Origin of the sequence: Pseudomonas sp. FBF18 (genome assembly GCF_024261405.1) — a bacterium.
In the GTDB taxonomy this organism is placed as follows: Bacteria; Pseudomonadota; Gammaproteobacteria; order Pseudomonadales; family Pseudomonadaceae; genus Aquipseudomonas; species Aquipseudomonas palmensis.
Map to the genome: position 1 here is coordinate 232,619 of NZ_QKRS01000002.1, position 57,671 is coordinate 290,289.

Here is a 57,671-nt window from a genome sequence, read left to right on the forward strand (position 1 = left end):
GTCTGCTGCTGCAGGTCGCTGCCATAGGCGAGCAGGGGGCCGCAGCCCACCGAGTTGTGGATGCTCATCAACGCCCCGGTGGCGCCATCGCCGGCGGCAATCTCTTCCACCGCCAGTGCATAGGCCACGTAGTCGGTGTAGCTGCCGCCCCATTGCTCGGGCACCACCATGCCCAGCAAGCCCAGCTCACCCATCCTGGCCACCACGCCATCGTCGATCCAGCCGGCCTTTTCCCAGGCCTGGGCATGCGGGGCGATCTCGTTACGGGCGAAGTCGCGCGCCATGTCGCGGATCATGATCTGTTCTTCAGTCAGTTCCAGGTCTTGCATGTGCGTACTCCGGCCCTCACAGGCCTTCGAAGAATTGATCCACCCGCGAGCGTGAAAGCTCGGCGACGGTGGCGGGGTTCCAGCGAGGCTGCTTGTCCTTGTCGATGATCAGCGCGCGTACACCTTCGATCAGGTCGCCGTGCTCGAACCATTGCCGGTCCAGGTGCAGCTCCATCGCAAAGCAGTCCTCCAGGCTCAGGTGGCGCCCGCGACGCAGCATCTCCAGGGTCACCGCCATCGCCAGGGGCGAGCGCGTGGCCAGCAGGTCGGCGGTCTTGAGTGCCCATTCGTGGCTGTCGCCGACGGTCACGGCACGCAGTTGCTCGATGATGCTGGCCACATCGGGCAACGCGAAGAAGTGGTCGATGGCCGGGCGCAGTGCAGCCAGGGGAGGGTTGTCCAGGGCCTGGGTGCCCAGCCTGGCCAGCACGCCCTGCAGGTCCTTGAGCGGGTGCTCGCTCCACTTGAGCGTGTTCAGGCGTTCATCCAGGGTGCTCAGCCTGGCGCTGTCGATGTGCCAGTCGGCCAGCCCGCAGTACAGCGCGTCGGCCGCCTGGATCTGCACGCCGCTCACCCCCAGGTAGGTGCCCAGTTCGCCGGGGATGCGCGACAGGAAATAGCTGCCGCCCACGTCCGGAAAGTAGCCGATGCCGGTTTCGGGCATGGCCAGGCGGCTGCGCTCGGTGACCACACGCAGCTCCGCGCCCTGGGCCAGGCCCATGCCGCCGCCCAGGGTAAAGCCGTCCATCAGGGCAACGATGGGCTTGCGGTAGTGATGAATGCACAGGTCCAGCGCGTACTCCTCCACGAAGAAGTCGCGGTGCAGGCTGTCGCCTGCCTTGAAGCTGTCATGCAGCGAACGGATGTCGCCGCCGGCGCAGAAACCCTTGGGGCCTTCGCCACGCAGTACCACTGCGTGAACGTGCGGGTCGACGGCCCAGGCGTCGAGCTGCTGCTGCAGCTGACGCACCATCGGCAAGGTCAGGGCGTTGAGGCCGGCGGGGCGGTTGAGGGTCAGATGGCCTACATGGTTGCGTACGGTAGCCAGTACGTTGGTATCGACCGGGGAATGCGCTTGCGCGGTCATCGCTGTCTCCCTGCTTTGTTATTGATTTTCCACATGATTTGTCGCGCCGTGGAGATGAATTCAAGGATCGTCGGATCGTAACAGTGCAATTTTGCCCATTACAATCGACAAAACTGCAGTGCCTGTCTGCATTTTTGCATGGTGGCCTCGGCCATCCGGAGCGGGTGCTGGCACTTTAGCCTTGTGACACTGGCGGACACAGGATTAGTTCCCCGGTGCCTGGCACCTCGCGCCTCGCCAAAGCAGCAGCGCCTTGCCCCCAAGGCAGCGTAGGGCGCGCGGCGCCGCTTTTCGATAATCGCCTCCGACAACCGTCCACCCGTTTGCGGAGAGCGTCATGCACAACAATAAGAATGCCCATACACGTTTCCTGCCCTTGGTGGCGAGCCTTGCCGCGCTGGGCCTGACCCCGCTGGCCCAGGCCGAGATCATGCTGTACGACAAGGACGACACGACCTTTTCCACTGACGGCTACATCAACGCCTTCTACGTCAACAGCAAGGTCGACCGTGACGGCGAGCAGTTCGACCGTCGCCAGTCCCGGGTCAAGATGGGCTTTCTGCCCAACTACCTGGGTTTCAACATGACCCGTCAGATCGACGACCTCAAGCTGGGCGGGCGCGCTTCGTTCTGGGTCACCATCAACGACAGTGAAACCAACGGCACCGACACGGCCATCGACGTGCGTCAGTTCTACGGCACCGTGACCAATTCGGAGTGGGGCGAGGTACTGATCGGCAAGGACTTCGGCCTGTTCGCCCGTTCCAACATCCTGCTCGACGAGTTGCTGGCCGGCTATGGCCAGGTCAGTGACACCCTCGGCCTGGTGGACGGTGGCGGCGTATCGTTCGGCAACATCGGCACCGGCTACCCGTACCCGTTCCCCACTGCGCAGATCACCTACCGCACCCCGGTGATGGATGGCCTGCGCATCGCCGTGGGCATCATGGACCCGGTCGATACCAACGATGACAGCGCGGTGGGCAAGGCCTACCAGAAGAATCCGCGCACCGAGAGCGAGATCACCTACCAGTTCGACCTGGGGGGCGCCAAGATCTACAGCTGGATCAACGGTGGCTACCAGACCTCGGACAACACCGACCACAACGTCGACTCGGTGACCTCCAAGGGCCTGGGCTATGGCGTACAGGCCAAGATGGGCGCCTTCTCGCTGACCGGTTCCGGCTTCACCGCCAAGGGCATCAACCCGTTCTTCACCAACAACGCCGGGGAAGCCACCTTGCGCGAGGTCGACAGCAAGGGCTACCTGATGCAGGGCTCGTACAAGTTCGGCAAGAACCGCCTGGCGTTGTCGTACGGCAAGACCAAGGACGACGGCAACGGCGCGGTCAACACCGGCGCCGACTACGAGACCCGCGGCATCGCGCTGTTCCGCGACATCAATGCCAACCTCACCCTGGTAGCCGAATACAACCAGTTCGAAATCCGCGGGCATGAGGGCAGCAGCCAGAACGAAGACACCGATACGCTGGCCCTGGGTGCCGTGCTGACCTGGTAAACCGCGTCGCCCCCTTCGCTGGCAAGCCGGCGCCCACAGCGATGCCACTGTTCTTCATGTCAGTGGCAAACCTGTGGGCGCCGGCGTTCCAGCGAAAGGGCACCCCCCCTTGCAAACCTACAACCAATGCCACCCCCACCCACTACCCAAGTAGCATTCGACCCCCTCCAGCCCCTTCGTACACTGGGCCCATCCGTTAAAGCCCCCGCCGGAGGCCGTCATGCACCACCCCCCCGCCGAGGGCATTGTCAGTGCCGTCTCGCGCGCCAGTGTCGCCGAAGAGGCCGCACAGGACCTGGCCCGTCAGCTGCTGCACCCGCACCTGGGCTTCGTGCTGTTCTTCTGCTCCGCCGAATACGACCTGCCAGCCCTGGCCCACTCGCTGCAACAGAGCCTGGGCGGCATCCGCCTGGCAGGCTGCACCAGCGCCGGCGAAATCACCCCCGAAGGCTACGGCCGCGGCTGCATCACCGCGCTGGGCTTCGATTACCGGATGTTCTCGATTGCCGCCGAACTCATCGCCCCCATGCAGTACTTCAGCCTGATCGACGCGCAGCAGATGGTCGAGCGCCTGGTCGGCGACTGTCGCAGCAACACCCTGGCCCCGATCAAGGGCCACAGCTTCGCCCTGACCCTGCTCGACGGGCTGTCCAGCCGTGAGGAAACCGTGCTTGCCGCCCTCAGTGCCGCCCTGGGCGACATCCCGCATTTCGGCGGCTCGGCCGGCGACGACAACTACCTGCACCACACCCATGTGTACTTCGACGGCGCCTTCCACAGCAGCGCTGCCGTGGTGCTGCTGGTCAATACCTGCCTGGATTTCGAGGTGTTCACCACCCACCACATCCAGCCGCGTCAGGAAAAGCTCGTGGTCACCCGCGCCGACAGTACCCTGCGCCGGGTCTACGAGCTCAATGCCGAACCCGCCGCGCAGGAATACGCCGCGCTGATCGGCGTGCCCCCCGAACAGCTCGACCACCGCACCTTCGCCGCCCACCCGCTGGCGGTGCGCATCAACGAGCGCTACTACGTGCGGGCCATCCAGCAGGTGCACGACGACGGCAGCCTGAGTTTCTACTGCGCGGTGGAGAACGGCATCGTGCTCACCGCCATGCGCCCCGGGCCCCTGCTGCCCAACCTGAGCGCGTTGTTCGACGGCTTGCGCGAACGCCTCGGGCCGTTGCTGCTGACCATCGGCTGCGACTGCTTCCTGCGCCGCCTGGAGCTGGAAGGCAGCGCAGAGTTCGAAGCCGTCGGCGCCTTTTTGCAGCAGCAGCCTGTGGTGGGGTTCAACTCCTATGGAGAACAGTTCAATGGCATGCACATCAACCAGACGTTCACCGGCGTCGCCATTGGCCAGCCCCGTGCACGCCGTGGACATTGACCAGGCCGCGCTGATCGCCCGCTTGCAGCATGAAAACCGCAAGCTCAGCCGTATCAACGCCGCCCTGATCGAACGCCAGGAATCGGGTGCCGCGCGCCCGGACGACTCGTATGCGGCGTTCCAGCACTCGGTGGTGCTGGCCGAGCAGGTGCGCGAGCGCACCGATGCGCTGAACCAGGCCATGGCCGAACTCAAGGCCAGCAACCACCTGCTCAGCGATGCGCGGCTGCGCGCCGAAACCGCGCACCAGTACCTGGTGGACGCCATCGAAAGCATTTCCGACGCCTTCGTGCTGTTCGACCCGCAGCAGCGCATCGTGCTGTTCAACCAGCGCTTCAAGGCGTTCTGGGCCAACAGCCGCATCCGCATCATCGGCGGCATGCGTCTGGCCGAGATCAAGCGGTTGATGCAGAGCACCGGGCTGTTCTGCGAAGAGCAACGCGGCCCCAGCGCCGAGCACATGGTGTACCGCCTGCAGGGCGGGCGCTGGCTGCAGGTCAGCGAGCGGCCGACCCAGGGCGGCGGCTGCGTGATGCTGTTCACCGACATCACCCAGATCAAGCTCAGCGAAACCCAGCGCCGCGAACAGGCCGTGGCGCAGAAGTCGCACCTGCTGCAGCGTGCGGTCGACAACCTGTCCCAGGGCGTGGCCATGGTCAATGCCGACGGCGTGCTGGAGTTGTGGAACCGGCGCTTTCTGGAACTCAGCGGGCTGGCCCCGATTGCCGCCCATCGCGACTTTGCCGAGGTGATCGCCGACAGCGAGCTGGCCTTGCTCACCCCGGCCAGCACCGATGCCAACGGGCGCAGCATCCATGAACTGGAGCAGCGCCTGTTCGACGGGCGCATGCTCGAAATCCGTACCCATCCGCTGCCGGCCGGCGGTTTCGTCAACACCTTCACCGACATCACCGAGCGCTATCAGCATGCCGAGGCGCTGAGCGAGAGCGAGCGCTGGATCCGCCTGATCACCGACCACGTGCCGGCGCTGATCGCCTACCTCAACGCCGACCTGGTCTACGAGTTCACCAACAAGGTGTACGAGCAGTGGTACTGCTGGCCGCGCGGGGTAATGCTCGGCCAGAGCCTGCGCGAGGTGCACAGCGCCGAGCATTACCAGCGCCTGGAGAGTTACGTGGAGCGGGCACTGTCGGGCGAGAGCGTGACGTTCGAGTTCGCCGAAACCAACGCCCACGGCCAGGAACGCTACATGCTGCGCTCCTATGTGCCCAACCAGCTGGCCAGCGGCGAAGTGGTGGGGATCTTCGTGCTGATCCGCGACATCACCGAACGCCGGCGTACCGCCGAAGCCCTGCACCAGGCCTACCAGAACCTGGAGTTGCGGGTGCGCGAGCGCACCGCCGAACTCACCCAGCTCAACCAGCAACTGCTGCGCGAAATCGAAGAGCGGCGCCGCGCCGAAGCGCGCCTGCGCGAAGCCAAGCAGGAGGCCGACCAGGCCAACCTGTCCAAGACCAAGTTCCTTGCCGCGGTCAGCCACGACCTGCTGCAACCGCTCAACGCCGCGCGCCTGTTCACCAGCGCGCTGCAGGAGCAGAACTGTGCAAGCCCGGCGCTGGTGCGCAACGTCAGCAATTCGCTGGATGACGTCGAAAGCCTGCTGGGCACCCTGGTCGACATCTCCAAGCTCGATGCCGGGGTGATCAAGGCCGATGTCGCGACCTTCGCCGTCAGCGACCTGCTCGACAACCTGGCCGCCGAGTACGCCCATGCCGCCGCCAGCGAAGGCTTGCGCATGAGCTACGTGCGCAGCAGCCTGCGGGTGCGCAGCGACATCCAGCTGCTGGCACGCATCCTGCGCAACCTGCTCAGCAATGCCATCCGCTACACCCCGCAGGGGCGCCTGATGCTCGGGTGCCGGCGACGTGGGCAGCGGGTGTTCATCGAGGTATGGGACACCGGCATCGGCATCGCCCCCGACAAGTGCGCCGAGGTGTTCCAGGAGTTCAAGCGCGGCGACCTGCAGCGTCCCGACCAGGATCGCGGCCTGGGCCTGGGCCTGGCCATCGTCGACAAGATCGCCGGCATTCTCGGCCACCGCGTGCACCTGCGCTCCACGCCGGGCAAAGGCTCGGTGTTCTCCATCGAGGTGCCGCGCAGCAAGCGTGCGCCCCGGCGCGAGCCGCAACCGTCACAGGTCGAGCCGCTGACCGAACGCCTGGACGGCGCACGTATCTGGGTGGTGGACAACGATGCGGCGATCTGCGCGGGCATGCGCAGCCTGCTGGAGCAGTGGGGCTGCTCGGTGGTCACCGCCCTGAGCGAGCAGGACCTGGCCCGCCAGGTGGCACTGGACAGCGAGTGGGCCGACCTGCTGATCGTCGACTATCACCTGGACAACGACCGCAATGGCCTGGAGGCGGTCGGGTCGATCAATACGCAGCGGCACACGCCGTTGCCGGCCCTGATGATCACTGCCAACTACAGCGTGGAGCTCAAGCAGCAGGTACGCGACCTGGGCCACAGCCTGCTGCACAAACCGGTGCGGCCGATGAAGCTCAAGGCCGCCATCAGCCACCTGATCGGTTGCGAACTCAGCGTGGCTGGCGCCCGCTGACGAAGTGTGCCGCGTCGTTGTAGCCGTGGGTGGAGGCATGCCCGGGGGTAACCAGCGAATCGATGAAGGCTTCGTCTTCGGCGGTGATCTTCACCTGCAGGGCACCGCCATAGGTGTCCCACTGCGCTTCGGTGCGCGGGCCGACGATGGCGGAGCTGACGTGCTGGTTGTTGAGCACCCAGGCAATGGCGAACTCGACCATGCCCACGCCCTTGGCCTGGGTATAGGCGTGGATCTTCTGCGCGATGGCCAGTGACTCGCTGCGCCATTCGGTCTCGAGGATGCGCTTGTCCTGGCGCCCGGCGCGGCTGTTGGCGTCCGGGGTGGCGTCGGGGGCGTACTTGCCGCTGAGCACCCCACGCGCCAGCGGGCTGTAGGGCACCACGCCCAGGCCGTGAAAGGCTGCAGCGGTGAACTGCTCGGTTTCGGCCTGGCGGTTGACGATGTTGTACAGCGGCTGGCTGATCACAGGCTTGGGGATACCCAGGCGTTCGGCCAGGTTGCACACCTCGGCGATGCGCCAGCCGCGAAAGTTCGACACGCCCCAGTGACGGATCTTGCCCTGGCGCAGCAGGTCGCCGATGGCTGCCACGCTGACCTCCAGCGGGGTGGCGTGGTCTTCGCGGTGCAGGTAGTAGATGTCCAGGTAATCGGTGCCCAGGCGCGTGAGGCTGGTGTCGATGGCATTGAAGATATGCTTGCGGCTCAGGCCGCTGCGGTTGGGCAGGCCGTCGACCGGGCCGAAGCCGACCTTGGAGGCCAGCACCCAGTCGTGACGGTGGCGGGCGATGGCTTCGCCGACGATTTCTTCGGAGCGGCCGGCGTTGTACACGTCGGCGGTATCGATGAAATTGATGCCCTGGTCCCAGGCCTTGTCGATGATACGCAGCGAGTCTTCGGTGCTGGTCTGCTCGCCGAACATCATGCTGCCCAGGGTGAGGGCGGAAACCTGCAGGCCACTGCGGCCCAGGGGACGGTAGATCATGCTCGAGCATCCTTTTGCGGGAGGGGGTCGAGCTGTTTTACAGGGTTGAAAGCTTCGTCGGCAAGGCCGGCTCCCGCACAATCGTGTGAACGGCCCTCAGGCCCGTAGGAGCCGGCCTTGCCGGCGAAGCGGTCGTCAGCTCGAGCGCGACACCCGCAGCGCCACCAGGCTGCCCACCACGATCAACCCCGCCAGCGAATACAACGCCACGTCGGTCGAGCCGGTCTGGTCCTTGATCCAGCCCACCAGGTACGGGCTGAGGAACCCGGCCATCTGGCCCACCGAGTTGATGATCGCCAGGCCCGCCACCGCAGTGCCCGCGGTGAGCAGGGCAGTGGGCATCGGCCAGAACATCGGCAGGCCGGTGAGCGCGCCCATGGTCGCGATGCTCAGGCCCAGAATCGCGATCACCGGGCTGTGGGCGAAGTTGACCGCCATCAGCAGCCCCACCGCGCCCATCAGCATCGGCACCACAAGGTGCCAGCGCCGCTCGTTGCGCAGGTCTGCCGAACGCCCCACCAGCAGCATGAACAGCCCGGCCAGCAGGTACGGGATGGCGCTCAGCCAGCCGATTAGCAGGGCATCGTCGAAACCCATGTTCTTGATGATCGATGGCAGCCAGAAGTTGATCGCATACACGCCGCTCTGGATGCAGAAGTAGATGAAGCCGAAGGTCCAGATCAACGGGTTGGCCAGCACCGACAGCAGGCTGTCGCTGGCGGTTTTCGGCTTGGCCGCCGCATCCGCATCCAGGTCGGCCTCAACCGCCTGGCGCTGCGCCGGGGTCAGCCAGCCGGCCTTGGCGTAGCCGTCGCTGAGCAGCACGATCGCCAGACAGCCGAGCACCACGGTAGGCACGCCCTGGATCAGGAACATCCATTGCCAGCCGGCCAGGCCGCCCTGGCCGGCGGCGAAGTGGTTGAGAATCCACCCCGAGAACGGCCCGCCCAGCAGCCCCGACACCGGGATCGCCGACATAAACAGCGCCATGATGCGCCCGCGCCGCTGCGCCGGGAACCAACGCGAGAGGTACAGCACGATACCCGGGAAGAACCCCGCTTCGGCGGCGCCGGTGAACAGGCGCAGCACGTAGAACTCCATGGGGGTGGTGACGAACAGCAGGCAGGTCGACAGCGTGCCCCAGGCGATCATCATCAGCGCGATCCAGCGCCGTGGCCCAAAGCGGTTGAGCGCCAGGTTGCTGGGCAGGCCGCACAGCACGTAGCCGATGAAGAAGATGCCGGCACCCAGGCCGTAGATGGTTTCGCTGAACTTCAGCGCGTCGAGCATCTGCAACTTGGCGAAGCCGACGTTGACGCGGTCCAGGTAGTTGAACAGGTAGCAGATGAAGATGAACGGGATCAGCCGCAGGGTGATGCGCCGGTACAGCGCGTTGCGGTCGATGTCGTGGCCTTGGTCAGGGGCAGGGCGGTATGACATGATTCTCTCTCTGTTTTTATGTTTATCGCCGCAACTGCGTCGAGGCAGTTGTCATGACGAGTCTGTTTGAGCCAGAGGACGCTGTCTTTGTGCTTTTGCACAGCCTTTGCGCTGCACCGCTGTGCCCTCGACCAACCATTGCGACCACAAGGATCCGCCCATGTTCGAGCTCGACCACGACCTGGCACAGGATATCGTCGACCGTGCGATGGCCATTCTGCCCTACAACGTCAATGTCATGGACAGCCAGGGGCTGATCCTGGGCAGTGGCGAGGCGCAGCGTATCAACACCCGCCACGAAGGCGCGCAACTGGTGCTGGCCAACGCGCGCATCGTCGAGCTCGACGAAGAGGCCGCCAGGTGCCTCAAGGGTGTGCAGCCGGGTGTGAACCTGCCGCTGCTGCTGGACGGGCGCCTGATCAGCGTGCTCGGCATCACCGGCGACCCGCAGCAGGTGCGCACCTACGCCGAACTGGTGCGCATGACCGCCGAGATGCTGCTGGCCCAACGGCACCTGCAAGTGCAGCAGCAGTGGCGCAAGCAGCGCTGCGACGACCTGCTGGCCTTGCTGCTGGGCGGCAACGGCGACGCCACCCGGCTGGTGGACGAGGCTCGGCAACTGGGTCTCAAACCCCAGCTCACGCGTATCCCGTGCCTGTTCGAGCTGGAGGAGGGCCCGGCCGCCGAGCCGCTGGCGGCCTGGCTGATGCTGCGCTACCCCGACAGCTGGTGCGTGAGCCCGGCACGTCAGTCGTTGCTGTGGTGCCGCCCGGCGACGGTGGCGCTGGACGAACAGCGCCTGCTGGACAAGATGCAGGCCCAGGGCTGGACCGTGCAGCGCCTGGCAGTGGCTGGCCCGGCCGAAGGGCTGGACAACCTGCGCCGCGGTTATCGTCGGGTGCGCGACCTGCTTGCCTACGGGCGCGAGGTACTGCCCCGCCAGCGCCTGCTGACCCTGGCGCGCTATCGGCTGCCGGCGCTGTTGTGGCGTCATCGCAACGACGATGCGCTGGACGAACTGCTGCAACCGCTGCAACGGCTGCGTGCCAAAGACAGCAACGGGCAGTTGCTGGCCACCCTGCGGGCCTGGTGCGCCCACGACGGGCAGAGCCAGGCGTGCGCCGAGGCGCTGGGCATTCACCGCAACAGCTTGCGTTACCGACTGGAACGGGTGGCCGAGTTGAGCGGGGTGGACCCGATGCGGCTGGAAGGGATGCTGAGCCTGTACCTGGGGTTGCAGTTGTTGCCCGTGAACAGTTGATTGCCTGTGCGGCCGCTTGGTCGGTGCATTGTCCAACTGAACAAATAACCCTGCGCCCGCCTGTGCATCCGACCGACGCCCGCCGCCGGCGCAACTGTCAGCATGCAGCTCATCTGGATAAGGAGCACACCGCATGAAAATCGTCATCGCCCCCGACTCGTTCAAGGACAGCCTGAGCGCCGAAGACGTGGCCGCTGCCATCGCCCGGGGGCTGGCCGATGCCTTGCCACAGGCCGAGCTGGTCAGTTGCCCGATGGCCGATGGCGGCGAGGGCACCCTGCAGGCCCTGGTGGCGACCTGCAGCGGCGAACAGCGCAGCCTGCAGGTGCAGGGCCCGCTTGGCACACCGGTACTGGCCCACTGGGGCTGGCTGGCCGACAGCCACACCGCCATCATCGAAATGGCCCAGGCCAGCGGCCTGCAACTGCTCGGCCTCGCCCAGCGCGATGCATGCCGCAGCAGCACCTATGGCACCGGGCAGCTGATCGGCGCGGCGCTGGATGCCGGGGCACAGCGCATCATCCTGGCCATCGGCGGCAGTGCCACCAACGATGCCGGCAGTGGCATGCTGCGAGCGCTGGGGCTGCGGCTGTTCGATGCCCAGGGCGCTGAACTGGCACCGGGCGGCCTGGCCCTGGCGCACCTGGCCCGGCTGGACAGCAGCGGGCTGGACCCGCGCCTGCTCGACGTGCAGGTGGAAGTGGCCGCAGACGTCGACAACCCACTGTGCGGGGCCAATGGTGCCTCTGCGATCTTCGGCCCGCAAAAGGGGGCGAGCCCCGCCCAGGTCGCCTTGCTCGACCATGCACTGGGGCACTTTGCCGACCATTGCGCCGGCCTGCTGGAGGAAGACGTTCGGGCGTTTCCGGGCTGTGGCGCAGCGGGCGGCATGGGCTTTGCGGCCAAGGCCTTCATGGGCGCGCAGTTTCGTGCTGGGGTCGAAGTGGTGGCCGAGCTGGCCGGGCTGGAGGCGGCGGTACGCGGTGCCGACCTGGTGATCACCGGGGAGGGGCGCTTCGATGCGCAGACCCTGCGCGGCAAGACCCCGTTCGGTGTGGCGCGCATAGCCAGGCGTCACGGCGTGCCGGTGGTGGTGATTGCCGGCACCCTGGGCGAGGGCTACCAGGCGCTGTATGAGCATGGCATCGATGCGGCATTTGCGTTGACCAGCGGGCCGATGAGCCTGCAGCAGGCGTGCGAGCAGGCGGCGCCTTTGCTACGCGACAGGGCGCGGGACATCGCTCGGCTGTGGGCCTTGCACCAGGGTCTGTAACAAGCCCACTACTGCTTCGCCGGCAAGGCCGGCGCCTACAGACAGCGGCCAACCTGTAGGCGCCGGCCTTGCCGGTTATATACATAGATCAGCAACTGGCAACTGTTCGCCTGGCAACACCCACCCGACACTAGCCCTCGAATACAACACTCGATTACTTGCCGCTTTATAACTAAACCCCTTTAAACAAGGCACTTCGCCAGTTGGCACGCTCGCTGCAATAGTCCCTGTGAGATTGACTATACCAATAGAAACTCGCCTAATTTTAATCAGGTGGGGAGCAAGACCTTGAAACGCGTGCATTGGGCAACTTCGGCAGTATTGCGACATTCATCCCTGTTCGCTGTAAGCAGCGCACTATTAACCTTCATCCCGTTGGCCTCGGCCGCCGACACCGACACCAGCGGCGACAAGCGCCTGGGTACGGTCACCGTGCAGGCCGCCAAACAGAGCCCTGTGCAGGCGGCGCAGAGCAAACTCGACGAGGTCGCCGGCGGTACCAGCCTGGTCACCCAGGCTGAAGTCGAAAAGGGCCGCTCGGCCACCCTGGAAGACACCCTGGCGTACCAGCCCGGCGTCTACGCCCAAGCTGCCGGTGGCAACGATGCCATCAAGATTTCCATTCGCGGCTCCGGCGCCAATACCTCGCCCGGCTATTTCCGCGAAGGCACCAAGTTTCTCTTCGACGGCCTTGCACTGACCGGCGCCGGTGGCACGCCCTATGAACTTCTGGATACCCAGGGCCTGAACTACACCGAAGTACTGCGCGGTGCCAACGCCTTCGAATACGGCGCACTTTCACTGGGGGGCGCGATCAACTTCGTGACCAACTCCGGGCTGACCGCACCAGGCAACCGCATCAAGCTCGAAGGCGGCAGTTTCGGCTGGCAGAAGCAGACCCTGAGCACCGGCGGCGTGGCCGGCAATGCCGACTACTACGTCAGTGTCGACAACGCTCGCCGCGACGGCTACCAGGACTTCACCTTCACCAAGGCCAAGGGGGTGGTCAGCAACTTCGGCTACCGCTTCAACCCCAAGCTCGAAACCCGTCTGTACATCCGCTACCGCGAGGAATACCACGAGAACTCGGGTACCCTGACCCTGGCGCAGCTCAAAAAGAACTCCAAACAGACCAACGCCGCCACCTACGCCACCCGTGGCGACTCCACCAAGCGCGGCTCGACCTGGGTCGGCAGCAAGACCACCTACACCTTCGATGACGATGCCACCCTCGAAGCCGGGCTGGTGTACCACAACTACCCGCAGATCCTCAGCCGCAAGAGCACCGTCAACCCCAACTACTGGGACTGGCGCGACATCAACTACTCGCTCAAGTACAGCCGCACCGACCAGCTGTTCGGCCTGCCCAGCACCACCACCGCGGGCTGGAGCAGCACCCAGCACATCCGTTCCGGCGCACGCACCTACAAGGGCGACAAGGACCTGGGCATTCTGCAGAAGCAGGTCGAGTACGACGGCTCGTTCGACCATGTGTTCACCCTGGGCAACGACCTGGGCCTGACCGACAACCTGTACCTGGCCACCGGCGTGTCGGCGATCGAGATCAAGCGTGACATCAACGTCACCTACAGCGACCGCCCCAACACCAGCGGCCTGCCCAGCCACTACAAGTACGACGAGTGGAAGCTGGCCCCGCGTATCGGCCTGCGCTACTACATCGCCCCGGACGTGCAGCTGTTCGCCAACGCCAGCCGCACTATCGACCCGCCAAGCTCCTGGTCCAGCTCCGGCTCCGGGGTCACCAGCAACTACGCCAAGCCACTGGTGCCGCAAGCGGCCAACACCGTGGAGTTCGGCATCAAGGGCAAGTCGGGGATCTTCGACGGCAGCCTGGCGTTCTACAAATCCTGGGTCAAGAACGAGCTGCTCAACGTCGAAGTGCTGCCGGCCACTGCCACCTCTGCTGCGGTGGTGTCCACCTCCAATGCCACGCCCACCATCCACCAGGGCATCGAGGCCGGCCTGAGCACCCGCCTGTGGGAAGGCGCCAACGGTGACAGCCTGACCTGGCGCCAGGCCTACACCCTCAACGACTTCCACTACGAGAACGACCCGCTGTTCAAGAAGAACGAACTGCCGGGCCTGCCCAAGCACGTGTATCAGGGCGAGCTGCAGTACCAGTGGGCCAGCGGTTTCTACGCCGGGGTCAACGTGCGCACCGCCTCCAAGACTTCGGTGGACTACGCCAACAGCTTCTACGCGCCGTCCTACACGCTGTGGGGCGCGCGCCTGGGTTACGACGACCCGGGCAAGACCTGGCAGGTGTACCTGGACCTGAAGAACATCACCGACCAGGACTACGTGACCGCCGTGCTGCCGACCTACAACTCCCAGGGCAGGGACGTCGCGTCGCTGTACCCGGGCGACGGCTTCGGCGCCTTCACCGGCGTGACCTACAACTTCTAAGCCAGCGCGGCCAGCACCGACGTGCACCTGCACGCGGTGCTGGCGGAGGAAGCACATGACCCTGATCACAAGGCTCGCACGCCTGGCCGTACTCGCCAGCGTGGTGGCGCTGGGCGCCTGCAAGCCGGCCAGCGAAGCGCCGCGCAACAGCGTATCGAGCGCCGACGGCGTGCTGCGCGACGGCAGCCTGAGCTACGCCGCCGAGGACTACCGCGAAGCCGCGCCAGGCAAGCCGGGCGGCACGCTACGCATTTCCACGGCGTCCGACACCACCACCCTGGACGTGCATTCGATTTCCCACGGCAACGTGCAGTGGCTGGGGCGCATCCTGTTCGACTGCCTGCTGTACCAGGACGAGCAGGGCAACATCTCGCCGTGGCTGGCCAAGTCGTGGGACATCTCGCCGGACGGCAAGACCTACACCTTCCACCTGCGCGATGACGTGACCTTCAGCGACGGCGAGAAATTCAACGCCCGCGCCGTGCAGATCAACCTGGAGCACATGCGCGACCCGGCCACCAAGTCGCCGCTGGCCGCCGCGTACATCGCGCCCTACGTGAACGGGCGCATCGTCGACGAGTACACCTTCGAGGCGCACCTGCGCGAACCCTATTCGCCGTTCCTGGACGTTCTGGCGCAGTCCTGGCTGAGCATGATCTCGCCGCGCCAGATCCTCGAGGCGCCCAAGTCCATCGCCGAGCATGCCATCGGTTCGGGGCCCTTCGTGCTGGAAAGCTACACCCGCGACCAGGGCGCCACCTTTGTCAAACGCAAGGGCTACAACTGGGCGCCCCCGGTGACCCGGCACAACGGCGAGGCCTACCTGGACCGCCTGGAACTGAGCATCGTGCCCGAGCCGATGATCCGCTTCAGCGCGCTCGAGTCCGGCCAGTCGGACTTCACCGTGGACGCGCCGGCGCAGAACGCCAGGGCCATTCGCAGCAACCCCGACCTGCAGATGAGCAGCCGCATCCGCAAGGCCAACCCGTTTCGCAGCCTGACCTTCAACGTCGAGCAGTTCCCGTTCCAGGACGTGCAGGTGCGCCGCGCCGTGGCCAAGGCCATCGATCGCGACGGCCTGGCCTGGATCACCGGCTTTGGCGAGTACCAGCCCAAGGGCGATTTCCTGGCCGCCAACACCCGCTACTACGACCCCGCGTTCAAGGATGTGCTGGCTTATGACGTGGCCGAGGCCAACCGCATTCTCGACCAGGCCGGCTGGAGCGAACGTGACGCCAGGGGCTACCGGGTCAAGGACGGCCAGCGCCTGTCGGCGCGCCTGCTGATGTACGAGACCGGCGCCTTCCCCGGTAGCGTGGCAGTGGCCATTCAGGCCGACCTCAAGAAGGTCGGTTTCGAGCTGGCCATCGATCTGCTGCCCCTGGCCCAGGTCACCGAGCGTCGCTATGCCAGCAACTTTCAGGCAATCGCCGGCGGCTACTGGCACACCAACACCCCCGACGGGCTGTACATCCTCTACCACAGCAATGCGATCAGCACGCCCAAGCTCATCGGCCAGAACGCCGGGCGCTTTCGCGATGACGCCCTCGATGCGGCGCTGTCGGCGGCGCGCCGTTCCACCGACCCGGTGGAGCTGGCCGCGCTGTACCGCACCGCGCAGCAACGCCTGGTGGAAACCGTGCCGGCCGTACCGGTGTACGAGAGCCATGTACTGGTGGCCTACCGCAAGGCGGTCAAGGGCGTGATCTTCGATACCTCGCACAACACCCCGTTCTTCACCAGCATATGGCTCGACCAGGAGGCCCGATGAACACCCTGCGCCTGATACTCCGTCGGCTGCTGGCCGGCATCGGCGTGCTCTGGGGCGCGGCGACCCTGACCTTCCTGGCCTTGAACCTGAGCGCCGGCGACCCGGCACTGGCCATCCTCGGCGGGCCGGAGGCGATGCCCAGTGCCGAGCTGATCGCCCAGGTGCGCGCCGAATACGGCCTGGACCAGCCGTTGATCGTGCAGTACGGCCATTACCTGGGGCGCCTGGCCCAGGGCGACCTGGGCGAGTCGTACCGCCTGCGCATTCCGGTGGGGCAGATCATCGCCGGGCAACTGGGCGCCACCGTGCAACTGTCGCTGGCCGCGGCGGTACTGGCGGTGCTGCTGGCCGTGCTGGTCGCGGTGCTCACCGCCAATCGCGCGCCATGGCTGCGCTCGCTGGTGTCGGGCACGGAGCTGGTGCTGTCGTCGGCGCCCTCGTTCGTGATCGGCCTGGGCCTGCTGCTGGTGTTCGCGTTCGGCTGGCACCTGCTGCCGCCGTCCGGCTCCAGCGGCTGGCAGGCGCTGATACTGCCGAGCGTGGCGCTGGCCTTGCCGGTGGCGGCGGTGCTCAGCCAGGTACTGCGCCAGGAACTGGAAGACATTCTCGAACAACCCTTCATCGCCATGGCGCGCGCCCGCGGCATGTCCGAAACCGGCGTGCGCCTCAAACACGCGCTGCGCCATGCACTGGTGTCGCTGGTGACCCTGTCCGGCTTCGTGTTCGCCAGCCTGCTCGGCGGTGCGGTGGTGATCGAGCTGCTGTTCTCGCGCCAGGGCATCGGCCGGCTGATGCTCGACGCCGCAACATCCAAGGACGTGCCGCTGCTGCTGGGCATCACCCTGCTGGCGGCGGCGATCTACGTGGTCGTGAACTTTCTCGTCGACCTGATCAATCACTGGGTGGACCCGCGTGCCAAGGCCGTGTGATGCCACCCCCAAGCAAGGACCTGTCATGACCCAATCCAATTCCTACACTGCGCTGCAGGCGCGCTTCAAGCCGCTGTTCGCACAGATCGGCGAGGGCGCGGTGGCGCGAGAGCAGCAGCGCGAACTGGCCTTCGAGGCCGTGGCGTTGCTGCGCGATGCCGGCTTCACGGCGCTGCGCGTGCCCCAGGCGCATGGGGGTGCCGGCATCAGCCTGCCGGTGCTGTTTGGCCTGCTGATCGACCTGGCCGAGGCCGACTCCAACCTGCCGCAGATCGTGCGCGCGCACTTCGGCTTCGTCGAAGGGCGGCTGTCGGCCCGCGAGCCGGCGTCCCAGGACTACTGGTTCGCCAAGGTGGTGGCCGGGGAGCTGTGGGGCGCGGCAATGGCCGAGCGCAGCGACAGCAGCACCAACTCGGTCAGCCTGGAGGCCGCCGAGGAGGGCTGGCGCCTGAACGGCGAGAAGTACTACTGCACCGGCACTATCTACGCCGACTGGGTGGCGGCCGTGGCCATGCACGACAAGGATTTCGTCAGCGTGGTGGTGGCAGTGGACGCCCCCGGCGTGACCCGTGAAGACGACTGGGACGGTTTCGGCCAGCGCCTGAGCGGCAGCGGCACCACACGCTTCGAGCAGGTGGCGGTGCCCGAGCAGCATGTGCTGCGCCGCTTCAAGCCCGGCGAGCTGCGCGCCGAGTCGTACATATCGGCGTTCTATCAGCTGTTCCACCTCGCCACCCTGGCCGGCATCGCCCGCGCCGCGCTGCGCGATGCCACCGCCTTCGTCCAGGGCCGCACCCGCGCCTTCGGCGTGCCGGGCCAGTCCAGCCCCAAGGACGACCCGCTGGTGCAGCGGGTGATCGGACGCCTGTCGAGCCTGGCCTATGCCAGCGAAACCCTGGTGCTGGCTGCCGCCGAGGTACTCGAGCGGGTACACCAGGCCGAGCTGAACGACAGCGCCCAGGAAGCCGACTACGTCGAGGCCGATATCCGCACCTTCCAGGCCCAGCAGATCGTGCTGGAGCAGGTGCTGGAAGTCACCACCCTGCTGTTCGAGGTGGGCGGCGCGTCGGCCACCAGCCAGGCCCGGCGCCTGGACCGGCACTGGCGCAATGCGCGCACCCTGGCCTCGCACAACCCGGCGATCTACCGCGAGCGCGCGCTGGGCAACTACTACCTCAACGGCGTCAGCCCCGGTGCTGCCTGGCGTGCGCTGCATGCCCAGGACGGCACCACCGTGCGCGACGAAGCCAGCGCGGTGTAACCGCCTTCATTCAGGAGCAGCAGCCATGAGCCAGACCGCAAGACAGATGAGCATCGGCATGAACATCCTCGGCTTCGGCGCGCATGCCAGCGCCTGGCGCAAGGCCGAAGTACCGGCCAACGCCTACCTCGACGTCGAGTACTACCGCAACATCGCGCGCATTTCCGAGCGGGGGTGCCTGGACGCGATCTTCCTCGCCGACGGCCCGGCGCTGGCGGGCGACATCGCCCAGCACCCGGCCGGGCGCCTGGAACCGACCGTGCTGCTGACGGCCGTGGCCCTGGCCACCCGGCACATCGGGGTGATCGCCACCGCGTCCAGCAGCTACAACGACCCGTTCAACCTGGCGCGGCGCTTCAGCTCGCTGGACCACATCAGTGGCGGCCGGGCGGCCTGGAACGTGGTGACCAACGCCGGCGACGCCGCCGCGCAGAACTTCGGCCTGGCCGGTGCGCCGCGCCATGTGGACCGCTATGCGCGGGCCGACGAGTTCATCGACGTGACCCTCAAGCTGTGGGACAGCTGGGAGGACGACGCGATCATCGGCAACGCCGCCAGCGGCCAGTTCGCCGACCCGCACAAGGTGCACAGCATCGATTTCGTGGGCGAGCATTTTTCGGTCAAGGGGCCGCTCAACCTGCCGCGCTCGCCGCAAGGCCGGCCGGTGCTGGTACAGGCCGGCTCGTCCGAGGGCGGCAAGGCCCTGGGCTCGCGCTATGCCGACGCGATCTTCACCACCCAGACCACCTTGCCCGACGGCCAGGCGTTCTATCAGGAGATGAAACAGCGCGCACGCCAGTGGGGCCGCAACCCCGACCACCTGAAGATCATGCCGGGGCTGTCCACCGTGATCGCCAGCACCGAGGCCGAAGCCCGTGCGCGCTTCGATGAACTGAACGCCTACAGCGGCGAGGCGGGGCTGGTGCAGCAACTGGCGTTTCGCATCGGCCTGCCCCCCGACGAGCTGGACCTGGACGCGCCGCTGCCGTGGGAGCGTATTGGCCCGGTCAGCGAATTCGAGCGCGGCTCCCACGGTTTTCTCGAAGCCCAGTTGAACCTGGCACGGCGCGAGAACCTGACCATCCGCGAACTGTCGCGGCGCATCCTGGTGGGCCACCGCCTGCTGGTGGGCACCCCGGAACAGGTCGCCGACACCCTGGAGCACTGGTTCCGCGCCGGCGCCGCCGATGGCTTCAACATCATGCCCGACATGTTCCCCTCGGGGGTCGAGGTGTTCGTCGACCAGGTGGTGCCGCTGCTGCAGCAGCGCGGGGTGTTCCGCCGTGAATACACCGGCAGCACCCTGCGCGACCACCTGGGCCTGCCGTACCCGGCCAGCCAGTACCAACGTGCGGCAGAAGCCGTCTGAACCGATTAGCGAGGCACACCCCATGAACTACCGCACACTGGGCAACAGCGACATCAAGGTCAGCGTCATCGGCCTGGGCACCATGACCTGGGGCCACCAGAACAGCGAGCAGGACGCCCACCAGCAGCTGGACCTGGCGCTGGACCACGGTGTCAACCTGGTCGACACCGCCGAGATGTACCCGACCCCGACCCATGCCGACACCTGGGGCAGCACCGAGCGCTTCATCGGCACCTGGCTGGCCCGGACCGGCCGGCGCAGCGATATCGTGCTGGCCAGCAAGATCGTCGGCCCCACGCGCAACCCCGGCAGCGGCACGCATATCCGCGATGGCCTCAGCCGCCACGACCGCGCCAACATCGTCGCCGCGCTGGACGGCAGCCTCAAGCGCCTGCAGACCGACCACCTGGACCTGTACCAGTTGCACTGGCCCGACCGCAGCACCAACTTCTTCGGCCAGCGCGAGTACCCGTATGTCGACGACCCGCAGGCCATTGCCATCGGCGAAACCCTGCAGGTGCTGGCCGAGCAGGTGCAGGCGGGCAAGGTCCGCCATATCGGCGTGTCCAACGAAACCCCATGGGGGGTAGGGCAGTTCCTGCGCCAGGCCGAGGTGCTGGGGCTGCCGCGCATCGTCAGCATCCAGAACCCCTACAGCCTGCTCAACCGCCTGTACGAAGGCGGCCTGTCGGAATTCAGCCACCGCGAAGGGGTAGGCCTGCTGGCCTATTCGCCGCTGGCCTTCGGCGCGCTCACCGGCAAGTACCTGGGCGGTGCACGGCCTGAAGGTTCGCGCCTGTCGTCGGTGTACCGCACCTTCAACCGCTACGACAGCGCGTCGGCGCAGCAGGCCATTGCCGCCTACGTGGCACTGGCCCGCGAGCTGGACGTGAGCCCCGCGCAACTGGCCCTGGCTGCGGTGATCGGCAAGCCATTCGTCAGCAGCGCCCTGACCGGGCAGACGAGCCTGGCGCAACTGCGCGAGAACATCGGCGCGCTTGAGCTGCAACTGAGCAGCGAGACCCTGGCGCGCATCGAGCAGATCCACGCGCACACCCCGAACCCGGCGCCCTGAGCCGCAACCCCTAGCCTGTGGAGGTGCCCATGGCGCCCATCAATCAAAGCGCGAGCGTCGGCCTGATTGCCGCCGAGCCGCTGTTCGTGGCCCGGCGGCGCAAGGTGCGGCGCTGGGCCATCCGCCCGGGCCTGGTGCTGGCCGGGCTGTTCGTGCTGCTGCTGGTGATTGCGGCCATCCAGCCGCACTGGCTGGTGGCGGGCGACCCGCTGGAGGCCAGTGCGCGCCAGGCGTTTCGTGCCCCCGACAGCCTGTACTGGCTGGGTACCGACGAAAACGGCCGCGACATCCTCACCCGGCTGGTGTACGCGGTGCGCCCGTCGCTGGTGCTGGGCCTGTCGGCCACCGCCATCGGCCTGCTGCTGGGCACCCTGTTCGGCCTGGCGGCGGGGCTCGGCCCGCGCTGGCTGGACGGTGCGGTGATGCGCGGGGTGGATGTGCTGCTGGCATTCCCCGACCTGCTGCTGGCCCTGGTGATCATCACCTTCTTCGGCCAGGGCCAGTTGAACACCATCATTGCCGTGGGCATCGCCAGCGTGCCGCGCTATGCACGCCTGGTGCGCGCACAGGCCCTGGTGGTGCGCGGTGCCGGCTACGTCGAGGCCGCCACCACCCTGGGCCTGGGCTGGCACGCGGTGATCCTGCGCCATGTACTGCCCAATGCGATCAAGCCGATCCTGATCCTGGCCACCATCGGCATCGGCGGCAACATCGTCTCGGGCGCGGCCCTGAGCTTTCTGGGCTTTGGCGCGCCGCCGCCGGAGCCGGAGTGGGGCGGCATGCTCGCCGTGGGCCGCAACTACCTGGCCAACGCCTGGTGGCTGGTGGCCTGGCCCGCCCTGGCAATCACATTGACCGTGGTCTCGATCAGTACGATCGGCCGCGAACTGCTGCGCCGCAGCGAAGGTAAACGCCCATGAGTCGCGCACCGCTTATCGATGTACAGGACCTGCACGTGCGCTTTGGCGCCCAGGCCGTGCCCACCCTCAAGGGCATCAGCTTCCAGTTGCACCAGGGCGAGTGCCTGGCGCTGGTGGGCGAGTCGGGGTCGGGCAAGAGTGTCACCTCACGCACGCTGGCCGGGCTGACCGGCGCCCATGCCCAGGTGCAGGCCAGCCGCCTGGACTTTGCCGGGCACGACCTGCGCGAGTTCGACGAGCGCACCTGGCGCCAGGTGCGCGGCGCGCAGATCGGCTTCGTGATGCAGGATGCCCTGGGCGCGCTGGACCCCTTGCGCCCGGTGGGCAAGGAGATCGCCGAGCCGCTGCAGCTGCATACCGGGCTCGACCGCGCGCAGCGCCAGGCCAGGGTGATCGAGCTGCTGCGCGCCGTCGGCGTGCCGCAGCCGGAACTGCGCGCCCGCCAGTACCCGTATCAACTGTCGGGCGGGCTGCGCCAGCGGGCGCTGATCGCCTCGGCCATCGCCTGCAACCCGCGCCTGTTGATTGCCGACGAGCCGACCACCGCGCTGGACGCCACGGTACAGGCGCAGGTGCTGAGCCTGCTCGAATCGCTGCGCGGCGAGAACACCGCGATGCTGATCGTGAGCCACGACCTGGCGGTGGTGTCGCGCCTGGCCAACCGCGTGGCGGTGATGCACAACGGCGTGATCGTCGAGCAGGGCAGCGTCGAGGCGGTGCTGCACGACCCGCAGCACCCCTACACGCAGTTTCTGCTGCGTGCCGGCCGGGCGGTGCACTTTCGGCGCACGCCGGGGGCAGCACGAACGCCGTTGGCCATCGTGGCGCCGACCCAGGAGCCACCGCTGTTGCAGGTGCGCCAGCTGAGCAAGGCGTTCAAGGGCCCGGACGGGCAGATGCGCACCGTGGTCAACCAGGTGTCGCTGCAACTGCGCCGCGGCAAGACCCTGGGCATCGTCGGCGAGTCGGGCTCGGGCAAGACCACCCTGACGCGCATGATCCTGGGCCTGGAACCCCCCGACAGCGGCGATATCCAGATCAAGGGCCAGCCCTGGCTGAAGCTTTCCGAGGCGCACAAGCGTCAGTTGCGGCGCAGCATCCAGGTGGTGTTCCAGGACCCGCTGAGCTCCTTCGACCCACGCTACAACGTGCAGCGCGTGCTGTTCGAGGCGCTGGAGGTGGCCGGGCACAAGCGCGCCGACTGGCGCAGGCGGGCCGAGGAACTGCTGGGCCTGGTACGCCTGGACGCGGCGCTGCTCGACCGGCGCCCCATCGAGCTGTCGGGCGGGCAGCGCCAGCGCATCGCGATTGCCCGCGCGCTGGCCGCCGGGCCGCAGATTCTGGTGTGCGACGAGCCGGTGTCGGCGCTGGACGTGTCGGTGCAGGCGCAGATCCTCGAACTGCTCGACGACCTCAAGCAGCGCCTGGGCCTGGCGTGCCTGTTCATCTCCCACGACCTGGGGGTGATCAACCAGGTCAGCGACGAGGTGCTGGTGATGAAGGACGGCGTGGCGGTGGAGAGCGGGGCGGTACGCGACGTGTTCGACCACCCGCAGCATCCCTACACCCTGGCCTTGCTGGAGGCCATTCCGCACCTGGAAAGCGGCCGTCGTACCTCGTTCGAATTCCTCAAGTTGGCGATCTGAACCATGAGCCTGCATTTCTCGACCCGCCACACGCCGCGACGACGGCTGCACCACTGGAAGATCGACCACCTGCCGGACACGCCGCTGGCCTTCGTGCGCCTGTGCATCGGCAATTACAAGGTCTGGTACTCAAGCATCCTGCTGTTGCAGTGCATCGCCGTGGTCAGCGCGGTGCTGATCCCCTGGGCGCTGGGCCTGATCACCCGGCAGGTGACCGAGGCCGCCTCGGTGCACGCCGCGCTGCCGGGGCTGGTGGCGCCCCTGAGCCTGTTCGGCACGCTGCTGGTGCTGGAACTGCTGAGCGCCCGCAGCGCCGCCGCCTGCCACATCAAGGTGCTGCCGCTGCAGCGGCGCACCGTGACCCTTGCCTTGTTCGCCTACCTGCAACGCCATTCCCAGCGCTTTGTCAGCAGCGAGTTCGCCGGGGCGCTGGCGCACCGCATCGCCGAGGTGGCGCTGGGGGTCAACCAGACCCTGGGCATCCTGCTGTTCGACATGCTCGGCCTGGCGCTGACCCTGAGCCTGGCCACCGCCTTGCTGTGGAGCGCTTCGGGCCTGCTGGCCGCGTTCATGCTCGGCTGGTCGCTGCTGTTCATTGGCGTTTGCTATGTTCTGGCGCGGCGCAGCCACCCGCTGGCGCAGCAGTATTCGGCGGCGCGCAGCACCAGCAACGGCAAGGTGGTGGACGCGGTGAGCAACCTCACCAACATCCGCCTGTTCGCCCGCCAGCCGTTCGAGCACGGCTACCTGGGGCACTACCTTGACCGCGAGGTGGACGCGGCCTACCGCTCGTTCTGGTACATGGAGAAGATCCGCTGGTTCCAGTCGGCCGGCGGCGTGGCCCTCAAGCTGGGCATGCTGGGGCTTGCGCTGCAGCAGTGGTACGTGGGGCGCATCGACATCGCCACCTTCGTCATGGCCACCAGCCTGTCGCTGCTGATCATCAATGACGTGAGCAACCTGTCGCGGCGCTTTCTGGAGTTCTTCGAGGCCACCGGCAACATCGCCAACGGCGTGCGCACCCTGGTGCGGCCCCACGAGGTGGTGGACCTTCCCGGCGCACGGGCGCTGCCGCCAGTGCGCGGCGACATCGAGTTTCGCGACGTGAGCTTCGGCTATGCGCCCGACAAGCCGATCTTCCAGCACCTGAACCTGGTGATCCCGGCGGGGCAGACCGTGGGCCTGGTGGGCACCTCGGGCTCGGGAAAGTCGAGCCTGCTCAACCTGCTGCTGCGCCTGTACGACGTCAACAGCGGCCAGGTGCTGGTGGACGGACGCGATGTGCGCGAAGTGACCCAGCATTCGCTGCACCAGCAGATCGGCCTGATCCCCCAGGAACCTGGCCTGTTCCACCGCAGCATCGGCGAGAACATCCACTACGGGCGCCTGGAGGCCAGCTTCGAGGACGTGGTGCATGCCAGCCGCCGCGCCGGCGCCGACGACTTCATCGACAGCATGGAACACGGCTACGACTCGCTGGTGGGCGAGCGCGGGGTCAAGTTGTCGGGTGGCCAGCGCCAGCGCATCGCGATTGCCCGGGTGCTGCTCAAGAACGCCCCGATTCTGGTGATGGACGAAGCCACCTCCAGCCTGGACTCGCTCACCGAGCGTTTCATCCAGGAAAAACTCGACGAAATCATGCACGGCAAGACCGTGCTGGTGGTCGCGCACCGTTTGTCCACGGTGGCGCACCTGGACCGCATCCTGGTGTTCGACAAGGGCCGCTTGATCGAGGACGGCAGCCATGCACAGCTGCTGCGCCAGCGCGGCCAGTACCACCGGTTGTGGAGTCGCCAGGCCGCTGGCCAGGTCGACGAAACACCCGCTACCGAATCTGCCTGAGAGTTTTCAAACGCCCAAGGAGGCGCCCATGCCGCATTTGTCCGAAGTCCCCAAACACGCCCCCCAACACGCACTGACCAGCGTTGCGCACCTGCATCAACGCCTGGATGCCTTGCTTCCCGAGATTGCGGCCGGTGCAGCCGAGCGTGAACGTGAGCGCCAGCTGCCGTATGACGCCATACGCCAGCTGGCCGCCGCAGGGCTCTATACCGTGCGCATCCCGCTCGCCTACGGTGGCCCCGGCGGCTCGGTGAGCGACGTGATCGGCCTGCTGCTGCGGGTGGCCTCGGTGGACTCCAATGTGGCCCAGGCCCTGCGCCCGGGCTTTGCCTTCGTCGAAGGGCTGCTGGCCGCCGACCATAGCGGTGCAGAGCAGGAACGCCAGCGCTGGTTCGCGCGCTACCTGGACGGCGCCGTGCTGGGTAATGCAGGCTGGGAGGTGGGCGGCGCCAATGGCGCGATCAGCGCGCGCATCGTGCCCGATGGCGAGCACTTTCGCGTCAGCGGCAGCAAGTACTACAGCACGGGCGCGCTGTACGCCGACTGGGTCAGCGCCGTGGCGCTGGACGAACAGGACAGGCCGGTGTCGTTCGTGCTGCCGCGCGATCGCCTGGGCCTGGAGCTGGTGGACGACTTCGACGCCATGGGCCAGCGCCTGACCGCCAGTGGCACCACGCGCCTTAACGATGTGCAGGTGCTGGCCAGCGAGATCCGTCCGCGCACCGTGGAGGAGGGCAAGCGCACCATCGTCACCCCGTTTCTGCAGTTGTTCCTCGCCACCGTGGAGGCCGGCATCGCGCGCAATGCCCAGGAGGACGCAGTGCGCTTTGCCCGCGAGCATGCGCGACCGATCAAGCACAGCAGCGCCAGCCAGTCGGTGGACGACCCCTATGTGCAACTGAGCGTGGGCGAAGTGGCCGCGCGCGCCTTCACCGCCGAAGCGGTGGTGCTCAAGGCCGCAGCGGTGATCGACCGCGCCTGGGCCCTGCAACTGGACCCGCAGGCGGTGGATCAGGCCGCCATCGACGTGGCCCAGGCCCAGTACATTGCCGCCGAATCGGCGCTGCGGGCCGCCGAGCTGCTGTTCGATGTGGGCGGTGCGTCCACCACCGGGCGCAGCCACAACCTCGACCGGCACTGGCGCAACGCGCGTACGGTGGCCAACCACAACCCGCGCCACTGGAAGGCCTCGGCGGTCGGCACCTGGTACCTCAAGGGCACGCCGCCGCCGACCTCGGGGCTGTTCTGAGTGACCATGGCCGAACCCCTGCCGGCCTTGCGGCCGGTTTCGCGCAAGGTGCCGATGATCATCGGCTGCGCGCTGTGCATGGAACTGATCGACTCCACCGTGGTGATGACGGCCTTGCCGCAGATGGCCAGCGACTTCGGCGCGCCGAGCGTGCGCATGAACCTGGTGGTGTCGCTGTACATGCTGGCCGCCGCGCTGTGCGTGCCGGTCAGTGGCTGGGCCGCCGACCGCTTCGGCCCACGACGGCTGTTCGTGGTGGCGATCGTGCTGTTCATCGTGTCGTCGCTGGCCTGCGCGGCCTCCACCTCGCTGTTGCAGCTGTGCCTGGCGCGCATGCTGCAGGGCGCGGCGGGGGCGATGATGGTGCCGGTGGGGCAGGTGATCCTGCTGCGCTGGTCGCCGCGCGAAGACCTGATGCGCAACCTGTCGTACCTGACCATTCCGGCGCTGATCGGGCCCATGATCGGGCCGCCGCTGGGCGGGCTGATGGTGACGTTCGTGTCGTGGCACTGGATCTTCCTGATCAACCTGCCCATCGGCCTGGTGGGCATCGTGCTGGTGCTGCGCCATGTACCGCATTATCCCGGGGTTCGTGCGCGGGCACTGGATGTGCGCGGGCTGCTGCTCAGCGGCACCGCGCTGGGGGCGCTGGTGTTCGGTTTCGAGGCGCTGGGCCACGGCCTGCTGCCGCGAGCGTGGGTGGCGGTGATGATCGGGGCGGGGCTGCTGTGCGGCGCGTGGTACATCCGCCATGCACGGCGCTGCGCCGAACCGCTGCTGGACTTGTCGCTGCTGCGCATTCCCAGCTACCGCATCAGCTTCTGGGGCGGCAACCTGCTGCGCCTGGGTACCTCGTCTGGCCCGTTCCTGCTGGTGCTGATGTTTCAGCTGTGCTTTGGCCTGAGCCCGCTGCATGCGGGGCTGCTGACCCTGGCGGGCGGCGCGGGGGCGTTTCTGATGAAGCTGCTGGCAGTGCGCGTGGTGCGTCGCTTCGGCATCCGTCGCACGCTCACCGGCAATGCGCTGCTCACCGGGCTGACCCTGGGGGCCTGTGCCAGCTTTACCAGCGATACGCCGTACTGGGTGATCGTGCTGATGCTGTTCGCCAGCGCAGTGATCCGTTCGCTGCAGTTCAGCACCCTGGGCGCGCTGACCTATGCGGATGTACCGGCGGCGCTGAGCAGCCGGGCCAGCAGCCTGTCGGCGATGACGGTGCAGTTGAGCATGAGCCTGTCGGTGGGGCTGGCCGCCTCGCTGCTGGGGGTGCTGATGAACCTGCGCGGGCACGCCACCCCCGTCACCAGCGACGTGGCCTGGGTGATGCTGCTGTGCGGGCTGGCGTGCATGGCCTCGGCACTGGTGTTCCGGCGCCTGGCAGCAGACGCCGGCAATGCGGTGTATGCCGCGCGTGGCTGATCAGATCGACAGGTTGAGCACCCGCTCGCCCTGGGTGGCGCCGGTGGGCCGGCGGCGATTGACCGCCAGTTCGCCGATCTTGATCAGGCGGGTACGCGTGACATTGCGGGTCAGGCCCAGCAGGTTGGCGGTGTGCACCTGGTTGTAGTGGCTGAAGCGGTAGGCCGCGCGCAACAGCGCGTCCTCGACCTGTTCGTGCAACGCGCCGGCCTGTTCCTCGAAGAGTTTCTGGAAGGCCCGTTCGAGCAGCGCCTGGGCCGAGTCGTCCTGGCTGGGGCTGTCGTCCTGGCGTTCGATGCGCATGTTCGACAGGCGCAGGTCGTCGTGTTCGATCAGGCCGTCGCGGCAGATCAGCAGGGTGTGATGGATGACGTTTTCCAGCTCGCGGATGTTGCCCGGCCAGCCGTAGGTGCGCAGCTTGTGCTCGGCCTGGGCGCTCAGGCGCACCTGGCCGTAGCCCAGGCGCTGGCTGTAGGCATCGATGAAGTGGCGGGTCAGCGGCAGGATGTCGCCGGGGCGTTCGCGCAGCGGCACCAGCTCCAGGCTGACCACGTCCAGACGGTAATAGAGGTCTTCGCGAAAGTGCCCGGCATTGATCGCCTTTTCCAGCTGCACGTTGGTGGCGGCCAGTACCCGCACATCGATGGGAATGCTCTTGCGCGAGCCCAGGCGCACCACTTCGCGCTCCTGCAGCACGCGCAGCAGCTTGACCTGGATCGGCATCGGCAGGTCGCCGATCTCGTCGAGGAACAGGGTGCCGCCGTTGGCTTCTTCGAACCAGCCGGCCTTGGCCGCCAGGGCGCCGGTGAAGGCGCCTTTCTCGTGGCCGAACAGCTCGGCCTCGACCAGCGATTCGGAAAACGCGCCGCAGTTGACAGCCACGAACGGCTTGTCACGTCGCCCGCTGAGGTTGTGAATGTGGCGCGCCACCAGCTCTTTGCCGGTACCGGTCTCGCCGATGATCAGCACGCTGGCTTCGCTGGGCGCCACCTGTTGCAGGTGCGCCAGCAGCGCACGTGACTTGGGGTCTTCGAACACCTGCGCGGTGGCGCGGATCGAGGTGGCCAACGCGGGCGAGGGCGGTAGGGTCAACAATTGCATGGCAGTCACACTATGAATAGAACGTCGGAATCGGCAGGCGCTGGTTCAAGGCCCAGTCGCCCAGTTCGTGGAGTTTGTAATCCAGCGGGTCGTGCAGGCTCTGGGTGCGCAGGTTGCGCCAGTGCCGGTCGAGCCCCACCGAGGCCTGCGTGGCGCGGGCGCCGGTGACCTCGAAGACCTTGCTGCACAGCTCCAGGCCGTCGCGGCTGGCCGCCACCTTGGCGGTGGCGATGGCCACCGCCACGCGGCCGCGCTGGTCTGCGCCGAGCGCGGCGCCCTTGGCCCAGGCCCGGTCGAGTTCGCCGGCGGCGTTGTCGAGCAAAAGCCGGGCGCCTTGCAGGCGTACCCAGAAGTCGCCGAAGTGGCCCAGTACATAAGGATCGTCGCGGCTATCAAGGGCTGTGGACTTGAACCAGGGCCGGGTCTCGTTGAGGGTGTACTGGCGCGCTTCTTCGAACGCGCCTTCGGCGATGCCCAGGCAGATGTTGGCGAAATGCAGCTGGGCGATCAGCGGCCGCAGGCAGGCGAACGGCGTGCTCAGCGGGCCGGGGTCGAGCAGCAGGTCGCCTTCCTCCACGCGTACCCGTTCGAAGGTGGCGCTGCCGCTGTCGGTCTGGCGCTGGCCCATGTTGTGCCAGTCGTCGTGCAGGGTGATGCCGGTGCGACCGCTGGGTATCGCGGCAATCAGCAGCTTGCCCCCGGCAGCCTCGTCCACGGCCGAGGCAATCAGCATTTGTGAATCGCTGGCGCCCGAGCAGAAGCTCTTCTTGCCGGAGAATTCACGCCAGCTGCCGTGGTGCTTGACGATGGTGCGGGTGTCAAGGGGGTTGAGGGCATTGCCCCAGAACCAGTTCTTGCGCGCCGTCAGCTCGTACCAGGGCTGCCATTGCGAAGGTGCGCCGAACAGACGCACGGTGGCCAGCATCAGGTGGTGAAAGCCGAACACATGGGCAATCGAGCTGTCGACCCGGGCGAATTCGCGCACCACATCGAAGGTCTGGCTCCAGGTGGCGTTCAACCCGCCGAACTCGCGGGGGATGCTCAGGGCCAGCAGGCCGCTGGCACGCAGGGCATCGCGTTCGGCCTTGGGCGTGCCGCCCTTGCGGTCGCGCTCTACCACGCTGCGGCTGAACGTCTCGGCCAGGTCGCGGGCAATCTGCAGCGGGGTCGATCGAGGGGTATGCAACGTGGCGCTCACGCGGGTTACCTGTGCAAAAAGGTTCGGGCCTCAAGGCCGGGCCCTGTCGATGCTAAATGATCTAAAAAACCTTAAATAAATAACGTTTAGGAATGTTGATATACAGCTTTTCATATTCCAAACGGATCTATATTTGTCGTTATTTATTCTTTTTGATTTTTATATTTGCGGTGCACTCTGCATTCACGCACTGCAACGACGGTGCTCCCAACTGCTAAGGAGCCACACCATGACCATCAAGGCGATCAACGTACGTAACCAGTTCAAGGGCACCATCAAGGAGATCATCGAGGGGCCGGTGGTCTCGGAAATCGACGTGCAGACCCAGGCCGGCATCGTCACCTCGGTGATCACCACGCGGTCGGTGCATGAGCTGGAACTGAGGATTGGCAGCGAGGTGATCGCGTTCGTGAAATCGACCGAGGTGTCGATCGCGAAGCTGTGAGAGGGGTGTGACGGTGAGCGCCGGGTGGCCTCACCGCAATGCTCAGTCGGCTGTCAGCACGTCCCTTCTGGCCGGCAACACTTCCAGCTCCCCGAACGACACCGACGCATCCACGTAGCGCAGCGCCGATTTCACGTCGCGCCAGCCCACGTGGGCCATCAGCGCTTTCATGTCCCAGCCATTGCCACTGGCCCAGGTGGCAAAGCCACGACGCAGCGAGTGGCTGCTGTAGAGGCTGGCGGGTAGCCCGGCATCTGCAAAAATCCGCCGCAGCAGCACGATCAGGCTGCCACTGTTGAGCGCCTGCTCGCCCAGGTTGCCCCAGCGATCGAGCTTGCGAAACACCGGCCCGCGGGCGATGCCCGCCACGCTGATCCAGTCGATGTAGGCCTGTACCGGGCACAGGCTCTTCAGGGCAGGGGTGCGATGACTGACCCCGCGGCCCTGCCGGTCCCCTTTGCTTTGCGCCAGGTACAGCTGCATGCCCACGCCCGCCTGGGCCTGAATGTGCTCCACGCGCAGGCGCGCCAGTTCATCGCCCCTGAACCCTCGCCAGAACCCGATCAGCAGCAGGGCGACATTGCGCCGTGCGCGCAGCAGCTCGGGCAGGCAGTGCGCCTGTTGCGCCTGTGCGGCCTTGGCGTGCAGCGCGTCGACCGTGCGCTGCAGGTGTTCCAGGGTCAGGGCGGCTGCCTGGCGCTCCTGCGCCGGGTGCACCGCGCGTATGCCCTTGAGCATCTGGCGCACCAGCGGCGCCTTGGTGGGGTCGGGAAAGCCCTGGCTGGTGTGCCACTGGCCCAGCGCGGCCAGGCGCTGGCGCAAGGTGTTGATCGAGTGCTGCTCGGCGTAATCGGCCAGGTAGCGCGCGATGCTGTCGGCCGTGGCCGGTAGAAAGCCACCCCAGCTCACCTCGAAATGCTCCACGGCCGCGCGGTAGCTGCGCCGCGTGTTGTCCCTTACGGCTGCGTCCAGGTAGCGATCGAGCTTGTTCATCGGCAGGTTCTCCATCGGTGTACGGCTGAGCGATTGCAACCGGGCGTTTTTTGCCTATCACATGTGATAAGCCGTGATTATTTCATCTTTTATTTTGATTTCTATAGGCATTTTTCCAATTTCATTTAGTATGTATCTACATAGTACGTACCACATTACGAAATAGTAGGAGCACCCATGGCCCGTGGCGGTATCAACAAGGCAATCGTGCAGAAGGCGCGTCAGGCGCTATTGGCCCGTGGCGAACACCCCAGTATCGATGCCGTACGTATCGAGCTGGGCAACACCGGGTCCAAGACCACGATTCACCGCTACCTCAAGGAGCTGGACGCGCAGCAACCGACACTGGCAGCGGACAAGCCGGGCATGAGCGAAGCCCTGGCCAACCTGGTCAGTCAGCTGGCCCAGCAACTGGTGGAGGAGGGCGACGCACGTATCGAGGCGGCGCAGAACGTGTTCGACCATGAAAAGGCGGCGTTGCAGGGCGAACTGCAGGCGATCCAGCAGGCGCTGGCGACCCTGCAGCAGCAACACCAGATTCAGGCCGAGGCGCTGGCGGGTGAGTCGGCGCAGCTGGCCACGACCCGCAGTACCCTGCAGACCGAGCAGACGCGCAATGCCACCTTGAATCAGGCGGTAGGTGAGTTGAACCTGCGCCTGAACGACAAGGACGAGCAGATCCAGTCGCTGGAAGACAAGCACCAGCATGCCCGCGATGCGCTGGAGCATTACCGCACCGCCACGCGTGAGCAGCGCGAACAGGATCAGCGTCGGCATGAGGCGCAGGTACAGCAGTTGCAGGTCGAGGTGCGTCAGTTGCAGCAGAGCCTGATCGTCAAGCAGGACGAACTGACGCGGCTCAACCGCGACAACGAGCGCTTGCTGGTGGAGGCGCGGCAGGTGCAGCGTGAGCGGCAGGCGCTGCAGGACCAGCAGGCGCAACAGGCACAGGAGATCAAGACCTTGATGGCCAGCCTGGCGCAGTCGCTGGGTGCGCGGGAGGAGCTGTTGCGGCAGAACCAGGTGCTGGGGCAGCAGGTGGAGCAGGGGGCGGGTGAACAACGCCAGCAACAGCAGGTGATTGAGCAATTGCAGGCGCAGGTCGAGCAGCGCGATGCGCAGTTGGAGTCGCTCAAAGCCGCCGCGCAGCCACCGCAAGGCGAGCCCGAAGGTTGAATCACTAGCTACCCACAATCACTTCCACGATAGGTGACTCCGAGACGTTCATTATTTCGTCATTCGTTACTCTGTAGCGAACCTGTTTGGCACCGGATGCGCCCAAGGAGCTTGCGGGAACTGTAATGCTCAGGGGCGGATATGAAGCTATCGGGAGGGTGTAAGTGCGAGTATCTACGACTACCCAACCCACAAGAACCTCAAAAATATCTTGGCTTCCGTGGTCTCCATAGGTGTTGAAATGGAAGCCTGGTATGAAAACGTCGAGGCCGGCACTGGGATCGGTAAGGTGGTGCTTCCCCTCAATCATGTCCGTATTCGTCAATTCTGGAGCGGGTAATGTGTCACTTGAAAAATTATCGGCACACATTTCTGAGATTTCCTTTTTGCGTGGATTAAATTCAGCGATACCTTGCTTATATAACCTCACATGCTTAAGAGCGCACCTGACATAAATATCAGGTGCTGCGTCAGGGCCTCAACGTGCACACCTTGGTTTGCCCAGCGCTCTTGAAATCGAGCGCCGCCCGCGCGGCGCTTCGCCGGCAAGGCCGGCTCCTACAGTTGTTGCAACGCACCATGGCCGGCAGGACTTGAGTTGTCAGCCTTGTTCGCCCGGCTCAGGTCCTGGGAGAGACGCAAGCTAGTCGCGCAATGACAAGCGCATCGCACACCGCCCCTGCAACCCTCGCGAAGCCTCGTACGCCATCTGCCGGCGCAACATACCGCTTAACGACGCCTCTTCCAGCCTCTCGAAACCCAACCGTGCATAAAACGGTGCATTCCACGGCACCGCCACAAAGGTGGTGAGGGTCAGGGCCGCGAAGCCCTGGGCCTCGGCATGCGCGCGCACGGCCGCAATCAATCGCCGACCCAGGCCCTGGCCTTGCTGCGCATGATCCACCGCCAGCTCTTCGATGTGCAGCGACTCATCGAACGCGCTGGCACACACGAACCCAATTGGGCGATCCCGCCGATCCACCACCACCCACTCGAGCCCGGCAGCCACGAACTCCAGGTGCTCGACGCTGCTGAGCACCGTGTGCTCGGCAATCCACGCCAGTGCCGGCACTTGCACAAAGGCCTGGGCCGCAGAGCGCTCTATGTCAGGCAGCAGGGGAGCATCGGTAGGGGTGGCCAGGCGAATGGAAAAGGACATCGGGCACGCTCTGCAATGGGAACCCACGCAGTCTGTGCAAAGCACCAGGGTTGTGCAAGCGCCCCTGGCATGGGCAATACGGGGGCACGCTTTTTCCTTGCCAGTGGCGACATAAATCATAATTTCGCTAATACCCGGCGGCGCACAGAATGCGGGCAACCCCCTCATGCAGAAGCGCACAGCCATGACCGTTGAAAAAACCCGAATTGATACGCTTGTAGTAGGCGCCGGTCAGGCCGGCGTGGCCATGAGTGAGCACCTGGGCCGCCTCGGGGTGCAGCACCTGGTGCTGGAACGCAACCGCATCGCCGAAGCCTGGCGCACCGGTCGCTGGGACTCGCTGGTGGCCAACGGCCCGGCCTGGCACGACCGCTTCCCGGGCCTGGAATTCGAAGGCCTGGATGCCGACGCCTTCGCCGGCAAGGATCAGGTGGCGGCCTACTTCGAGACCTATGCCAAGAAGATCGACGCGCCCATTCGTACCGGTGTCGAAGTGCTCAAGGTCGAACGCAACGAAGGTCGCCAGGGCTTTACGGTGCAGACCTCCACGGGCCTGATCGAGGCGAACCAGGTGGTGGTGGCCACCGGGCCGTTCCAGCGCCCGGTGATCCCGCCCATCGCCCCGCAGCTTCCCGGCATCACCCAGCTGCATTCGGCCGACTACCACAACCCCCGGCAATTGCCCGAAGGCGCGGTGCTGGTGGTGGGCGCGGGCTCCTCGGGTGTGCAGATCGCCGATGAACTGCAGCGCGCCGGCAAGCAGGTGTACCTGTCGGTGGGCGCGCACGATCGCCCGCCACGTGCCTACCGCAATCGCGACTTCTGCTGGTGGCTGGGGGTGCTCGGCCTGTGGGACGCCGAAGGCGTGCAGCCCGGCAAGGAGCACGTGACCATCGCGGTCAGCGGTGCCCGTGGCGGACATACCGTGGACTTTCGCAAGCTGGCCCACCAGGGCATCACGCTGGTGGGCCTGACCCGCGCATTCGATCAAGGTGTGGTCAGCTTCGAGGCCAACCTGGCCGAGAACATCGCCCGCGGCGACGAGAACTACCTGGCGCTGCTGGATGCCGCCGACGACTACATTGCACGCAACGGCCTGGACCTGCCCGAGGAACCCGAAGCACGCCACATGCTGCCCGACCCGCAGTGCCTGACCCAACCTATTCTTGAGCTGGACCTGGCCAAGGCCGGTGTCAGCTCGATCATCTGGGCCACCGGTTACTCGACCGACTACAGCTGGCTGAAGGTCGATGCCTTCAAGCCCGACGGCAAGCCACAGCATCAGCGCGGTGTGTCCCGCGAACCGGGGATCTATTTCGTCGGCCTGCCGTGGCTGTCGCGCCGTGGCTCCGCCTTTATCTGGGGCGTGTGGCACGACGCCCGGCACATCGCCGAGCACATCGTGAAACAGCGCACCTATTTCGACTACCGCGACGCCGCGCAACGCGAGGCTGCCGCCCACTGTGATTCCAACGTCCAGAAACTGGGAGTACGTTGATGCCTACCCATACCCGCATCCGCATGTTCAACACCAAGGATACCTACCCCAACCAGACCCTGGACAACGACCTGTGCCAGGCCGTGCGTGCCGGCAACACGGTCTACGTGCGTGGCCAGGTGGGCACCGATTTCGACGGCCAACTGGTCGGCCTTGGCGACCCGCGGGCCCAGGCCGAGCAGGCCATGCGCAACGTCAAGCAACTGCTCGAAGAAGCCGGCAGCGACCTGAGCCACATCGTCAAGACCACCACCTACCTGATCGACCCGCGCTACCGCGAGCCGGTGTACCAGGAGGTCGGCAAATGGCTCAAGGGCGTGTTTCCGATTTCCACCGGGCTGGTGGTCAGTGCCCTGGGCCAACCGCAATGGCTGATGGAAATCGACGTGATCGCGGTGATCCCCGAATAAGGAGCGGCACATGACTTTTTCTATCGTCGGACGCTGCGCCGAAACCGGCCAGCTGGGTATCGCCATCAGCTCGTCGAGCATCGCCGTGGGCGCGCGTTGCCCATGGCTGCGCGCCGGCGTGGGCGCGGTGTCGAGCCAGAACATCACGTTGCCGGCGCTGGGCCCGCAGATACTCGATGGCCTGGCCGACGGGCTGGCACCTGCCACGGCCTTGGACCAGGCGCTGTCGAGCAATGGCTATGGCCAGTACCGTCAGGTAGCGGTGGTGGATGCCCAGGGGCGCACCGCACTCTTCAGTGGCAGCCACGCACTGGGCACCCACAATGCAGTGGCAGGCGATCAATGCGTGGCCGCCGGCAACCTGCTGGCCAGCAGCGCGGTGATCGAACGCATGGTCGAGGCCTTCGAGCGCAGCGAGGGCTGCCTGGCCGCCCGGTTGCTCACGGCATTGCAGGCGGGGCAGGCCGCAGGCGGCGAGGCCGGGGCGGTGCACTCGGCGGCACTGTCGGTGGTCGGCGACCTGACCTGGCCGATCGTCGACCTACGGGTGGACTGGGCCGACGAGAATCCCATCGGCGAACTGCACAAACTGTGGACCGCCTATGAACCCCAGTTGCAGGACTACCTGACCCGCGCCCTGGACCCGACGCAGGCGCCCAGCTACGGAGTGCCCGGCGATGAGTGAATGGCGCAGCCGCACCCTGCTGGCGCAGCTGGTCGGCTTCGCCACGGTGAGCCGGGATTCGAACCTGGCGCTGATCGAGTTCGTGCGCGATTACCTGGACGATCTGGGGGTGGACTGCGAGCTGATCTACAACGCCGAACGCACCAAGGCCAACCTGCTGGCCAGCATCGGCCCGGGGGTGGAGGGCGGCGTGGTGCTGTCCGGACACACCGATGTGGTGCCGGTGGACGGCCAGGCCTGGACGGTGCCGCCGTTCGACCTGAGCGAGCAGGACGGCAAGCTGTACGGCCGGGGCACTGCCGACATGAAAGGCTACCTGGCCTCGGTGCTGGCGGCGGTGCCGCTGTTTCTGGCAAGCCCGTTGCGCCGCCCGGTACACCTGGCGTTTTCGTATGACGAAGAGGTGGGTTGCCTGGGGGTACGCAGCCTGCTCGAGGTGTTGCCACGGCGTATCCCGATGCCGGCGCTGTGCCTGATCGGCGAACCCACCGAACTCAAGCCGGTGCTCGGGCACAAGGGCAAGCTGGCCATGCGCTGCCATGTGCACGGCGCGGCCTGTCATTCGGCCTACGCGCCCTATGGCGTCAACGCCATCGAGCAGGCGGCGCGGCTGATCGGCCAGCTGGGCGCAATCGGTACGCGCCTGGCGGCGCCGGAGCTTCACGACGAACGATTTGACCCGGCATTTTCGACCGTGCAGGTGGGCACGATCCAGGGCGGCACGGCGCTGAACATCGTGCCGGCCGATTGCCGTTTCGATTTCGAGGTGCGGGCGCTGCCGGCGTTCGCCCCGCAAGCGGTGGCCGATGAATTGCAGGCGTTTGCCGCGCGTGAAGTAGTGCCGGCGATGCAGGCGGTCAATGCCGACAGCGGCATTCGTTTCGAAGCGCTGTCAAGCTACCCGGGGCTTGCCACGCCACCGGACAGCGCGGCGGCGCAGCTGATTGCCCGGCTGTGCGGCAGCGATGCCTTCAGCACGGTGGCCTTTGGCACCGAAGGCGGGCTGTTCGACCAGGCCGGGATACCGGCGGTGGTCTGCGGGCCGGGCAGCATGGACCAGGGACACAAGCCGGACGAATACGTCAGCGTCGAACAGCTGGCTGGTTGTGACCGGTTGATGGAGCGTCTGGCGGCGTTTTTGAGCGGACATAACACACAGATCGGCATACGAGCCGGCCAACGTTGCACCTTTTACTGCCGTAGAGCAGGACGACCGTACCCGCGGTCGCCTAACAAAACCCCGCCGGCGCGCACGAGCGTGCCGGCCTAGTCGAGGAAGTGAGCCATGACCCGATCCTTGCGTTGCAGCGTTCCGTTTGCCCTGGCCCTGTTGAGCAGTGCCGTGTTTGCCGCCCCGCAGAACCTGACCGTCATCTCGTTTGGCGGCGCCACCAAGCAGGCACAGGAAAAGGCCTACTTCCAGCCATTCAATGCCAGCGGTGCGGGCACCGTGGTGGCAGGCGAGTACAACGGCGAGCTGTCGAAAATCAAGGCCATGGTCGACGTCGGCCACACCAGCTGGGATGTGGTCGAGGTCGAAAGCCCCGAGCTGTTGCGCGGCTGTGATGAAGGCCTGTTCGAGAAACTCGACCCGCAACGTTTCGGTGACCAGGCCAATTTTGTGCCCGGCACCTTCACCGAGTGCGGCGTGGCCACCTATGTATGGTCGATGGTGATGGCCTACGACCATGCCAAGCTGGCCAAGGGGCCGACCTCATGGGCGGACTTCTGGAACGTGAAGGACTTCCCCGGCAAGCGCGGCCTGCGCAAGGGCGCCAAGTACACCCTGGAGATCGCCTTGCTCGCCGACGGCGTCAAGCCCGATGAGTTGTACAAGGTGCTCGGCACCCCTGAAGGGGTGAGCCGCGCGTTCGCCAAGCTGGACCAGATCAAGTCCAACATCCAGTGGTGGGAAGCCGGGGCGCAACCTGCGCAGTGGTTGATTGCCGGCGATGTGGTGATGAGCGCGGCGTACAACGGGCGCATCGCGGCTGCGCAGAAGGAGGGCATGAAGCTGAGCATCGTATGGCCGCAGAGCCTGTTCGACCCTGAATACTGGGCGGTGGTGAAGGGTACGCCGAACAAGAAACTGGCCGAGGATTTCATTGCGTTCGCCAGCCAGCCACAGGCGCAGAAGGTGTTCTCGGAAAACATTCCGTATGGCCCGGTAAACAAGCAGACCCTGGGTTTGCTGCCAGCCGAAGTACAGAAGCAGCTGCCCACTGCCGAAGCCAACCTGGCCCAGGCGCGAGCAGTGGATGCGGCGTTCTGGGTTGACCATGGCGAGGAGCTGGAACAACGCTTCAATGCCTGGGCGGCACGCTGATTCGAGCCAATATCCCACCCAGGCCTTAGCCCCCGCTACTGATACTTCTGTCAGTAGCGGGCTGGTGTTGCTCACCGTTACTGTTTGCCTTGCCGTTGGGCAGACAGTGGGAGAGCGACATGAACACCTTGCGACATACGCTGGCCCGGCCTGTCCGTACCGAACAAGCCCCCCTGGAACATCGAGACGCGCCGCCCGTATGCGCGTCACCAGCCCGCAATGGCAGCCAACGGCAACCCCTGAAGTGTGATCGACATGGGCAATCCTGCCAAAGGAGCCGGTGATGCCCATCCATCTTGCCACCAGAGCTTGTTGTTTGCTGGCAGCAGTACTGCTGACTGGCTGCATCCATCCGAGCCAGCAGTCGACGCCTCATGCGCCAGGCACCCAGGCGTCGAGCAGCGAGCTTTCCTCCGTCGACGCTTCGCCTGGCGAAGCCGCTGCGCGCGCACGTTGCACGCGCTACTTCGAGTCGGGGCAGTGGAGCTACCGCTACGACCCAGGCATCCGCAAGAACGCCTGGACCCTGGAGCTCACGCCTACCTATTGCGGGCGACGCATCCGCCAGGACGAAACCAACGCCGCCTACGCGGAACTGTACAAGCGCTACGGCAGTGACTGGCGCTGGCGCCTCGACAACGGGGGCGGCATGCGTCGTCAGTTGGTGTGCCACCTGGCCACCGCCCGCTACAAGAAAACCTGGAACCTGGAGCCTTTTCGACCCGATGTGTCTCATCGCGTATCGGTGGCTGCCGGTTGCAATCCGACGCCACGTTGACAGGCAGTTTCAGCACTGCAGCACAAGGAGTGGACCATGAACAGGTTAAAGATGTTGATGTTTCTGGGGTGCGTAGCAGCCAGTGCGCCGGGGTTGGCACAGTGGGCGCCTGGCTCACCACGCAGCTCGCTGGAGGACGGCAATGCCACCGTAGCCGACCTCAGGTACAACTACAGCGCAGGCAACTCGCATTGCGGTGATTCAGGCAAACCGCCGTTTCTATGCAGCGGTGTCCTGATGCGCGTCACCCAGCGGCCGCAGAACCCCGGGGCATTTCGCATCTGGGACCCTAGCCCGACCTCGGCGAGAAGTGGCGGAACGTCGTTCTCCTACATACGTTACGACGCAAGGTTCAGATCAGTGGCGTGGGGATTCAACGACGGTCTGATCATGTATCCCCAGGACCGCAGGCCAGCGGGCAAGGACCTGCTGATGGTGCAGTGCGCCTACAGCATGGATGGCTGGAACTGGTTCAGGAACACACCCTGCGGCACCATGGTCTACGAGGGAGTTGTTTACCCACACAGCCGGCCATGCCAGAGCCAGGGCGTCACCACGCCTCAACAATGGCTCGGGATCTGGTACCAGCCCGCCAAGTACCGCCCGCTGAATCAATGCGGCTTCGACATGCGCAGGGGCGTTGCCAACAGTGCCGGTTACTTCATGCTCATGCTGCAGATGAAAAACATACTGGCCGCAGAAGGGTTCAGCGAGCAGAACGAACTTGTTGTTACGACATGGCCGGCGGGTCGTGCCAGAACCCTGCCCATCCAGGCATTCTTCTATATGCCAGTGGGTGTGCCTGCCCACTGGCCGGCAGGGGTACCGAACGGGCTGGCCGCTGCCAGGCTCAACCAGAAGGAGTTTCGGGCCGACACCGGCATCATCGTGCCCATTGTGCGGCTGACGCCACCTGCCAACATCAATGATCACTTTCGCTTCGACTTTATCGTTGCCGATCAAGCCGAAACAGGTTCGACCGGGGTCGTGCCTCCGAAACCGGTGCCAGGCCGCTGCCCGCGCTACATAGACTCGGTGAAATGGGGCGCGATCAATGGCAACCAGTGGAGCCTGGAAATCAAGCCTTCCGCCTGTACCCGCACTATTGCCGCAGACCAGACCGACCTGGCGTTCCAGGAGCTGCTGAACAAGGCCGGCAGTGACCGGCAGTGGAGCAACACCAACAGCATGCGTCGCCAGTTCGTCTGCCTGCTGACCACGTACCGAACCAAAGCATCCTGGTTCATCGAGCCGCATCGCCCTTATGTGTCCCACGAGGCGGCGGTCAAGGCCAACTGCAACCCCTAGGTTGTTGCAGGCCCGCACTTTATTGCGGCCGAGCACAGGTCGTGAGTTGTCGCTTTATTGATACCTGCTGAAACTAAGCACTTGGCAGGCAGACGCAGTTACAGCGTGCAGTGATCGGCCCGCTTTCACGCCAGCCACAGCCTGAACTGCTCCTTGCAGTAATCCACGAACAACTGCGCAGGCTTGGTCAGCTGCGCACGTTTGAGCCAGGCGGCCACCAGTGCCGAACCGGTCACGTCTTCGGCGATATCCACGCACACCAGTGGCTGGCCGTCATAGCTGATGGTGGAACGTGGCCGCGTCACCAGCAGTGCGAAACCGAAACCCTGGCCGACCATGCCGCGCACCATCTCGATAGAGGGCGAGCCGAACACGATGTTCGGGTTCAGGCCCAGTTCCTCGAAAATGCTCACGAAATAGGTACGGCTGGGTTGCACGTCCAGCAGGATCATCGGCTCAAGTACCAGGTCGCGCAGCGAAACCTGGGCCTGACCGGCGAAGCGATGGCCGGCAGGCAGCAGGGCGTAGGGCCTTTGCGGCGCGGTCAGCGGCTCGGTTTCGATGGTGCTGTCCAGGTCATGCTGGTAGAAGATCGCCAGGTCGAAGCGGCCGGCCGTCAGCCCCTGTACCAGCTCTTGCTGCTCGCCATCGCGCAGGCGAATTTCCACGCCCGGAAAGCGTTGGCGAAACCCGGCGATCAGCCGCGGCAGATAGAGTGGGGCGACGGTTTCGAAACAGCCGATGTCGATCTGCCCACTCACCACGTCGTTGTCCGCCAGGGCGTTCTGCTCGAACTCATGGGCCATGCGCAGCAGTTCCTGAGCCTTGCGGTAGAACCGCGCACCGCCCGGGGTCAGTGAAACCCCCTGGGCATGATGCCGAATCAGCAACTGTACGCCGAACCCGTCTTCGAGCCCCTTGATGGCCGTGGATATCGATGGCTGTGCGATGTACAGCTTGCGCGAGGCTTCGGCCACGCTGCCGCATTCGACCGTGGTGACGAAATATCTAAGCTGACGCAGGGTATAGGACGCCACGCAAACACCTCAGGTTGTAGTTTTTGCCTACCTTACCGCGTGCTGGCCTTGCGTGCCCCGCAGGTTGCAGCGGATTTTGCGGGGCACAGAGCATATTTTTCCTTCGCTGGCGGATACGCGGCCCCTGACCATTGATCGGCTGGCTGGCACCTACCACGTCCAGGGGCCTCGAAAAACTGCAGGGCCCGCATTTGTCGGACCACGACCTGAGGTGACCGCCATGGCTATCGATCCACGCCCGCAGGATGACCCCCTGTGGAAGGACCCGCTCAACGACCCGCGACGCGAACACGACCCGGTGACTGACCCGAACGTGCGTGGCGACGACGATCGCCGCGAACACCCTAACGACGTCGAGGGCATTCCCGACACCAACCCGTCAGTGCCCGAACCTGACGAGCCGACGCCACTGTCGGATGAACGACGCTGAACCTGTACCGGAGGACGCCAAGCATGATTCATGACCCGCGCAACCGCGAGCCCGTTGCTGAAGACCAGCCACAACCGCTGCCGCAAACCTGGAAACGCCCGGACGATGGCAAGAGCCTGCCTGAACGCGATGTGGAGGTGCCGTTGCAGGATGCCGGACGCCCGGACGAAGGAGGGCAGGAGCAGAGCAATACACCCGAACCTCACAAGGAAAACCCCTACAGCCCTGACTTCAAGCCACAACGTGAGCGCAAGCCGCGCACTGATGCCGATATCGATACCGATGGTGGCTAGCAGGCGATTTTGTGCTGCGATGATTTTAACGAACCGTTGAAAATTAAACTTTATGTTGATATTTTCTCGGTTCGTTTTTTCTTGTGGTGCGCTCGATGGCCCTCGATACAACCCCTGAACGCCAGCTGGTGCTGGGCGTACTGCACGCAACGGTGCAGATGCTTGGCACTGTGCTGGGACGCACCACCGAGGTGGTCCTGCACGACCTGACCCGGCCGGAACATTCGGTGATTGCCATTGCCAACGGGCATGTCAGTGGGCGTCAGATCGGCAGCCCGGTACTGGCCGGGCCTCGTGAAGACCAGGGGTTCAATGCGGTGCTGCAGGCCCTGCGCGACAAGGGCAGCCATACCCCGGTGGTGGTGGGCAACTACCCGAGCCTGGGCCGCGACGGCAAGACCCTGCGCAGTGCCACTGCGGTGTTCCGCGACGCCTTGGGCGAGCCCTATGCCAGCCTGTGCGTGAACACCGACTTCAGTGGCATCGCCGCCGCCCAGGCGTGCCTGGAACAGCTGCTGCCCGGCACCGGGGCAGCCCCCGGCGAGCCCACCGAGAACCAACCCGACCTCGAGCAGTTGATGGCGCAGATCATTGATGCGGCCCTGCACGACGCACGCAGCCAGGGCCGGCGTATCGCCAAGGCGCAGAAGCTCGAGGCGGTGCGCCAGATGCACGATGGCGGACTGTTCATCGTCAAGGGCGCCGTCGAGAAAGCTGCCGCCGCACTCGGGGTGACACGCTACACCATCTACAACTACCTCGATGAAATCCGCAACCGCTGAGCAAGCGTTGAAATTCAATCGATCGTCGAACTGGCCTGACCTGGAGCCTGGTATGTCCCTGCATCTCGAAACCCCTTTGGTACCTTCGCGCCCGCTCAGCCTGGCCAGCGGCCAGGACGTGTGGCTCAAGCTCGACGCCCTGCAGCCCTGTGGCTCGTTCAAGCTGCGTGGCGTGGGCCTGGCTTGCCAGGCCTATGCCAGGCAAGGCAAGCGCCGCTTCGTGTCCTCGTCGGGGGGCAACGCCGGTATTGCGGTGGCCTATGCGGGCCGCTGCCTGGGCTTGCCGGTGACCGTGGTGGTGCCGCAAACCACCACCGAACGCGCCAGGCAGCTGATTCGCCAGGAGGACGCCGAGGTCATCGTGCACGGCAGCGCCTGGCACGAGGCCAATGCCTATGCGCAATCGCTGCTCACCGACGACGCGGCCTTCATCCACCCCTTCGACGATCCGCTGCTATGGCAAGGCCATGCCAGCCTGATCGACGAGGTGGTCATCAGTGGGTTCAAGCCCGATGCGATCGTGCTCTCGGTGGGCGGGGGCGGCCTGTTGGCCGGGGTGTGCGAGGGGTTGGCACGTAACGACTGGGCTGACGTGCCGGTATTTGCCGTGGAGACCGACGGCGCCGCCTCGCTGGCTGCCGCGATGGCCAGCAAGGCCCCGACGGCCCTGCCCGCAGTGACCAGCGTGGCGACCTCGCTGGGGGCCAAGCAGGTATGCCAGCAGGCCTTCGAACTCAGCCAGCAACGGCCGATTCACAGCCATGTGGTGACTGACGCTCAGGCGCTGGATGCCTGCGAACGTTTTCTGCTCGACCACCGTATCCTGGTGGAGCCGGCCTGTGGTGCAGCGCTGGCGCTGGCCTATGCACCGAGTGAGGCACTCAAGGCATATCAGTCGGTGCTGGTGGTGGTGTGCGGCGGGGTGACGGCCACCCACGAACAGATCCGCGAGTGGCGCGCCAGTTGCTGAAGCGGGTCAGTCCGACGCCAGCTCGAATACCTGCCAGCGTACCGAACTGACGCCTTTCTCAAGGCTCACCCGGCTGGCCAGGTGCTCGAGCTGCGAGGGCGCCTGCGGGTCGCCCATCAACTCGGCCCGCACCTCCAGCTTGGCCGGGTTGGGCAGGTCTTCACTGTGCAGCGATTGCAGACGCAGGCCACTGCTGCCAAAGCTATGCAGCATCAGGCTGCGTACCTGGATCTCGTCTTCGGCGCGGCATACGATGCGCACCTCGTAACGCTGCTCGGCCTCGCTGGCCGGTAACACATCCTGCTGGTTCAGCCGCTGGGCGATGTCACGCAGCAGGATGTTGGCGCATAGCACCATCAGGCTGCCCAGGCTCGCCTCAAGCAGTAACCCCAGGCTGCACAGCACACCGACGGCGGCGGTACACCACAGCGTGGCAGCGGTGTTCAGGCCGCGCACGTTCATGCCGTCGCGCATGATTACGCCACCGCCCAGAAAACCGATGCCCGACACCACATAGGCCGCCACCCGCGAAGCGTCGGCCGGGAGCATGCCCGGTACGGCCTGGGTCACCAGCACGAACAGGCAGGCGCCGGTGCTCACCAGCGCATTGGTGCGCAGCCCGGTGAGGCGCTGACGCAGTTGACGTTCAGCGCCGATCAGCGCCCCCAGTACCAGCGCGACAGCCACGCGCAGCAAGAATACTTTCCAATCCATGAACCACCTCAAGGCACCGGCAGACAGCCGGCGTCAGCGCACTTGTGCGCGTAAAGATTTCGGGGATGGCAACGGGTACGAGCAGCCGACACACCTCGTCACGATGAGGGGCGTCAAGCGGGGAGGGGAAATGAAGATGCGTCATCCCGCCAGGGATGCGGATCGCCACTGACCACCGTGTTCGGCGAGCAGTGGCAGAAGGGTCTGCTGGACTAGCTCGCCGGCTGTACCTGTCGCAATCGACTAGGGCAACTGTCCAATGCAGGACTCCTGTGCAGGCTTGCAAAAATGCGGGCGAGAACGTAACGCCATGGTGCGAGCCGGTCAAGGCTTTTGTTGCAAGTGAATGAGTGTGCCAGCCTGGGCAGAGGGTTCAGCACGCGTAACTTTCACTCGATGTGCCCAGTGTTGCCATACACGTTTCATGCCTTGCAACTGGCAATATTACCAGTCTGAAAACACAGGTGCTCAGCATGAACTTGTTTAACTAGCAACTTGACCGGGAGGGCAGTGATCTTACACTCTGAATGCCACGCTGCCAGATAAAGGGCATCCTCATGAACCTCCATTTTTCGCGCACCCTTATTGCTTTCACGCTTTTCGTGATAATGATTGTGCTCTCGCTGGTCATCATCCTTTTCATGAATAAGTCCACAACGCCTCCTCCTGCACCACAGGGTATTTCAGTGTTGCATTTGTACAAGAAAAACAGCGGGGGATGCACTATCCAGATGACCGTCGGCATGCATCGCTTTGCCAACAATGATTGCGACAATGACGAGATGTATAACTTCGCCGTTGAAAACCCTCGGGATGGCGTAAGGTTCGGCATTTACAATGCCGGGCACTGCAATTCGGATGAGTCCTATTCGCACTATAAAATCGTCAATCCGATCTATGGTCAGATGACTGCAAAAATAAGTGTTTCAAGGGCCCATTATGTCGCTATTGGCCAGGAGGTAACCCGGGGCATCATCTCCGAGGGCTTCAAGGATGGGAAGCTGGAGGGCAAGGTGTCCTGCGTCTATGTATCAGCCGATGGATAAAGCCCACTCCCGGCAACCCGTTCCACTCAACCGCAGGAAGCGACATCATGGCCCACGTTACAGACACTGCAGTTGCAACCTTGAGTTATTTTCTGATCGAGGCAGATGCGTTCAGAGGACAACAGAATGCCAAAGCACATCTGTTCGCGAATGGTCGTCAAAAATCAAAAGTGATCATAACCTTACAAGCCCGTAACTCGTATGGCGAAGTGGTACTGTTACCGGTTGGCGGCCTCGAGATAATTCCGTACACCACCGCGCCCGGGGGGTGGGTTTCTGGGACGCAGCCGCCCGAAACCGGGATACTGCCTTATGATGAAGGCACCGTCAGAAGTGGCAAGACTTCAAAAAAAAAACATACTGACAGCAATGACTATCAGACCTTTGTACGCTACCTGCATTTGGACCCCAGTGTTGATGCGCGCACGGTGTTCAAGTTTGCAGCCAGGATCAGAGTGCAAAGCAGAGTCTGGACGACCAACAATCTTGATGTCCCGTATGGTGGCCAAGGCGAAGGAGGGCGTTTCAATAGCAGCGTTCAGATAGAGGCTGTAGAACCAACGCAATACAGGGTAGGGCACGGGTTGGTCGTATCCAGGCCTGTGGTGGTGTTCCAGGGCGCCTCCTCAGAGGCCGGAGGGCGTGCGGCACGTGTCGAAAATACCTACGTTACATTGCAGAACCCACGAACCGCCAATGTCGTGAAGATCCACAGCATGCAACAACCCGCCTATGGATCGTCGCTCCACTTGAACAAGGCAACCTGCATCGGAGCCCCCAACAGCACGGCATCGACCCCCACGATCGTGGGCTCAACCGAAATGATGATGGCCTACTACGACCTTCTCAGCCCCCTGAGATCACCGCGTGACGCAATCTGTATTGCGGTGGGCATGATCGCCTACTTCAACGTCGTTCTGAAGAGACTCCAGCAAAGCTACACCTACGGCATGGATGTCTATGGCAACCGCTTCGATCTGTCGGTGCACCTGCATTCCGAAGACCCGAATGCAAGCAACCAGGCACCGTGGGGGTATACCTTGACCGTTGAAGGGGTGCCTCCCCGATCATTCGAGGCGCTTGCATCTTCGCGAGCTGCGCCACCATTGGGGAGTTGGCTGTCGCAGATACGTATGAGACTAGGCTCGCCAACGGGACACCTTTACCCGAATCTGCGCCAGCAGGTGGAAGTTGTAGTGGAAATACAGCCACGCACCAATCAGGACGTCTCCCAGCAAGAGCTCGACAGCGTGTGCCTGCTGCTACGCAACGATGACGGTACCTACACTGCGCTGCAGTGCGAGGATAACGGGCAAGCCCAATGGTTCTACAGGACGGTACGCAACGCCTACGACTACTACCCAGGCACGTCAGCACAGGCCAGCGTGCATGCAGCTTCAGAGGGCGAAGCACTTGCCGTCTACACCCGCCGGTTCTACGTGCATTCCCGTGCCCTTGCGGGCACCAATGTCACCCTTTGGGCGGGCATCACCCGCATACAGGGCGCTGAAGAGTACTTCTACGTCACGGACGGCAGCGAAACCAGTTTCGACGAGCACGTCGATATCAGCACAAAGCCCATCCCTGTGTTCGGCCTTGACGACTACAGCTTTGAGCGGGAACTGGTAGGCGGTGAGGGAAATTCCGATCTTTTCATCTGGGAATATGTGCTGAGCACCTGGGTGGCCTTGCGTGCCGTGGAACCTACGGGTTTCGGGATGATCCAGTGGGCCGTGCGTTCGCCCAGTGACACCCGGGCCTCCCACGTCGGCTACGCCGCCCCGGGCCACAGCGAGGTGTCCTACAACCCTCTGATCGAGCTGGGCGACGACTTCAGGCCAGTGCCCAGCGTGTCAAGGATACGCCCGCAGAGCGTCGTCGTGGTCCTTCAGGGGGGCAACAACATACCGTTTCATAGCCAGTCCTCCCGAGAGCAAGGTGGCCCGCGCCCGCTGTTGTTCGTTGACGCGTATGGCAACGACCACACCTTGATGATCCATTACGCCGATACGTCTGCGTCCGGCTCACGCAGCCTGCGGCTGTCGCTGGCAACGGGTGCCGAAAGCCGGAGCGCCACGGATGACGAGGCCTGACGACGTTACCCGGCGCCTGCGCGCCGGCGCGCTCTACACCCAGGCGAGTAATTTTCTGAGCCATGTAAGCACCGGCGTGGACCCCAGAACCAGCCAGTTCACGCTGGCTTGCGAGCTGCCGGCACTGCACGCCAACCACCTTGCCGGGCCGGTCATTCAACCTGCGCTGCATTTCAGCCCACTGGGCTCGCACACCGACAGCGGGTATGGCCTCGGCTGGACGCTCGGGTTGTCCATGCTCGATTTCAACACCGGTCAGCTACGGATCAATTCGGGCGACACGTTCAAGTTCGATAGCGACCGTTCGGATTTGAGCAAGGGCGGGCAACTGGTGTTCGAAGACCAGAAGCTGTGTTCGTTCGAGGTGTTCACCGTTGACGACAGGGCTCGCTGTTTTCGCATCGACTACAAGGATGGCGTCTGCGAGTACCTCGAGGTCCAGGACAACAGCGGCATGGCCATGCTCAAGCAGATCGTTTCTGCCCAGGGGCGCCGCGCGTACCTTGAATGGCTTGCAGGCAGTGGCCCCTACCTGCTGTGGACCATCCGCGACGAGCAGCGTCTGTTGCTGGACGTCCAGCATGATAGGGATGAAACCCGCTTCGTGATGTTTCCGGGTTCTGACAGCACCACAGTCGTCACGCTGCTGCGAAGTGACCGGCTCAATGAGCTGATCCTGCCTGATGGCGGCAACCGCTGGGCCTTCACCTATTGGCAGGATCCGCAAAGCCGATTGCTGTTCCCGAGCAAGGTGCTGGGGCCGCTGGGCAGCACGGACGAAGTCGATTACGCCACGGGGAACAATGGGCTTCGGCTGCCACAGGGCGCGCCGCTGACCGCTTTGCCCAGGGTGTCCACGCATCGGCACGACCCCGGTGCGGCCCAGCCGGTGGCCTACACCACCTACGCCCTGATCGGCTCGAACAACTGCTTTGGCTACGGGGGTGTCTCGGCAGGTGAATGGGCAGACGGCAAGGACAACCTCTATCTTCTGCCACGTTATGACTATGGATGCCTGCAAACCCTGCACGACGAACAGGGGCGCAAGGTGCAAAGTGTCGAATACACCTGGAATCACTATCACCTGCAGACGCAGAAGTTGACCGTGCGCGGCGAGTGCAGGGTTTGCCAGCAGAGCGTGTACGCAGACGACCCTGCAGTGGGTTGGGACGACCAGCCGGCCTGGTGTCAGCTGCCGATTGCCCGCATTACCCGCTATGAAACCGGCAACCGGTTCAGGGAGGAACGCGACACGTGCGAATACGATGCCTATGGCAATGTACTGAACCAGCGATTCGCCGATGGGCGCAGCGAAAGCCGCGAATACTATCCGCTGGGTGGCGCGCAGGGCTGCCCGGATGACGGGGGAAGGTTCGTGCGCTGGCTCAAGCGCTTCACCACTACTGCCCCGGCACCCGATGCACGGTCAGCGGGTCATGTGGCGCACACCGACTATGCCTACGTCAGGCTGCACAAGCGCCAGGCAGAGGATCGACAGCACCTGGTGCTGGACAGCGAAGTGGCTCGGGAAGCGATTGATAGCGGGGAAGTTGAAACGGCCAGAATCCTGCAGCGTGTCGAGCAGGCAGCAGACAGCCCGTTCCATGGCCTACCGATATCCAGTGTAACGCTCTACAACGGCTACGCCGCCACCACGAATTTCCTGCGCACCTTCGAAGGCCCGTTGCTGTGCGAAACCCAGCAACGGATCAGCCATGACCACCTGGTAATCAGCTCATCGACCCTGCGCCACGTGCTGACGGGCCTGACCATCGAAGAACGCAACGAACACGGTACCGTGACCCGTTTTGACCACGACGCACTGGGCCGTACCATACGCCGCATAGAAAGCGCGAACACGCCGTATGCGACCAGCACCCGCTGTACCTACCAGCTGGTTGGCCTGCAGCGTGATCGAACGGTGTACGTCGAGCAGACCGACAGCAACGGCCAGCGCCTGCGTGTGGAGCTGGATGGTCAGGGACGCCCGGTGCGCGAACTGCTCGAGTTTCTGGACAGCCCCGGTGCCCCCCTGCGTGAAGTGCGCCGAGTGACCTACGACGTACAGGGCAATGTCACCAGTGAGACCTCGCAGGACTGGGCTGCCGCCCAGAACACCCCGTTTTGTAGCAGTACGGTGCTCACCGCCTACGATGACTGGGGCTCCGCATGCCGGGTGCAGCATGCAGACGGCACGGTGGACCATACAAAGCACGACCCCATCCAGCGTACCCAAGTGTCCTGGCAACAGAGCGCCACCGGGGAGCAAGGGCCTCGCACCACGCTGTACCTGAATGCAAGCGGCAGTGTCGAACGTGTGGAGCTGCATGAGCCTGGGGGTGGCCCGTTGTTGCGCCGGGAGCGCTGGACACTCGATGCGCTTCAGCGTCCGGTAGCCCATACGATAGAAACGCCCGATGGCGAGCAGCGCACCACGTCCACCGTCTACGACCGTGACGGCCGGGTCGCGCAGCGTACCCTGCAAGACCACAGCCGCGTGAAATGGCGCTTCGCCCCCCACAGCGATGGCGATGCCATTGCAACCCTTTCACTATGCACCGCAACCCGCGAGACGCTGCTGCTCAAGCAGACGTTCGATGGCCTGGATCGCCCCCTGACGCGCGATTGCGGCGGGCAGCAGGAAACCCTGGCGTATGTGTCGGGGCAGATTCCTCCCGAAGCACTCACACGCTCCAACGGCAGTGTCACGCACTTCGGCTATGAACCCGAGCTGGATTATCAGCTCAAGCGCATCGCGCGGCCGAGCGAAAACAGTGAAAGTACCTTCACCTACAGCCCGCCCCACGGTCGCCTTACCCGGGCCACCGGCGGGCTGGGGCAGATAGCTTGGGATTTCACCGCCTCGGGTCTGACCAGTGCCGAGCACTGGCACCATGCAGGACAGCCCCAAACCTGCGGCTGGCAGTATTCGTTGAACGGTCGCGTGCTGTCGTTTGCCGATGTACACGGCCAGATGACTTACTGCACCTACGATGCCGTGGGGCGTATCAGTGGCCAGCACTGCGGCCCGCTGGCCTTGCAACTGGGCTACGACGCATTCGGTCGGTTGGCGCAGACCCTCACCACCGACGGCCAGCACGGCCAGTCACAGCAGCAGACCCTGACCTACGACCTCCTGGGCCGTGAGTACACCCGGACATGGGTGTGCCATGGTATCTCGGGTATGCAGCGCTTTCGCCAGCGCTTGAGCTGGACCCAGCAGGATCAGTTAGCGACACGCACGTGGGAATCGCTGGAGGCGGAGCAGGCTACCTTGTTGAGCGAAGAGCACTACCGCTACGACGTGCGCAATCGCCTGGTCGAAGCCACCACGCAAGGGCCTCATCTGGTCACCGACCCCCGCACCGGGCAGCGCATTCGTCGCCAGACGTTCTGTTTCAATGCGCTCGACGGTTATGAACAGATCGACACCGAGTACGAGAATGGTCAATGCAACCACATGAGGTTCGCCTACGACAGCGATGTGGCTGCAGATCGTCCGGTTCAGATCACCCACAGCTGGCCGCAGGCTCTGATCATCGACCTTGAATACGACGCCGCTGGTCAACTGACAAGGGAGCGGCATGACGGACAACTGTGGCGGGCATTGTCCTGGGACAGCCAGGGGCACCTGACGCGCCGGGAGGACGGCACCAGTACCTGCGACTATGCGTATGACCCGCTGGGCCGTCTGATCGAGACCCGCGTCAATGGCACCACGAGCCACCGTTTTTATGACGGCCAGCGTATGGTCAACGAGCAGAGCGACCAGGGCTGGTTGACCTTGATGCGTGCCGGCAGCACCGTGTTCGCCCAGACCCTGCTGAGCCAGGCGGTACGCACGGTTATGATCAGCGCCAGCGATGGGCAAGGCAGCGTGCAGATTGAAACCGGCGAGAGCAATTGCTTTGTGGGTTACAGCGCACATGGCCTGGACAACGGCACCGCGCAAAGCAGGGTGGGCTACGCCGGTGAAGTGCGCGAAACCGACAGTCTGTTGTACATGCCCGGCAGCAACCGCCCTTACGACCCGTGCCTGTTCATGTTCCTCAGCCCCGACAGTGCAAGCCCCGATGGTGCGGGCGGCTTGAACCGCTATGCGTATTGCAGCGGCGACCCGGTCAACCGCGTTGACCCGGACGGGCATGCGTGGTGGAACTGGGTCGTGGCTGGTATCGGGCTGGTGCTGGGAGCGGTTGCAGTGGTAGCGACTGCCGGCACTGCAGCGCCTGCAATAGGTGCGGCATACACAGCTTTGCTCGGTGCCGGTGCGAGTACTGCAGGTGCTGCGGCAGGCGCTGTCGCGGCGGTGGCCACCACGTCGATTGCAGGAGCCGTATCGGTGGCAGCGGTAGCGGTGGAAGCCATTGCCCTGGGTAGCGGAGCTGCGTCGATGGCGCTTGAGGCCAGTGGCAACGAAAAGGCTGCGGGCATTCTGGGCTGGATATCGTTCGGAACAGGCCTGGCTTCGTTAGGTATGTCGATTGGGTCGTCTGCGCCAAAAGTTGCCGCGGAGGCCAATCGCCTAGTGGGTGGCCTGCGCAATGGTCAACTGCTGAAAAGAAGCGCTTCGAAGTTTTCCAGCCTGCCGACTGTGACCACGCAACCCCTGAGTTCGGCACCGAAGGCGGCCTGGAAAAGCTTTTCGACGGGGCAGGATAAAATCATCTTCGGTAGCAACCGCCCCGTTGCAGGAAAAAACTTCAATACGCCCCTGAATTATTTCCGCCGTAGAACGAGTGTGAATGCCGTTCCACGGGAGATCTTGATTTTTTCGGGCTCTCACGGCGCCCCCGATGGAGCCAACTGGGCCAGTAATGGCATCCGCAGATCAACCTTGATCAATTCAGATTTTTTCCTATCGGATACGGCGACCCATGGTGGCGCAGTGGGAGGAAGAGTGAGGGTAGTCGACCTCAAGGGAATGACGGAGGTGGAGTTTGGCCGCTACCTGAACAATAACGACAGCCATGTGATTCTCGGCTTTTGCTTTGGAATAAATGATCAGGCATTGAGGTTCTACAAGAACCTGGCACCGGTGACGAGTTACGTACCGTAGGGTATTGGGAATGGAAAACTAGGTACGTAACGGCAAATAGGGCAACAGGCGTTGGGTTTCACTGCGCACCACCGCATAGCATTCACAACTCAGTCGTTCCAGCTGCGGCCGATCGAGCACCTTGATGTGCCCGCGGCTGTACTCGATCACCCCCAGGCGCTGCAACTTGCCGGCCGCATCGGTGACGCCTTCGCGGCGCACGCCCAGCATGTTGGCGATCAGCTCCTGGGTCATGTTCAGCTCGTTACCGGTCAGGCGGTCCAGCGACAGCAGCAGCCAGCGGCACAACTGCTGATCGATCGAGTGGTGGCGATTGCACACGGCGGTCTGTGCCATCTGGGTGATCAGCGACTGGGTGTAGCGCAACATCAGCAGCAACAGCTCGCCATGGCGGTCGAACTCGTCCTTGAGCCGCTGGCCCGGCAAGCGCCAGGCAAGCCCGGCACTTTGCACCACGGCACGGTTGGAGGTGCTTTCGCCGCCCATGAACACCGCAATGCCCACCAGCCCCTCATTGCCCACCACGCAGATCTCCGCCGAGGCGCCGTTTTCCATGACATACAGCAGCGAAACGATGGCATCGGTGGGAAAGTACACATGCGTCAGCCTGTCGCCCGGCTCGTAGATCACCTTGCCCAGCGGCAAGGCAACCTGCTCAAGGTGCGGCAGCAGCCGCTCGCGAACCGGGTCGGGCAGGGCGGCGAGCAGATGGTTCTGCCCGCTGGCTGGATCATGGGACATGGGGCCGGCATCCATAGGGTAAGGCCCTAGGGTACTCCCTTTAGCAAGGGTAACGTCGCGGTTGCCGATGCAGCGCACAGCAAGGTGACCTGATGCTCGGCGCCATCATCGACCAGCGACAGGCTTGTGCCGTCGATCACCCCGCCATCCAGGCTCAGCACCTGTACGGCCTGTGTGCCCCGGTGCACATCGATGTGATAAACGCTGGCGCCATACCGGTACTGCAGGCTGAAGCCCGACCATTCTGGCGGCAGCAGCGGTTGCAGCAGCAGGGTGTTGCCCTGGCGCTCCACCCCCAGCAGCGATTCGACGATCAGCCGGTACATCCATCCGGCCGCACCGGTGTACCAGCTCCAGCCGCCGCGCCCGGCATGGGGCGCCACACCGTAGACATCCGCCGCCATCACGTAGGGCTCCACCTTGTAGGTTTCGATGCGGGTGGCATGGCCCTGGCTCTGGGGGCTGATCATGCGCATCAGTTCCCAGGCGCGGGCGCCGTCGCCCAGGCGGGCGAACGCCATGCTCGCCCACACGGCGGCGTGGGTGTACTGGCCACCGTTTTCACGAACCCCCGGTACATAGCCCTTGATGTAGCCGGGGGCGAGCGTGCCCTTGTCGAACGGCGGGTCCAGCAGCAGCACGATGCCGATATCACGCCGCACCAGGTGGCGGTCCAGCGACGCCATGGCACTGCGGCAGTGATCCAGGGGCGCGGCGCCCGACAGTACCGACCAGCTCTGGGCGATGGAATCGATGCGGCACTCCTGGTTGCTGGCCGACCCCAGGGGCTGGCCATTATCGAAATACGCACGCCGGTACCAGGCGCCGTCCCAGGCATGGGCCTGCAGGTTGCTGCGCAGCCGCCGCGCCTGCTCGCCGCAGCGCTGGGCAAAGCGGGCATCGCCATGCAACTGCGCCGTTTCGGCGAACCGACGCAGCACCTCGTGGGCGAAAAAGCCCAGCCATACGCTTTCGCCTATGCCGTGCTCGCCCACCTTGTTCATGCCGTCGTTCCAGTCGCCGCTGCCCATCAACGGCAAGCCGTGGGCCCCGACGCAAAGGCCGTGCTCCAGCGCGCGCTGGCAATGCTGGTAGAGGGGCTCTTGCAGGGGCGAATGACCGGGCAGGTCGTAGTAGGACTCCTCGCCGTTGTTGAGTGCGCGACCGTCCAGATAGCCGACGGGCTCGTTCAGCACCGCAGTGTCGCCAGTGATCTGCACATAGCGGCTGGTGGCCAGGGCCAGCCAGAGCATGTCGTCGCTGCAACGGGTTCGCACGCCGCGATCCATCGGCGGGTGCCACCAGTGCTGCACGTCGCCCTGCACGTACTGGTGGCGGGCACACAGCAGCAGGTGGGCGCGGCTGCTGGCAGGGTCGGCGTGCACCATGGCCATGCTGTCCTGCAACTGGTCCCTGAAGCCAAATGCACCGCCGGACTGGTAATAGCCGCTGCGGGCATGGAAGCGACAGGCAATCACCTGGTACATCAGCCAGCCGTTGACCAGAACGTCCAGCGCAGGCTCCGGGGAGTGGATGCGCAGGCTGCCCAGGGTGGTGCGCCAGTGCTGCGTGACCCGCGCCAGTTCGACGTTGGCGGCGCGTACGCCGCGGTACTGCTGCACCCGCCGGGTGGCGGCCTTGGCGTCCTGCTCGGCGCCCAGGCGGAACACCACTTCGCGGCTTTCACCAGGCGCCAGCTCGACGCTTACCTGCAGCGCACCACAGGGGTCCATGCCGCCGCCGAGGCGCCCCGAAAGGCGCGCCCGGCGCAGGGCTGCCGGGTCGGCCAGGGTACCGTTGCGCCCCAGAAACTCGACCCGGTCGCCACTGAGGCCGGCCTGGGGCCAGTCGCAGTCCAGAAACCCCACGCGACCCGAGAATTCGATGGAGTAGGCGTTGCGCGCAAACAGCGCGCCACTGAACGGGTCGGCTTCGGTGACGACGTGCATGGCCGACTTGCTGCGCAAGTCCCCCAGCACCCATTCCACGTAGCAGGTCGCTGACAGGCGTCGCGCACGATCGCCGGTGTTGCGCAGCACCAGGCGCGAGAATTTGACCGGCGCATCCAGCGCCACGAACACCCACAGCTCACTGTGTATGGCGTCCTGCACATGCTCGAACACGCTGTAGCCAAAGCCGTGGCGGGTTCGGTAGGCGCCGCTGCCCGGGCAGGGCGCCGGGGTCGGCGACCAGACCTGCCCGGAATCTTCGTCGCGCAGGTACAGCACTTCGCCGCCGGGGTCGCTGACCGGGTCATTGTGCCAGGGGCTCAAACGGTACTCGTGGGCGTTTTCGTACCAGCTGTAGGCACCGCCGGTTTCCGAGACGATGCTGCCGAACCCGGGGTTGGCCAGCACGTTGACCCAGGGCGCCGGGGTCGGCTGGCCCGGGCGATGATTGATGATGTATTCACTGCCGTCGGCGCTGAAGCCGCCGTAGGCGTTGCCCAGCGTGGGCGCCATGGCCAGCGGCTGCAGCGTGTAGCCGGCACTCTGCGGCCCTTGCAGCAGGCTGGGGGTGAACGGCGCCAGGGCCGGCTCGATGCGCCGCCGGTGGACCTGCTCGGCCAGGCTGCCATGGCTGTCGTTGAGTATCAGGCGTGCCACCGAGCGCATCAGCGTGCGGTCTTCGCTGGACAGCTGCTGCGCAGGACGCACGAAGATGCCGCCCGGGCGGTCCAGCAGGGCCGCTTCGACCCCGGAGGTCACCAGGCCCATGATCAGGTCCTGCAGTTGCTGGCGGTAGCCGGCCTGGTCTTCGTTCCAGATCACCAGGTCCACCACCAGGCCTTTCTGGCGCCAGTAGGCATGGGCCTGGACCATCTGCTGCACCAGCTCGATGTTGGCCGGGTCGGCGATCTGCACCAGCACGATGGGCAGGTCCCCGGAGATCGCCTGGCCCCACAGCCCCGACTGGCTGCGCCGATTGCTGGCCAGCACGGCGCTTTCGGCGCGCAATGCAGGGTTGGCATACAGCACCGAGGCCGCCATCTGCTCGAACAGCCTGGCATCGGCCATCGAGGTGTTGAGCTGGCGCAACAGCACCTGGCTGTGGGTCCAGGCCAGGTCGAACACCCGGTCGGCCAGATGCCGGTCGCGGTATTTGTCGATCAGGTGCAGGCAGGCCTCGCGGCTGTCGGCCACCCCGGTGACCAGGTCGATGGTGGCGCTTTGGCCAGGCTCCAGGCTGATACGGCAGCGGATGGCCACGACCGGGTCGAGCACCGCGCCGGCAGTGCCGGACAGCTGCTCGCAGGTGTCCGTCAGCGCGGCCGGCGCCTGCAGGGTGCGGCCGCGGCCGATGAAGCGGGCACGGTCGGTTTCGTAGGAGATCTGCTCGATGTCCGCCCCGTGGGCTGCCAGCAGGTGGCACATCCACGGCACGGCTTCGTCACTGGCACGCGGACGCCGGCTGCACAGGATCGCCTGCAGCGGTCGCACCAGCTCGGTTTGCACGAACAGCTTGCTGAACGCCGGGTGCAGCGCATCGCTGATGGCCGAGGCCAGCACCACTTCGGCGTAGCTGGTCAGCTCCAGGGTGCGCCGGGTACGGGCGCGGTTGGTCAGGTGCAGGCGACGCAGCTCGATATCGTCCTCGGGGGACACCACGATCTCGGTGTGGCAGTCGAAGTTGAACTCGCGCACGCGAAACTCGGCGCGGGCATCGGT

General features: G+C 65.0%; 43 protein-coding genes and 1 pseudogene (2 of these 44 running past the window's edge). 32 read left to right on the top strand and 12 right to left on the bottom strand.

Annotated features, from left to right (window positions below; all coding sequences use genetic code 11):
• Both DN387_RS04925 and DN387_RS04930 read right to left on the bottom strand, forming a co-directional pair.
• Positions 1–329 carry the start of an acyl-CoA dehydrogenase family protein gene (locus DN387_RS04925; RefSeq protein WP_043860156.1) on the bottom strand. 823 nt of this gene lie to the left of the window's left edge, so 329 of the gene's 1,152 nt are visible here — the first part of the coding sequence; it begins with the start codon at positions 327–329; its stop codon lies beyond the left edge, outside the window.
• A gap of 16 nt (positions 330–345) precedes the next feature.
• The gene (locus DN387_RS04930; protein ID WP_054914529.1) at positions 346–1,416 is read right to left on the bottom strand and encodes an enoyl-CoA hydratase/isomerase family protein; all 1,071 of its coding nucleotides are present in this window, start codon (positions 1,414–1,416) and stop codon (positions 346–348) included.
• Between the two features lie 337 nt (positions 1,417–1,753).
• Here DN387_RS04930 and DN387_RS04935 point away from each other — a divergent pair, with 337 nt between their 5' ends.
• The 3 genes from DN387_RS04935 to nahK all read left to right on the top strand — a co-directional run bounded on the left by DN387_RS04935 (position 1,754) and on the right by nahK (position 6,897).
• On the top strand, positions 1,754–2,935 hold the full coding sequence (locus tag DN387_RS04935; RefSeq protein WP_043860154.1) for a porin: 1,182 nt from the start codon (positions 1,754–1,756) through the stop codon (positions 2,933–2,935).
• 220 nt (positions 2,936–3,155) lie between these two features.
• On the top strand, positions 3,156–4,319 hold the full coding sequence (gene nosP / locus DN387_RS04940; RefSeq protein ID WP_054914528.1) for a nitric oxide-sensing protein NosP: 1,164 nt from the start codon (positions 3,156–3,158) through the stop codon (positions 4,317–4,319).
• Positions 4,249–6,897, top strand: coding sequence for a hybrid sensor histidine kinase/response regulator NahK/ErcS' (gene nahK / locus DN387_RS04945; RefSeq protein ID WP_078481000.1), 2,649 nt, complete (start codon positions 4,249–4,251; stop codon positions 6,895–6,897). Before nosP ends, nahK begins: the two co-directional genes overlap by 71 nt.
• Here the strand turns inward: nahK and DN387_RS04950 are convergent.
• Together DN387_RS04950 and DN387_RS04955 are read right to left on the bottom strand one after the other, a co-directional pair.
• Complete coding sequence (locus tag DN387_RS04950; RefSeq protein WP_043862758.1) at positions 6,875–7,882, bottom strand: aldo/keto reductase; 1,008 nt, start codon at positions 7,880–7,882, stop codon at positions 6,875–6,877. The genes nahK and DN387_RS04950 overlap by 23 nt on opposite strands.
• 135 nt (positions 7,883–8,017) lie before the next feature.
• Entirely contained in the window at positions 8,018–9,322 is a 1,305-nt protein-coding gene (locus DN387_RS04955) for an MFS transporter (RefSeq protein WP_054914527.1), read from the bottom strand.
• 160 nt (positions 9,323–9,482) lie between these two features.
• Here DN387_RS04955 and DN387_RS04960 point away from each other — a divergent pair, with 160 nt between their 5' ends.
• The 13 genes from DN387_RS04960 to DN387_RS05020 all read left to right on the top strand — a co-directional run bounded on the left by DN387_RS04960 (position 9,483) and on the right by DN387_RS05020 (position 27,761).
• Positions 9,483–10,583 carry a sugar diacid recognition domain-containing protein gene (locus tag DN387_RS04960; protein ID WP_254506013.1) on the top strand — a complete coding sequence of 367 codons (1,101 nt, stop codon included), beginning with the start codon at positions 9,483–9,485 and terminating at the stop codon, positions 10,581–10,583.
• Positions 10,584–10,716: 133 nt separating this feature from the next.
• On the top strand, positions 10,717–11,856 hold the full coding sequence (locus DN387_RS04965; protein ID WP_054914526.1) for a glycerate kinase: 1,140 nt from the start codon (positions 10,717–10,719) through the stop codon (positions 11,854–11,856).
• Positions 11,857–12,153: 297 nt separating this feature from the next.
• A complete protein-coding gene (locus DN387_RS04970) occupies positions 12,154–14,283 on the top strand; it encodes a TonB-dependent receptor (RefSeq protein WP_229590261.1) in 2,130 nt (709 codons plus the stop codon).
• Positions 14,284–14,338: 55 nt separating this feature from the next.
• Positions 14,339–16,054 carry an ABC transporter substrate-binding protein gene (locus DN387_RS04975; protein WP_054914525.1) on the top strand — a complete coding sequence of 572 codons (1,716 nt, stop codon included), beginning with the start codon at positions 14,339–14,341 and terminating at the stop codon, positions 16,052–16,054.
• Complete coding sequence (locus tag DN387_RS04980; protein ID WP_054914524.1) at positions 16,051–16,983, top strand: ABC transporter permease; 933 nt, start codon at positions 16,051–16,053, stop codon at positions 16,981–16,983. The genes DN387_RS04975 and DN387_RS04980 overlap by 4 nt, the downstream gene beginning before the upstream one ends.
• A 25-nt stretch (positions 16,984–17,008) precedes the next feature.
• Complete coding sequence (locus DN387_RS04985; protein ID WP_054914523.1) at positions 17,009–18,244, top strand: acyl-CoA dehydrogenase family protein; 1,236 nt, start codon at positions 17,009–17,011, stop codon at positions 18,242–18,244.
• A 25-nt stretch (positions 18,245–18,269) separates the two neighbouring features.
• Positions 18,270–19,613, top strand: coding sequence for an LLM class flavin-dependent oxidoreductase (locus DN387_RS04990; RefSeq protein WP_054914522.1), 1,344 nt, complete (start codon positions 18,270–18,272; stop codon positions 19,611–19,613).
• Between the two features lie 22 nt (positions 19,614–19,635).
• Positions 19,636–20,688, top strand: a complete 1,053-nt coding sequence (locus tag DN387_RS04995) for an NADP(H)-dependent aldo-keto reductase (protein ID WP_054914521.1) — start codon at positions 19,636–19,638, stop codon at positions 20,686–20,688.
• Between the two features lie 29 nt (positions 20,689–20,717).
• On the top strand, positions 20,718–21,608 hold the full coding sequence (locus tag DN387_RS05000; protein ID WP_254506015.1) for an ABC transporter permease: 891 nt from the start codon (positions 20,718–20,720) through the stop codon (positions 21,606–21,608).
• Complete coding sequence (locus tag DN387_RS05005; RefSeq protein ID WP_054914520.1) at positions 21,605–23,254, top strand: ABC transporter ATP-binding protein; 1,650 nt, start codon at positions 21,605–21,607, stop codon at positions 23,252–23,254. The genes DN387_RS05000 and DN387_RS05005 overlap by 4 nt, the downstream gene beginning before the upstream one ends.
• A 3-nt stretch (positions 23,255–23,257) precedes the next feature.
• Positions 23,258–25,096, top strand: coding sequence for an ABC transporter ATP-binding protein (locus DN387_RS05010; RefSeq protein ID WP_054914519.1), 1,839 nt, complete (start codon positions 23,258–23,260; stop codon positions 25,094–25,096).
• A gap of 28 nt (positions 25,097–25,124) precedes the next feature.
• A complete protein-coding gene (locus DN387_RS05015) occupies positions 25,125–26,345 on the top strand; it encodes an acyl-CoA dehydrogenase family protein (RefSeq protein ID WP_043862769.1) in 1,221 nt (406 codons plus the stop codon).
• Positions 26,346–26,351: 6 nt separating this feature from the next.
• The gene (locus tag DN387_RS05020) at positions 26,352–27,761 is read left to right on the top strand and encodes an MFS transporter (RefSeq protein WP_043862770.1); all 1,410 of its coding nucleotides are present in this window, start codon (positions 26,352–26,354) and stop codon (positions 27,759–27,761) included.
• On the opposite strand, the gene DN387_RS05025 is transcribed toward DN387_RS05020, so the two are convergent.
• Both DN387_RS05025 and DN387_RS05030 read right to left on the bottom strand, forming a co-directional pair.
• A complete protein-coding gene (locus DN387_RS05025) occupies positions 27,762–28,862 on the bottom strand; it encodes a sigma-54-dependent Fis family transcriptional regulator (protein ID WP_043862771.1) in 1,101 nt (366 codons plus the stop codon).
• Between the two features lie 10 nt (positions 28,863–28,872).
• Positions 28,873–30,060 (bottom strand): acyl-CoA dehydrogenase family protein, encoded by a 1,188-nt coding sequence (locus tag DN387_RS05030; RefSeq protein ID WP_054914518.1) that lies wholly within the window; start codon positions 30,058–30,060, stop codon positions 28,873–28,875.
• 229 nt (positions 30,061–30,289) lie between these two features.
• On the opposite strand from DN387_RS05030, the gene DN387_RS05035 reads away from it, so the two are divergent.
• Entirely contained in the window at positions 30,290–30,505 is a 216-nt protein-coding gene (locus tag DN387_RS05035; protein WP_043862773.1) for a molybdopterin-binding protein, read from the top strand.
• A gap of 42 nt (positions 30,506–30,547) precedes the next feature.
• Here DN387_RS05035 and DN387_RS05040 read toward each other — a convergent pair whose 3' ends face one another.
• Positions 30,548–31,498 carry a site-specific integrase gene (locus DN387_RS05040; RefSeq protein WP_054914517.1) on the bottom strand — a complete coding sequence of 317 codons (951 nt, stop codon included), beginning with the start codon at positions 31,496–31,498 and terminating at the stop codon, positions 30,548–30,550.
• A gap of 177 nt (positions 31,499–31,675) precedes the next feature.
• Between DN387_RS05040 and DN387_RS05045 the strand changes: the two genes are divergently transcribed.
• Positions 31,676–32,674: a DNA-binding protein gene (locus tag DN387_RS05045; RefSeq protein ID WP_054914516.1), complete on the top strand. Its 999-nt coding sequence runs from the start codon at positions 31,676–31,678 to the stop codon at positions 32,672–32,674.
• 643 nt (positions 32,675–33,317) lie between these two features.
• Here the strand turns inward: DN387_RS05045 and DN387_RS05050 are convergent.
• A complete protein-coding gene (locus DN387_RS05050; RefSeq protein WP_043862776.1) occupies positions 33,318–33,833 on the bottom strand; it encodes a GNAT family N-acetyltransferase in 516 nt (171 codons plus the stop codon).
• A 184-nt stretch (positions 33,834–34,017) separates the two neighbouring features.
• Between DN387_RS05050 and DN387_RS05055 the strand changes: the two genes are divergently transcribed.
• The 7 genes and pseudogenes from DN387_RS05055 (at position 34,018) to DN387_RS05085 (ending at position 40,838) form a co-directional block, all read left to right on the top strand.
• Positions 34,018–35,331: an NAD(P)/FAD-dependent oxidoreductase gene (locus DN387_RS05055; RefSeq protein ID WP_054914657.1), complete on the top strand. Its 1,314-nt coding sequence runs from the start codon at positions 34,018–34,020 to the stop codon at positions 35,329–35,331.
• Positions 35,331–35,741: a RidA family protein gene (locus DN387_RS05060; RefSeq protein WP_003182257.1), complete on the top strand. Its 411-nt coding sequence runs from the start codon at positions 35,331–35,333 to the stop codon at positions 35,739–35,741. Before DN387_RS05055 ends, DN387_RS05060 begins: the two co-directional genes overlap by 1 nt.
• 10 nt (positions 35,742–35,751) lie before the next feature.
• The gene (locus tag DN387_RS05065; protein ID WP_043862778.1) at positions 35,752–36,426 is read left to right on the top strand and encodes a DUF1028 domain-containing protein; all 675 of its coding nucleotides are present in this window, start codon (positions 35,752–35,754) and stop codon (positions 36,424–36,426) included.
• Positions 36,419–37,570, top strand: a pseudogene (gene argE / locus DN387_RS05070) (acetylornithine deacetylase); the annotation flags it as partial. The gene DN387_RS05065 and the pseudogene argE, both read left to right, overlap by 8 nt.
• Positions 37,571–37,711: 141 nt before the next feature.
• Positions 37,712–38,752: an ABC transporter substrate-binding protein gene (locus DN387_RS05075; RefSeq protein ID WP_043862780.1), complete on the top strand. Its 1,041-nt coding sequence runs from the start codon at positions 37,712–37,714 to the stop codon at positions 38,750–38,752.
• A 283-nt stretch (positions 38,753–39,035) separates the two neighbouring features.
• The gene (locus DN387_RS05080; RefSeq protein ID WP_078480985.1) at positions 39,036–39,530 is read left to right on the top strand and encodes a DUF2599 domain-containing protein; all 495 of its coding nucleotides are present in this window, start codon (positions 39,036–39,038) and stop codon (positions 39,528–39,530) included.
• 36 nt (positions 39,531–39,566) lie between these two features.
• Positions 39,567–40,838, top strand: a complete 1,272-nt coding sequence (locus DN387_RS05085) for a DUF2599 domain-containing protein (protein WP_078480984.1) — start codon at positions 39,567–39,569, stop codon at positions 40,836–40,838.
• A 125-nt stretch (positions 40,839–40,963) separates the two neighbouring features.
• Here DN387_RS05085 and DN387_RS05090 read toward each other — a convergent pair whose 3' ends face one another.
• The gene (locus DN387_RS05090; protein ID WP_043862783.1) at positions 40,964–41,875 is read right to left on the bottom strand and encodes a LysR substrate-binding domain-containing protein; all 912 of its coding nucleotides are present in this window, start codon (positions 41,873–41,875) and stop codon (positions 40,964–40,966) included.
• Between the two features lie 220 nt (positions 41,876–42,095).
• Here DN387_RS05090 and DN387_RS05095 point away from each other — a divergent pair, with 220 nt between their 5' ends.
• The 4 genes from DN387_RS05095 to DN387_RS05110 all read left to right on the top strand — a co-directional run bounded on the left by DN387_RS05095 (position 42,096) and on the right by DN387_RS05110 (position 44,350).
• Positions 42,096–42,305, top strand: a complete 210-nt coding sequence (locus DN387_RS05095) for a hypothetical protein (protein ID WP_043862784.1) — start codon at positions 42,096–42,098, stop codon at positions 42,303–42,305.
• A 23-nt stretch (positions 42,306–42,328) separates the two neighbouring features.
• The gene (locus DN387_RS05100; RefSeq protein WP_043862785.1) at positions 42,329–42,598 is read left to right on the top strand and encodes a hypothetical protein; all 270 of its coding nucleotides are present in this window, start codon (positions 42,329–42,331) and stop codon (positions 42,596–42,598) included.
• A 95-nt stretch (positions 42,599–42,693) separates the two neighbouring features.
• Entirely contained in the window at positions 42,694–43,380 is a 687-nt protein-coding gene (locus tag DN387_RS05105) for a transcriptional regulator (RefSeq protein ID WP_054914513.1), read from the top strand.
• A 52-nt stretch (positions 43,381–43,432) separates the two neighbouring features.
• Complete coding sequence (locus DN387_RS05110; RefSeq protein ID WP_054914512.1) at positions 43,433–44,350, top strand: pyridoxal-phosphate dependent enzyme; 918 nt, start codon at positions 43,433–43,435, stop codon at positions 44,348–44,350.
• 6 nt (positions 44,351–44,356) lie between these two features.
• On the opposite strand, the gene DN387_RS05115 is transcribed toward DN387_RS05110, so the two are convergent.
• On the bottom strand, positions 44,357–45,064 hold the full coding sequence (locus DN387_RS05115; protein ID WP_043862787.1) for an MgtC/SapB family protein: 708 nt from the start codon (positions 45,062–45,064) through the stop codon (positions 44,357–44,359).
• Between the two features lie 557 nt (positions 45,065–45,621).
• On the opposite strand from DN387_RS05115, the gene DN387_RS05120 reads away from it, so the two are divergent.
• From DN387_RS05120 to DN387_RS05130, 3 genes are read left to right on the top strand one after another with little or no spacing between them, the layout of a single operon-like run.
• Positions 45,622–46,110: a hypothetical protein gene (locus DN387_RS05120; RefSeq protein ID WP_156326191.1), complete on the top strand. Its 489-nt coding sequence runs from the start codon at positions 45,622–45,624 to the stop codon at positions 46,108–46,110.
• A 47-nt stretch (positions 46,111–46,157) separates the two neighbouring features.
• Positions 46,158–48,203 (top strand): hypothetical protein, encoded by a 2,046-nt coding sequence (locus tag DN387_RS05125; protein WP_054914510.1) that lies wholly within the window; start codon positions 46,158–46,160, stop codon positions 48,201–48,203.
• On the top strand, positions 48,190–53,262 hold the full coding sequence (locus DN387_RS05130; protein ID WP_254506019.1) for an RHS repeat-associated core domain-containing protein: 5,073 nt from the start codon (positions 48,190–48,192) through the stop codon (positions 53,260–53,262). The genes DN387_RS05125 and DN387_RS05130 overlap by 14 nt, the downstream gene beginning before the upstream one ends.
• An 18-nt stretch (positions 53,263–53,280) precedes the next feature.
• Here DN387_RS05130 and DN387_RS05135 read toward each other — a convergent pair whose 3' ends face one another.
• Entirely contained in the window at positions 53,281–54,003 is a 723-nt protein-coding gene (locus DN387_RS05135) for a Crp/Fnr family transcriptional regulator (protein ID WP_043862791.1), read from the bottom strand.
• A 26-nt stretch (positions 54,004–54,029) separates the two neighbouring features.
• Positions 54,030–57,671, bottom strand: partial view of a glucoamylase family protein gene (locus DN387_RS05140; protein WP_054914508.1) — the end only. Its footprint extends 4,950 nt past the window's final position; only the last 3,642 of its 8,592 coding nucleotides appear in the window; its start codon lies off the right edge, out of view; its stop codon occupies positions 54,030–54,032.

Coding starts and splice junctions, on each gene's coding strand:
- DN387_RS04950 (WP_043862758.1), bottom strand. CDS start 7,882: ATGATCTACCGTCCCCTGGGCCGCAGTGGCCTGCAGGTTTCCGCCCTC.
- DN387_RS05045 (WP_054914516.1), top strand. CDS start 31,676: ATGGCCCGTGGCGGTATCAACAAGGCAATCGTGCAGAAGGCGCGTCAG.
- DN387_RS04930 (WP_054914529.1), bottom strand. CDS start 1,416: ATGACCGCGCAAGCGCATTCCCCGGTCGATACCAACGTACTGGCTACC.
- DN387_RS04995 (WP_054914521.1), top strand. CDS start 19,636: ATGAACTACCGCACACTGGGCAACAGCGACATCAAGGTCAGCGTCATC.
- DN387_RS05075 (WP_043862780.1), top strand. CDS start 37,712: ATGACCCGATCCTTGCGTTGCAGCGTTCCGTTTGCCCTGGCCCTGTTG.
- nosP (WP_054914528.1), top strand. CDS start 3,156: ATGCACCACCCCCCCGCCGAGGGCATTGTCAGTGCCGTCTCGCGCGCC.
- DN387_RS05080 (WP_078480985.1), top strand. CDS start 39,036: ATGCCCATCCATCTTGCCACCAGAGCTTGTTGTTTGCTGGCAGCAGTA.
- DN387_RS05105 (WP_054914513.1), top strand. CDS start 42,694: ATGGCCCTCGATACAACCCCTGAACGCCAGCTGGTGCTGGGCGTACTG.
- DN387_RS05125 (WP_054914510.1), top strand. CDS start 46,158: ATGGCCCACGTTACAGACACTGCAGTTGCAACCTTGAGTTATTTTCTG.
- DN387_RS04960 (WP_254506013.1), top strand. CDS start 9,483: ATGTTCGAGCTCGACCACGACCTGGCACAGGATATCGTCGACCGTGCG.
- DN387_RS05060 (WP_003182257.1), top strand. CDS start 35,331: ATGCCTACCCATACCCGCATCCGCATGTTCAACACCAAGGATACCTAC.
- DN387_RS05055 (WP_054914657.1), top strand. CDS start 34,018: ATGACCGTTGAAAAAACCCGAATTGATACGCTTGTAGTAGGCGCCGGT.
- DN387_RS05100 (WP_043862785.1), top strand. CDS start 42,329: ATGATTCATGACCCGCGCAACCGCGAGCCCGTTGCTGAAGACCAGCCA.
- DN387_RS05000 (WP_254506015.1), top strand. CDS start 20,718: ATGGCGCCCATCAATCAAAGCGCGAGCGTCGGCCTGATTGCCGCCGAG.
- DN387_RS04975 (WP_054914525.1), top strand. CDS start 14,339: ATGACCCTGATCACAAGGCTCGCACGCCTGGCCGTACTCGCCAGCGTG.
- DN387_RS05135 (WP_043862791.1), bottom strand. CDS start 54,003: ATGTCCCATGATCCAGCCAGCGGGCAGAACCATCTGCTCGCCGCCCTG.
- DN387_RS05050 (WP_043862776.1), bottom strand. CDS start 33,833: ATGTCCTTTTCCATTCGCCTGGCCACCCCTACCGATGCTCCCCTGCTG.
- DN387_RS04985 (WP_054914523.1), top strand. CDS start 17,009: ATGACCCAATCCAATTCCTACACTGCGCTGCAGGCGCGCTTCAAGCCG.
- DN387_RS05010 (WP_054914519.1), top strand. CDS start 23,258: ATGAGCCTGCATTTCTCGACCCGCCACACGCCGCGACGACGGCTGCAC.
- DN387_RS04990 (WP_054914522.1), top strand. CDS start 18,270: ATGAGCCAGACCGCAAGACAGATGAGCATCGGCATGAACATCCTCGGC.
- DN387_RS04955 (WP_054914527.1), bottom strand. CDS start 9,322: ATGTCATACCGCCCTGCCCCTGACCAAGGCCACGACATCGACCGCAAC.
- DN387_RS05020 (WP_043862770.1), top strand. CDS start 26,352: ATGGCCGAACCCCTGCCGGCCTTGCGGCCGGTTTCGCGCAAGGTGCCG.
- DN387_RS05040 (WP_054914517.1), bottom strand. CDS start 31,498: ATGAACAAGCTCGATCGCTACCTGGACGCAGCCGTAAGGGACAACACG.
- DN387_RS05115 (WP_043862787.1), bottom strand. CDS start 45,064: ATGGATTGGAAAGTATTCTTGCTGCGCGTGGCTGTCGCGCTGGTACTG.
- DN387_RS05110 (WP_054914512.1), top strand. CDS start 43,433: ATGTCCCTGCATCTCGAAACCCCTTTGGTACCTTCGCGCCCGCTCAGC.
- DN387_RS04980 (WP_054914524.1), top strand. CDS start 16,051: ATGAACACCCTGCGCCTGATACTCCGTCGGCTGCTGGCCGGCATCGGC.
- DN387_RS05120 (WP_156326191.1), top strand. CDS start 45,622: ATGAACCTCCATTTTTCGCGCACCCTTATTGCTTTCACGCTTTTCGTG.
- DN387_RS04965 (WP_054914526.1), top strand. CDS start 10,717: ATGAAAATCGTCATCGCCCCCGACTCGTTCAAGGACAGCCTGAGCGCC.
- DN387_RS05015 (WP_043862769.1), top strand. CDS start 25,125: ATGCCGCATTTGTCCGAAGTCCCCAAACACGCCCCCCAACACGCACTG.
- nahK (WP_078481000.1), top strand. CDS start 4,249: ATGGCATGCACATCAACCAGACGTTCACCGGCGTCGCCATTGGCCAGC.
- DN387_RS05065 (WP_043862778.1), top strand. CDS start 35,752: ATGACTTTTTCTATCGTCGGACGCTGCGCCGAAACCGGCCAGCTGGGT.
- DN387_RS05035 (WP_043862773.1), top strand. CDS start 30,290: ATGACCATCAAGGCGATCAACGTACGTAACCAGTTCAAGGGCACCATC.
- DN387_RS05130 (WP_254506019.1), top strand. CDS start 48,190: ATGACGAGGCCTGACGACGTTACCCGGCGCCTGCGCGCCGGCGCGCTC.
- DN387_RS04935 (WP_043860154.1), top strand. CDS start 1,754: ATGCACAACAATAAGAATGCCCATACACGTTTCCTGCCCTTGGTGGCG.
- DN387_RS05005 (WP_054914520.1), top strand. CDS start 21,605: ATGAGTCGCGCACCGCTTATCGATGTACAGGACCTGCACGTGCGCTTT.
- DN387_RS05025 (WP_043862771.1), bottom strand. CDS start 28,862: ATGCAATTGTTGACCCTACCGCCCTCGCCCGCGTTGGCCACCTCGATC.
- DN387_RS05095 (WP_043862784.1), top strand. CDS start 42,096: ATGGCTATCGATCCACGCCCGCAGGATGACCCCCTGTGGAAGGACCCG.
- DN387_RS05085 (WP_078480984.1), top strand. CDS start 39,567: ATGAACAGGTTAAAGATGTTGATGTTTCTGGGGTGCGTAGCAGCCAGT.